At 40.8% G+C, this 57,671-nt stretch carries 53 protein-coding genes and 1 pseudogene (2 of these 54 only partly in view); 28 read left to right on the top strand and 26 right to left on the bottom strand.

The annotated features are described in order from the left end of the window. Nucleotides 1–184 carry the 3' end of an acyl-CoA thioesterase gene (locus tag POV26_RS02950; protein ID WP_272855000.1) on the top strand. It extends 206 nt beyond the left edge of the window, so the window shows 184 of its 390 coding nt (coding positions 207–390); the start codon falls outside the window, past its left edge; it ends in the stop codon at nt 182–184. Between the two features lie 2 nt (nt 185–186). Here the strand turns inward: POV26_RS02950 and POV26_RS02945 are convergent, their stop codons facing one another. Together POV26_RS02945 and POV26_RS02940 are read right to left on the bottom strand one after the other, a co-directional pair. Next, on the bottom strand, nt 187–1,449 hold the full coding sequence (locus tag POV26_RS02945) for a mechanosensitive ion channel family protein (RefSeq protein ID WP_272854999.1): 1,263 nt from the start codon (nt 1,447–1,449) through the stop codon (nt 187–189). After that, nucleotides 1,449–1,727 carry a DUF3817 domain-containing protein gene (locus tag POV26_RS02940; protein ID WP_272854998.1) on the bottom strand — a complete coding sequence of 93 codons (279 nt, stop codon included), beginning with the start codon at nt 1,725–1,727 and terminating at the stop codon, nt 1,449–1,451. Before POV26_RS02940 ends, POV26_RS02945 begins: the two co-directional genes overlap by 1 nt. A 111-nt stretch (nt 1,728–1,838) precedes the next feature. On the opposite strand from POV26_RS02940, the gene POV26_RS02935 reads away from it, so the two are divergent. Continuing rightward, complete coding sequence (locus POV26_RS02935) at nt 1,839–2,759, top strand: mechanosensitive ion channel family protein (protein WP_272854997.1); 921 nt, start codon at nt 1,839–1,841, stop codon at nt 2,757–2,759. Between the two features lie 7 nt (nt 2,760–2,766). Here the strand turns inward: POV26_RS02935 and POV26_RS02930 are convergent, their stop codons facing one another. From POV26_RS02930 to POV26_RS02920, 3 genes are read right to left on the bottom strand one after another with little or no spacing between them, the layout of a single operon-like run. Continuing rightward, the gene (locus POV26_RS02930) at nt 2,767–3,381 is read right to left on the bottom strand and encodes a M15 family metallopeptidase (RefSeq protein ID WP_272854996.1); all 615 of its coding nucleotides are present in this window, start codon (nt 3,379–3,381) and stop codon (nt 2,767–2,769) included. Between the two features lie 20 nt (nt 3,382–3,401). Then, nucleotides 3,402–4,379: a DNA adenine methylase gene (locus POV26_RS02925; protein WP_272854995.1), complete on the bottom strand. Its 978-nt coding sequence runs from the start codon at nt 4,377–4,379 to the stop codon at nt 3,402–3,404. Then, the gene (locus POV26_RS02920) at nt 4,376–5,284 is read right to left on the bottom strand and encodes a type II restriction endonuclease (protein WP_272854994.1); all 909 of its coding nucleotides are present in this window, start codon (nt 5,282–5,284) and stop codon (nt 4,376–4,378) included. Before POV26_RS02920 ends, POV26_RS02925 begins: the two co-directional genes overlap by 4 nt. 132 nt (nt 5,285–5,416) lie before the next feature. On the opposite strand from POV26_RS02920, the gene POV26_RS02915 reads away from it, so the two are divergent. Then, nucleotides 5,417–6,142, top strand: coding sequence for an SDR family oxidoreductase (locus POV26_RS02915; RefSeq protein ID WP_272854993.1), 726 nt, complete (start codon nt 5,417–5,419; stop codon nt 6,140–6,142). Nucleotide 6,143: 1 nt separating this feature from the next. Here POV26_RS02915 and POV26_RS02910 read toward each other — a convergent pair whose 3' ends face one another. From POV26_RS02910 to POV26_RS02885, 6 genes are all read right to left on the bottom strand, one after another. Next, a complete protein-coding gene (locus tag POV26_RS02910; RefSeq protein ID WP_272854992.1) occupies nt 6,144–6,509 on the bottom strand; it encodes a hypothetical protein in 366 nt (121 codons plus the stop codon). A gap of 182 nt (nt 6,510–6,691) precedes the next feature. Then, on the bottom strand, nt 6,692–7,534 hold the full coding sequence (locus POV26_RS02905; protein ID WP_272854991.1) for an OmpA/MotB family protein: 843 nt from the start codon (nt 7,532–7,534) through the stop codon (nt 6,692–6,694). A 96-nt stretch (nt 7,535–7,630) separates the two neighbouring features. Next, entirely contained in the window at nt 7,631–7,768 is a 138-nt protein-coding gene (locus tag POV26_RS02900) for a hypothetical protein (protein ID WP_166517849.1), read from the bottom strand. A gap of 28 nt (nt 7,769–7,796) precedes the next feature. Then, entirely contained in the window at nt 7,797–8,687 is an 891-nt protein-coding gene (locus tag POV26_RS02895) for a mechanosensitive ion channel family protein (protein WP_272854990.1), read from the bottom strand. Nucleotides 8,688–8,699: 12 nt separating this feature from the next. Then, a complete protein-coding gene (locus tag POV26_RS02890; protein WP_272854989.1) occupies nt 8,700–10,526 on the bottom strand; it encodes an SLC13 family permease in 1,827 nt (608 codons plus the stop codon). 100 nt (nt 10,527–10,626) lie between these two features. After that, the gene (locus POV26_RS02885; RefSeq protein ID WP_272854988.1) at nt 10,627–11,493 is read right to left on the bottom strand and encodes a sigma-70 family RNA polymerase sigma factor; all 867 of its coding nucleotides are present in this window, start codon (nt 11,491–11,493) and stop codon (nt 10,627–10,629) included. A gap of 127 nt (nt 11,494–11,620) precedes the next feature. Between POV26_RS02885 and POV26_RS02880 the strand changes: the two genes are divergently transcribed. From POV26_RS02880 to POV26_RS02845, 8 genes and pseudogenes are all read left to right on the top strand, one after another. Continuing rightward, nucleotides 11,621–11,830: an adenylosuccinate synthetase gene (locus tag POV26_RS02880; protein ID WP_272854987.1), complete on the top strand. Its 210-nt coding sequence runs from the start codon at nt 11,621–11,623 to the stop codon at nt 11,828–11,830. A gap of 89 nt (nt 11,831–11,919) precedes the next feature. Then, nucleotides 11,920–12,573: a hypothetical protein gene (locus POV26_RS02875; RefSeq protein WP_272854986.1), complete on the top strand. Its 654-nt coding sequence runs from the start codon at nt 11,920–11,922 to the stop codon at nt 12,571–12,573. Between the two features lie 121 nt (nt 12,574–12,694). Beyond that, entirely contained in the window at nt 12,695–14,443 is a 1,749-nt protein-coding gene (locus tag POV26_RS02870) for a thiamine pyrophosphate-dependent enzyme (protein WP_272854985.1), read from the top strand. 106 nt (nt 14,444–14,549) lie between these two features. Continuing rightward, nucleotides 14,550–16,073 carry an FMN-binding glutamate synthase family protein gene (locus POV26_RS02865; RefSeq protein ID WP_272854984.1) on the top strand — a complete coding sequence of 508 codons (1,524 nt, stop codon included), beginning with the start codon at nt 14,550–14,552 and terminating at the stop codon, nt 16,071–16,073. 23 nt (nt 16,074–16,096) lie between these two features. Beyond that, a complete protein-coding gene (locus POV26_RS02860) occupies nt 16,097–16,555 on the top strand; it encodes a universal stress protein (RefSeq protein ID WP_272854983.1) in 459 nt (152 codons plus the stop codon). Nucleotides 16,556–16,620: 65 nt separating this feature from the next. Continuing rightward, a pseudogene (locus POV26_RS02855) lies at nt 16,621–16,854 on the top strand (DUF1456 family protein); the annotation flags it as partial. Nucleotides 16,855–17,590: 736 nt separating this feature from the next. Further along, the gene (locus tag POV26_RS02850) at nt 17,591–18,205 is read left to right on the top strand and encodes a YqaA family protein (RefSeq protein WP_272854982.1); all 615 of its coding nucleotides are present in this window, start codon (nt 17,591–17,593) and stop codon (nt 18,203–18,205) included. A gap of 71 nt (nt 18,206–18,276) precedes the next feature. Continuing rightward, complete coding sequence (locus POV26_RS02845) at nt 18,277–19,542, top strand: MFS transporter (RefSeq protein ID WP_272854981.1); 1,266 nt, start codon at nt 18,277–18,279, stop codon at nt 19,540–19,542. A gap of 28 nt (nt 19,543–19,570) precedes the next feature. Here the strand turns inward: POV26_RS02845 and POV26_RS02840 are convergent, their stop codons facing one another. Continuing rightward, the gene (locus POV26_RS02840; RefSeq protein WP_272854980.1) at nt 19,571–20,140 is read right to left on the bottom strand and encodes a DUF4256 domain-containing protein; all 570 of its coding nucleotides are present in this window, start codon (nt 20,138–20,140) and stop codon (nt 19,571–19,573) included. 14 nt (nt 20,141–20,154) lie between these two features. After that, nucleotides 20,155–20,331 (bottom strand): hypothetical protein, encoded by a 177-nt coding sequence (locus POV26_RS02835; protein WP_272854979.1) that lies wholly within the window; start codon nt 20,329–20,331, stop codon nt 20,155–20,157. 234 nt (nt 20,332–20,565) lie between these two features. Here POV26_RS02835 and POV26_RS02830 point away from each other — a divergent pair, with 234 nt between their 5' ends. Next, nucleotides 20,566–21,183: a Crp/Fnr family transcriptional regulator gene (locus POV26_RS02830; protein ID WP_272854978.1), complete on the top strand. Its 618-nt coding sequence runs from the start codon at nt 20,566–20,568 to the stop codon at nt 21,181–21,183. A gap of 67 nt (nt 21,184–21,250) precedes the next feature. Here POV26_RS02830 and POV26_RS02825 read toward each other — a convergent pair whose 3' ends face one another. The 3 genes from POV26_RS02825 to POV26_RS02815 form a co-directional block, all read right to left on the bottom strand. Continuing rightward, a complete protein-coding gene (locus tag POV26_RS02825; RefSeq protein ID WP_272854977.1) occupies nt 21,251–22,126 on the bottom strand; it encodes a pirin family protein in 876 nt (291 codons plus the stop codon). A gap of 177 nt (nt 22,127–22,303) precedes the next feature. Next, a complete protein-coding gene (locus POV26_RS02820) occupies nt 22,304–22,825 on the bottom strand; it encodes a YceI family protein (protein WP_272854976.1) in 522 nt (173 codons plus the stop codon). Between the two features lie 105 nt (nt 22,826–22,930). After that, the gene (locus POV26_RS02815) at nt 22,931–23,542 is read right to left on the bottom strand and encodes a hypothetical protein (protein WP_272854975.1); all 612 of its coding nucleotides are present in this window, start codon (nt 23,540–23,542) and stop codon (nt 22,931–22,933) included. A gap of 151 nt (nt 23,543–23,693) precedes the next feature. Between POV26_RS02815 and msrA the strand changes: the two genes are divergently transcribed. The 3 genes from msrA (at nt 23,694) to POV26_RS02800 (ending at nt 25,611) form a co-directional block, all read left to right on the top strand. After that, nucleotides 23,694–24,236 carry a peptide-methionine (S)-S-oxide reductase MsrA gene (gene msrA / locus POV26_RS02810; protein WP_272854974.1) on the top strand — a complete coding sequence of 181 codons (543 nt, stop codon included), beginning with the start codon at nt 23,694–23,696 and terminating at the stop codon, nt 24,234–24,236. Between the two features lie 104 nt (nt 24,237–24,340). Next, nucleotides 24,341–24,895, top strand: coding sequence for a peptide-methionine (R)-S-oxide reductase MsrB (gene msrB / locus POV26_RS02805; RefSeq protein WP_272854973.1), 555 nt, complete (start codon nt 24,341–24,343; stop codon nt 24,893–24,895). Between the two features lie 269 nt (nt 24,896–25,164). Continuing rightward, nucleotides 25,165–25,611, top strand: coding sequence for a cold-shock protein (locus POV26_RS02800; protein ID WP_272854972.1), 447 nt, complete (start codon nt 25,165–25,167; stop codon nt 25,609–25,611). Between the two features lie 68 nt (nt 25,612–25,679). Here POV26_RS02800 and POV26_RS02795 read toward each other — a convergent pair whose 3' ends face one another. Continuing rightward, the gene (locus POV26_RS02795) at nt 25,680–25,913 is read right to left on the bottom strand and encodes a YtxH domain-containing protein (protein ID WP_272854971.1); all 234 of its coding nucleotides are present in this window, start codon (nt 25,911–25,913) and stop codon (nt 25,680–25,682) included. 343 nt (nt 25,914–26,256) lie between these two features. Between POV26_RS02795 and POV26_RS02790 the strand changes: the two genes are divergently transcribed. From POV26_RS02790 to POV26_RS02770, 5 genes are all read left to right on the top strand, one after another. Beyond that, entirely contained in the window at nt 26,257–28,359 is a 2,103-nt protein-coding gene (locus POV26_RS02790; protein WP_272854970.1) for an elongation factor G, read from the top strand. A gap of 61 nt (nt 28,360–28,420) precedes the next feature. Further along, complete coding sequence (locus tag POV26_RS02785) at nt 28,421–30,031, top strand: SDR family NAD(P)-dependent oxidoreductase (RefSeq protein ID WP_272854969.1); 1,611 nt, start codon at nt 28,421–28,423, stop codon at nt 30,029–30,031. A 70-nt stretch (nt 30,032–30,101) separates the two neighbouring features. After that, nucleotides 30,102–30,323 (top strand): VF530 family protein, encoded by a 222-nt coding sequence (locus POV26_RS02780; RefSeq protein ID WP_272854968.1) that lies wholly within the window; start codon nt 30,102–30,104, stop codon nt 30,321–30,323. 207 nt (nt 30,324–30,530) lie between these two features. Then, nucleotides 30,531–32,084 (top strand): DEAD/DEAH box helicase, encoded by a 1,554-nt coding sequence (locus POV26_RS02775; protein WP_272854967.1) that lies wholly within the window; start codon nt 30,531–30,533, stop codon nt 32,082–32,084. A 252-nt stretch (nt 32,085–32,336) separates the two neighbouring features. Further along, nucleotides 32,337–33,683 carry a DEAD/DEAH box helicase gene (locus POV26_RS02770; protein ID WP_272854966.1) on the top strand — a complete coding sequence of 449 codons (1,347 nt, stop codon included), beginning with the start codon at nt 32,337–32,339 and terminating at the stop codon, nt 33,681–33,683. A gap of 3 nt (nt 33,684–33,686) precedes the next feature. Here the strand turns inward: POV26_RS02770 and POV26_RS02765 are convergent, their stop codons facing one another. Together POV26_RS02765 and POV26_RS02760 are read right to left on the bottom strand one after the other, a co-directional pair. After that, on the bottom strand, nt 33,687–35,915 hold the full coding sequence (locus tag POV26_RS02765; RefSeq protein WP_272854965.1) for an nSTAND1 domain-containing NTPase: 2,229 nt from the start codon (nt 35,913–35,915) through the stop codon (nt 33,687–33,689). Then, nucleotides 35,912–37,429, bottom strand: coding sequence for a toll/interleukin-1 receptor domain-containing protein (locus POV26_RS02760; RefSeq protein ID WP_272854964.1), 1,518 nt, complete (start codon nt 37,427–37,429; stop codon nt 35,912–35,914). The genes POV26_RS02765 and POV26_RS02760 overlap by 4 nt, the downstream gene beginning before the upstream one ends. A 285-nt stretch (nt 37,430–37,714) precedes the next feature. Here POV26_RS02760 and POV26_RS02755 point away from each other — a divergent pair, with 285 nt between their 5' ends. After that, nucleotides 37,715–38,656, top strand: coding sequence for an EamA family transporter (locus POV26_RS02755; protein WP_272854963.1), 942 nt, complete (start codon nt 37,715–37,717; stop codon nt 38,654–38,656). Nucleotides 38,657–38,796: 140 nt separating this feature from the next. Here the strand turns inward: POV26_RS02755 and POV26_RS02750 are convergent, their stop codons facing one another. Beyond that, nucleotides 38,797–39,777, bottom strand: coding sequence for a hypothetical protein (locus POV26_RS02750; protein WP_272854962.1), 981 nt, complete (start codon nt 39,775–39,777; stop codon nt 38,797–38,799). Nucleotides 39,778–39,789: 12 nt separating this feature from the next. Next, nucleotides 39,790–42,594, bottom strand: coding sequence for an IPT/TIG domain-containing protein (locus POV26_RS02745; protein WP_272854961.1), 2,805 nt, complete (start codon nt 42,592–42,594; stop codon nt 39,790–39,792). A gap of 1,133 nt (nt 42,595–43,727) precedes the next feature. Between POV26_RS02745 and POV26_RS02740 the strand changes: the two genes are divergently transcribed. Beyond that, the gene (locus POV26_RS02740) at nt 43,728–43,919 is read left to right on the top strand and encodes a cold-shock protein (protein ID WP_272854960.1); all 192 of its coding nucleotides are present in this window, start codon (nt 43,728–43,730) and stop codon (nt 43,917–43,919) included. Between the two features lie 234 nt (nt 43,920–44,153). On the opposite strand, the gene POV26_RS02735 is transcribed toward POV26_RS02740, so the two are convergent. After that, complete coding sequence (locus POV26_RS02735) at nt 44,154–44,588, bottom strand: hypothetical protein (protein WP_272854959.1); 435 nt, start codon at nt 44,586–44,588, stop codon at nt 44,154–44,156. Nucleotides 44,589–44,792: 204 nt separating this feature from the next. Here POV26_RS02735 and POV26_RS02730 point away from each other — a divergent pair, with 204 nt between their 5' ends. Then, on the top strand, nt 44,793–45,470 hold the full coding sequence (locus tag POV26_RS02730; protein ID WP_272854958.1) for a DUF2461 domain-containing protein: 678 nt from the start codon (nt 44,793–44,795) through the stop codon (nt 45,468–45,470). A gap of 85 nt (nt 45,471–45,555) precedes the next feature. Here the strand turns inward: POV26_RS02730 and POV26_RS02725 are convergent, their stop codons facing one another. Continuing rightward, complete coding sequence (locus POV26_RS02725) at nt 45,556–45,960, bottom strand: glyoxalase (protein WP_272854957.1); 405 nt, start codon at nt 45,958–45,960, stop codon at nt 45,556–45,558. A gap of 179 nt (nt 45,961–46,139) precedes the next feature. Between POV26_RS02725 and POV26_RS02720 the strand changes: the two genes are divergently transcribed. Then, nucleotides 46,140–47,684: an NAD(P)H-hydrate dehydratase gene (locus POV26_RS02720; RefSeq protein WP_272854956.1), complete on the top strand. Its 1,545-nt coding sequence runs from the start codon at nt 46,140–46,142 to the stop codon at nt 47,682–47,684. A gap of 84 nt (nt 47,685–47,768) precedes the next feature. Here the strand turns inward: POV26_RS02720 and POV26_RS02715 are convergent, their stop codons facing one another. Continuing rightward, nucleotides 47,769–49,136 carry a TlpA disulfide reductase family protein gene (locus POV26_RS02715; protein ID WP_272854955.1) on the bottom strand — a complete coding sequence of 456 codons (1,368 nt, stop codon included), beginning with the start codon at nt 49,134–49,136 and terminating at the stop codon, nt 47,769–47,771. A 182-nt stretch (nt 49,137–49,318) separates the two neighbouring features. Between POV26_RS02715 and hutH the strand changes: the two genes are divergently transcribed. Both hutH and POV26_RS02705 read left to right on the top strand, forming a co-directional pair. After that, a complete protein-coding gene (hutH, locus tag POV26_RS02710) occupies nt 49,319–50,830 on the top strand; it encodes a histidine ammonia-lyase (RefSeq protein ID WP_272854954.1) in 1,512 nt (503 codons plus the stop codon). Nucleotides 50,831–50,858: 28 nt separating this feature from the next. Then, nucleotides 50,859–51,743, top strand: coding sequence for a T9SS type A sorting domain-containing protein (locus POV26_RS02705; protein WP_272854953.1), 885 nt, complete (start codon nt 50,859–50,861; stop codon nt 51,741–51,743). 18 nt (nt 51,744–51,761) lie between these two features. On the opposite strand, the gene POV26_RS02700 is transcribed toward POV26_RS02705, so the two are convergent. Together POV26_RS02700 and POV26_RS02695 are read right to left on the bottom strand one after the other, a co-directional pair. Next, nucleotides 51,762–52,133, bottom strand: coding sequence for a hypothetical protein (locus tag POV26_RS02700; RefSeq protein WP_272854952.1), 372 nt, complete (start codon nt 52,131–52,133; stop codon nt 51,762–51,764). Between the two features lie 115 nt (nt 52,134–52,248). After that, complete coding sequence (locus POV26_RS02695; RefSeq protein WP_272854951.1) at nt 52,249–54,801, bottom strand: ATP-dependent Clp protease ATP-binding subunit; 2,553 nt, start codon at nt 54,799–54,801, stop codon at nt 52,249–52,251. Nucleotides 54,802–55,059: 258 nt separating this feature from the next. Between POV26_RS02695 and gyrA the strand changes: the two genes are divergently transcribed. Together gyrA and POV26_RS02685 are read left to right on the top strand one after the other, a co-directional pair. Then, entirely contained in the window at nt 55,060–57,597 is a 2,538-nt protein-coding gene (gene gyrA / locus POV26_RS02690; protein ID WP_272854950.1) for a DNA gyrase subunit A, read from the top strand. 10 nt (nt 57,598–57,607) lie between these two features. Further along, nucleotides 57,608–57,671, top strand: partial view of a tetratricopeptide repeat protein gene (locus POV26_RS02685; RefSeq protein WP_272854949.1) — the beginning only. 1,196 nt of this gene lie beyond the right edge of the window; the window shows 64 of its 1,260 coding nt (coding positions 1–64); its start codon is at nt 57,608–57,610; the stop codon falls past the right edge of the window.

Raw genomic sequence — 57,671 nt, 5'->3', positions numbered from 1 at the left:
GCTCGAAGTTACCCACTTTGGAAGAACGTCACTCACCCTTGCCTGCGAAGTGCGGAACAAAATGACACGGGAAGTAATCATCAGCATAGACAAGATTATAATGGTCAGTCTGGACGAGGCCGGGAATCCTTCGCCGCACGGAAAAACAGAAACGGAATACGTAAAGGACCGTTTGGCTAAATAAAATTAGTTAACGGCATGAAAATCTTTGCCCGTGGGCAGTTCAAACACTTCCAGATCGAAATAGGGGATGGCCGCCAAAAGATGGTCAAAAATATCGGCCTGGATGTGTTCATAATTTACCCAGCGCTTGTCTTTGCTAAAGCAGAATATTTCAATAGGAATTCCTTTATCTGTAGGAGCCAGATGGCGCACCATTAAGAACAAATCCTTATTGATGGCTGAGTTTTCATTTAAAAACGCATCGGCATAATAGCGGAAAACGCCGAGGTTTGTTTGGTTTCTGCCGTTTATGAGCAATTCTTTGTCAATTTCGTTTTTCTCGTTGAATTTGTCAACATCTCTTTGTCGATGCTCCAAATAAGGCTTAATCAACTGAATTTTTTTCAATCGCTCCACATCTTCCCCCGAAAGAAATTTGATGGAAGACTGTTTTATAAAAATGGACCGTTTTATTCTTCTGCCGTCGCTTTCCTGCATTCCACGCCAGTTTTGGAATGAATCCGCAATCAGGCTGTAGGTGGGGATGGTGGTGTAGGTATTGTCCCAGTTTTGAACCCGAACGGTTGCAAGGTTTATCTCCGTTACAAGGCCATCGGCGCCGAATTTGCTGAAGGTGATCCAATCGCCAATACGAACAATATCGTTCACGGAAACCTGGATGCTCGCCACAAAACCAAGGATCGTGTCCTTAAAAATCAAAAGTATTACCGCTGAAGCGGCTCCAAGGGTAGTTAGGCTAACGACCGAAAAACCCGTAAGAAGCTGAACGGCCCAAAAAATACCAATTCCCCAAGCAAAGATCATCATTACTTGCACGTAGCTTTCCATCGGCTTGTCTTTGTAGCGCTCGTTTTCCTCAAGAAAATTACGCGTACTTCGCAAAATGCTTCTGAAAATATAGATGCAAAGGACTATCAAATAAATCTGCGCGGCAATCTGTAAAAGATTTGTGACAAACGGAGATTCCACAAAAATTATGGGAAGCAAATACCAAATAATCCAGAGCGGCAATAGATGTGCAACAAACTTTGGGAAATTGCTCTTTACAAGATAATCGTCAAAGGTGGTCTTGGTCTTGTTGCTGAACGCTTTAAAGGATTCAATAATGATTTTTCTAAAAACAATATCTATAATAAAAACCGCAACCAAGACGATAATGCAGTTTAAAACAACATTTAGGAATATAGCCCATTGTGCGGCCATTCCCTCGTTAACAAGGTAATCCTGCAACAAGCAACTGTAATGTTGGATTGTTTCGCTATCCATTATAAATACTTACGTTCAACATAAAATGGCCCGAAAGGCAATACCGAGCACATTACAACAATAAACAAATCCTTGATGGACCACTTTAGTTTTTTGTACATATAAAGCGCGCCGCCCACGTAGAGCACAAATAGCACACCGTGTGCCATGCCCACAATTTGGACCATTTGTGGCAGGTGCCAGATATATTTTAAGGGCATTGCAATTCCTAAAAGTACAAGAAAGGATATAGCCTCCAGGGTGCTGATCAATCGAAATGATTTTATTGAAATTTCCAAAATAGTATTTTTTTGCAAAGATACATGTTGCTGCTTGCCCCACGAGACTTTAAGATTATTTTATGGGAAGAATTATTCTGTGAAGAATTGTTATCTTTAAAAGAAAAATAGATGCCCATACTCATACAGTCTCCTACAGAAACAATCCAAAATTCCTTGGAAACCTATTACGAAGAATTCCTGAAAGTGCTCCCTCGGATTGCTTTGGCCATTTTGGTTATAATATTGGGCATTTTGCTGGCGCAGTTGCTGACCAACTTCTACAAGCGTCAATTTCAAAAAAAGTCTGAAGACCCCTTAATGTCAAGGTTTTTGGCCCAGGCGGTGAAAATCGTCTTGGTCATAATAACCATAATGATCGCCCTGCGCGTGGCAGGTCTGGACGGCATTGCAGCTGGGCTGCTAACGGCCGTTGGCGGCGGGGCCATTATTTTGGGGTTCGCCTTTCAGGATATTGGGAAGAACTTTTTGGCAGGAGTTATCCTCGCCTTCAACAGACCTTTTAATATTGACGATACCATTAAAATAGACAATATTTTTGGAAAGGTAAAGGCACTCAGCTTTCGGTACTCCCACATAAAAACTTTTGATGGCCGCGATATTTATATTCCGAATAGCGATGTGCTCACAAAACCCGTTGAGAACTATACCGCGGACGGTTTTTTCAGAGTGGATTTCACGGTGGGGATTGGCTACGAAGATGATATTGAAGCGGCAAAAAAGGTAATCCAAGACATTTTGAATAAACACGAGGAAATAGTCAGGGATGCAGACCACGAAAATTTTGTAATTGAGGACGAGCTGGCTGCGAGCACCGTAAATTTAAAAGTTTTCTTTTGGGTAGATACCGTTGATTACAGAAGAGCTTCCAGAGTTTTGCGCGGGCTGATAATTAAAGATGTAAAAGAAGCTTTGGCCGCCCATGATTTCAATCTGCCATCAGATGTTGTTGAGCTGAAACTTTATAAGAATACACCTGAAATTCCATTTAAGATAAGTGGAAATCCCGAGAAAGAACTTCCAAACGACTAAAAGTTATTTAATCACAAGGCAGGGGAACATTCAAGGTTTTATAGCTCCAATTTTTTCGGAAGCTGAAATGCCACCATTCGGTACGGATGGTGTGGAAACCGAATTTTCGCATGCCTTCAAAGAGCAACTTTCGGTTGGCGAGTATTTCTTTTGAAAAATTGTAGTTGTCAATATGCGCTTCCCTTCCGAAGTAATCATAATCGCTGCCCATTTCTACATAGCAACCCTCCAAGGTTTCCAAAGTAATATCCACCGCTGCGCCCTTATTGTGAACTGATCCATTGCCATAGGGGTTGCCCACATAAGTGGGGCGCGGCACTTTTGCCCACATCTTTTTCTGAACGTCCAACGGGCGATAGCAGTCATAAATTTTTATGCGGTAGCCTTTTTCACAAAAGTATTGGTTGGCCTGCAAAAGAGCTTCGGCTACTTCGGGACGGAGTAGGCATTCGGCGCAGTCGTACAGGGTTTCTCCTATAAAATTGTTGGGAGTGGCGTAGCGTATTTCATAAACAAATTCCGTAGAAAGGTCCTTCAGGTTTACTAAGGGTTCCTGAAACTTTTCTTCTGAAGAAAAACTGAAGAATAGAAAGGTGAAAAATATAAATAAGATGAATTTCATATTTCATTTTTTGAACCATTTCAGTTTTTATAGTGGTTCTTATGTTCTTCCTCAAGTTCCAAAAGCAATTGCTGTGGGGTTTGATAAACCAACTTTTCAGACGTCAGTTGCGATTTTTTATTTTCAATCCGTTCTTTCATTTCCAGATTACCTATACTGTCCGTTAAAGGAATATTTGACAATAACGCTTCATAAACCGCATTCCTGTTTTTTTCTTTGCCTCCAACGTGATAGAAATGTTCTTTAGTGGCAATATAACAATCATTCCAAACTGAGAAAATATAATCGTTTGTGCGGTGCCTATTGCTAAGCCACGTAGATAGAATGAAATTACAGCCGGATTTCGATAACCCTTGTTTTAAAATAATTTCTTCCTCTTCAGACCACGAATCGAAATAATCCACGTGCCTGCCAATATATGGAGGATCTGAATAGACTAAATCTCCTCTCTTTAACTCAGAAAGCGTTTTTTTAAAATCTTGGTGTTTGAACTCATAATCCCCCTGTTCAATAATCTGTGAAATATATTCTACTTGGTTTGTGATTTTTGTAACCAAAGCTGGCGCAAATCGATTGGGTTTTTTACAGAACGGTACGTTGAACCCTCCTTTTTGGTTGAAACGCATCATGCCATTGAAACAGGAACGGCTCAAAAATAAAAAATCGAGTGGATTGCCTTCCTGGTTGAATCGTTCCCGTACGGTATAGTAATAGGCTCCTTCGGTTTTGAGCAACATTTCGCCTTCTTTTGTGAGAAATGATTTTACCAGACCACCGCTTATTTCCTTTTTCTGCAATGCTTTGTAGAACCTTATTAAATGTGGGTTGCTATCACAGAGCAATGCCTTGGGTGGCCGTACGTTAAAAGCCACCACGCCAGTTCCCATAAACGGTTCAACCCATCTCTCGTAATCAATATCCTTTACATTTGAAGAAATCCAATGTACAAGTTTGGTTTTTATTCCCTGCGATTTAATAGGCGGTACAAATGTTTTCATTTCTTTCTTTTTTTGGCTCCGTTGCCCACTTTATCAAATAGATCCGTTCTTCCTTTAAATTCCAAAAAATCCCAAATATTTGTGATTGGCACTGTTTTGCCATCAACTACTTTTGAAACTTTTCCATAGTTGATCCAATATTCGTCAAACCAATCTTCACCGAGGGTGCTAAACACACCTCGACCGTTTTTTAAGTCGTTTATATTTTTAATTGATCCTATATTTGCGGTATTTCCGGAGCCGCGGGCATCACTTGCAATTTTCCATTTCGGTGCGGCAAAAAACTCAAAATCTTTGATGACCGAAGGAATGGATTTAAGATTTTCTACCGTAGTGATCTCTCGCTCTCCAATTGGGTCAGGCTCGTCATCATACTTTTCTTTCAGTTCATTTACCTGGTAAATGTGGGTGTCTGAAAGATCATCTTTAAAATCTATTCTCGTGTAAATAACACCCAGACAGTAATGGCCAGTATATTCATTATAAGAAAACTGAATATTTTTGTCCTTGTCCCTTTCTTTAAAATATGCTCCATGACTGCCTAAAGTGAAACCTGCTGAATTTTTATTTCTTCTGAAGGTAGTTTTAAGATCCAATGCAAACTTTATACTATCGTTTTTTTTATGGATGAAGGTTAAATCCGGATACCAATTTTGATGTTCAGCAAGAATTATTTTATAACCGGCCTTATCGGCAAACTTCAAAATAGCAGGGAAAAGGTGTATTTCCAAAATTTTTGATACAATTTTGGTATCCGAAGATATGGTATAGATATTCTTATAGACATCTATAAATCCCTTCACCGTCCATTCACCGGTTTCAGTGGAGACGTATTTCTTTAACTCCTCAACGAATTTGTTCAATTTTTCCTCAAATTCCTTGGAATGCTTTTCTTTATCAGTCATTGAATTGTTATAAAATGTAAAGGTAGTTATATTTTGTCAGGATATATTCCGAAGAAGAAATCCTACAGAATTTAAGCAGAATTTAATAACATTCCCTTCCGCAATTGGTAACTTTGGGAAAAACGAAAAACTATGAACGATTTAGGAAACAAATCCGCACTCATTACAGGCGGTACAAAAGGAATAGGCTACGGAATAGCCGAAGCACTGCTCAAGGAGGGCATAAACGTGGCCATAACCGGAAGGACAAAAGCAACGGCTGAGGAAGCGGCCAAAAAATTGAATTCCCACGGAAACGATAGGGCGCAGGCAATTGGTTTGGAGGCAGACGTCCGCAGTTATGAAAGTCAGCAGCATGCCGTAAAAATTGCAATTGATAAATTCGGAAGGGTTGATATAGTAATTGCAAATGCCGGTTTGGGGCATTTTGGTTCGGTGGAAGATATCAGTATTGAGGAATGGCAGGAAACTATTGACACGAACCTCACAGGGCCCTTTTATTCTTTGAAGGCGAGCGTGGACCAATTAAAGAAAAATAAGGGGTATTTTATAAGCATATCCAGTTTGGCAGGCACCAACTTTTTTAAAGGGGGAAGTGCCTACAACGCAAGTAAATTCGGTCTAACGGGTTTCACACAAGCAGCAATGCTCGATCTGCGTGATCACGGCGTGAAAGTTTCTACCATTATGCCTGGCTCGGTTTCTACTAATTTTAACGGAAATAAGCCCGATGCCAAGGATGCTTGGAAAATACAAAAGGAAGATATTGGGAAATTGGTTGTGGATCTATTGAAAATGAATCCGCGCACTTTGCCAAGCAAGATTGAAGTTCGGCCCACAATGCCACCTTCAAAATAGGCTATTTGAAAGAAAATGATTCGGCCCAGGCACGCGCATTTTCCAAAGTGTCAAAAAAAGCAAAACTATGGGGGAAAAGTTTTTGTTCCACAAGAGCTCTTTCCCTTTCCGCTTCCAAAGTAGAAACAATCGCCATTCCTTTCTTGTTCTTCATTTTTCCATTTTTATAAATGTTTAGATCGATGGTATGCTGGTACCTTCTATCGGCAATTACGACGAATGGTCTGTTGCCAAAATGTTCTCTATAGTTCGACCTGATCCAATCATTTTTCTCTAAATCGATATGCTGGTTCTCAAAAACACGCAGCAGGGAATAGGTGTCATACAGATAAAGTTCGCAAAACTCGGAAAGAAGTTTTTTTTCCATCTCTTTTCAATAGGTTGGTTTGACTAAAGATAAACTTTTTTTTGATTGCTTAAACAAGCAGTTCTGTTTTCAAAACCTTTATTATGGGAGGGATAACGTAAAATGATTATATAAGGAAATAAAAAAAGAGCGACCTGTTTATCCAACAGGTCGCTCTTACCATAGTTGTTTACTCTCATTTTTTAGTTGGCAGAAAGCAAGGCCAAAAATTTGTCAAGGTTGGGCAGGATTACAATGCGCGTTCTTCTATTGGTAGCGCGGCCTTCCTTGGTGTCGTTTTCTGTGAGTGGGTGATAGCTGCTACGTCCCGCGGCAATCAATTTTTCAGGCGCTACGCCGTAATCATTCTGTAATTTACGGATAACGGCTGTGGAACGGTCCACGCTCAGCTCCCAGTTGTCTTTAATGTAGGCACCTGGCTTCACGGTCTGGCTGTCGGTGTGGCCTTCAACCATTACTTCCAAGGCTGGTTCGCTGTTGATTACATTGGCAAGACGCTCTAAAAGTGGATTTGCCTTTGGATTAACACGAGCACTTCCCGAACTGAACAATAATTTATCGGAAATAGTAATCATCACCACGGTTTCATCAATATCAATATCGATGTCATCTTCTTCACCTTCGCCAACCAAACTGCTGTCCAGGTTCTTTTTAAGATTGTGGGAAACGATAAGATTCATTGAATCTTTAAGGGTCTTTGCCTGTGCCAATTCTTGGGGATCTACATTGGCGAGGGCTTTCCTCATCTTCTCTTTGTCATTTTCTGAAACCACAACGCCTTCAATTTCCTGAAGACGACTGTTGTTGCTATCAGTCAACGATTGGATTTTTGAATTGTAGCTGGCAACGCGCTCTTCAATCTTGGCGTATTTGGCCTCGATTTCTTCTTTTTCAAGCTGGGTTTTAGATAGGGTAGAGCGGGTATCATTGTATTGATTCTCCAGTGCTACATACTTCTTTTTTGAAACGCAGGAGCCCATAAGAAATAGGCCCGCAAGCGCGGTTAGTGCAATAACTTTTTTCATAATACTAAGTTTTAAAGGTTTGTAGTGCAAATATAACCGCACAACTCACCAAAAAATTAGTTAATGGATGCTATTGTTTTGTTAAAAGAAGATTTTTTAGAACACCTTAAATACGTAGCCCAACAACCAATAAAGAATAATAAAGACAACGATGGTACCGATGCACCCACATTTTCCGCCGCCAATTTTTTTGGCGCCCCAGCCGGCTAGCAAAATCCTGAGCAGTTTTTTCATCTGTGATTAATTAACGTTTATACTGTGTTTATTCGTCTTTGTTCGGCGCCATCCGCAACTTGTTTTTTCCGAAATCCAACGTGCGGATAGGGAAAGGAATGTTGATGCCAGCTTCATCGAAATTCTTTTTGATAAGCTTAATGGATTTATGCCGCGCTTCCATTTTTGGCTTAGGCTTTGTGCTCTCGATCCAGAAACGGGTCACAAAATTTATGGAGCTATCTCCAAATTCAGTAAAAAAGAATTCCACGCCTTCGTTTTCCTGTTGTTCAAAATTTTCAGAAATAATTTTCCTTACCAAATCTTCTACTTTTTGAAGATCGCTTTCGTAGCCCACACCACAGCTAACTTCCACTCTTGAACGAGTGGACCACGAGTAGTTGGTAAATGGGTTTTCTATAAAAATTGAATTGGGGATTACTACATATTCATTATCCGTTTGGCGAATGGTAACGTTCCTAAGGTTAATTTCATCTACGTAACCGCTTTTTCCTTGCGCGTCAATAAAGTCGCCAATGCGCACTTTTGGCAAAAAGGAAAGCATTAGGCCAGAGAAGGTATTGCTAAGTGTTCCCTGCAATGCCAAACCGATTGCCAAACCAACCACACCCGCACCGGCAAGTACAGAGGTTAGCACCTTGTCCAGTTGCATAACGCCCAGGGCAACAAAGAAGCCAATAAGAATCACGACGGCCTTCACTATTTTTGCCATCATTTGTTTTACAGACTCATCTGCAATCTTTCTAAAAAGGACTTTATATGAAAACCTTTTTAACCCTTTGGCAACGAAATAGAAAATTACCATTACAATGATGGCGACGGCGAAGTTGGGAAGTTTCAGGATAATAGCATCAAGCCAGCTGTCTAATTTGTCCCACAAATTTGAAATAGAATCGTTTACTGAAAATTTTTCTGACATAATATTTTAAGTTTAAAAAAGTGTGGAAAGCATAAAAGTACCCAAAACCCAAAGAATAATGGATAATATGCCTCCAATTATAAAAAAATGTTTGAATTTATATATTCCCATTCCATAGATCAACGTATTGGTCTGATAGCCCATAGGCGTGAAAAAACTAAAATTGGCGCCAAACAAAACCGAGAGTATGAAGGGTTTCATGGAAAGGTCAAGACCTACCGCTACCGCTATAGCAATGGGCGTCATTATAATTGCCGTTGCATTGTTGCTCACCACGCTGCTCATCAGCATGGTTATTAAGAAGATGAGCCCAATAACGATTAGGTTTGACTGCCCGCTCAGAACGTTTAATAATTGGTCTGAAATCCATGTATCTGCACCCGTATTGTTCATAGCGATGCCAAGCGGTATCATTCCCGCAAGTAGAAAAATTACTTGCCAGTTAATGCGGTGATACACATCGTTCAAATCTAAACATCTGGTCAGCAACAATAGGCACACCCCGGTAATGGCACTTACTAAAATGGAGAGGATTCCACTGGCCGCTAAACCCACAACGAGAAGCAATATTGCGAACGATAGCGACTTCTTCCTTATATTTACTGCGGGCTTGGTTTTATGTTCCCGTAGAACTGCCACGTTCTCCATTTCGTAAAGTTGGCTTATTTGGTTTCTCGGAATTTCAACCAACAATCTATCTCCCGGTTTTATGGTGATCTGCTCAATATTCTTTCGGACCAAGCGCTCTTTGGTGTTGCGGATGTTTCTTCGTTTTTTAATAGCAATGGGCAACGCACTTTGGAAGGTTTGCTTTCTGAGCTGTTTTAATGTTTTCCCGATTAAAATGGAACCGGGCAAAATCAGCAATTCCACAAATCCCAGATCGTCCTGCTTTTTTTTGGTCTCGCTTTCCTCTTCATTTTCATCCGCCATCTTTTTTTTGTGGTTTTCCTGTGTTTTATGAACGCTCACGCCTTCGGCCTCGTTTAGTTGGGCCAGGGTTTCCAAGTCGCACATGAGCAGCAATTTATCATTTGCTTTTAACGTGATGTACCGCCCGGGAGCATTGGTTATTTGTTTCCTGCGGGTAAGCTTTAAAATGGATATTTCGGGATTTTTATAAAGAAAAGTATCTTCAATGTTCTTATCGATCAAATTGGAATCCTTGTTGATTACCACCGTGGTCACATAGTTTTCCAGATCATAGGCATCTTGTAAATTTTCTTTGGAGTCATTGGGCAGCCATCTTGAGGTAATGGTTACAATAATAATTCCAACGATCAAAAAAATCAATCCAAAGAAGGAGAACTCAAAAAAACTGAATCTTTCGGCACCAAGGTCACGCGCAACAGAATTTACAATCAGGTTGGTTGATGTTCCCATCAGTGTGCAGCTTCCGCCCAAAATACCAGCAAAAGAAATGGGCAGCAGTAGTTTTGATTGCGACACGTTAAAACGTTTGGCCAATTCTGAAATGATTTTTATGAAAACAATTACAACCGCCGTGGTATTTATAAATGCTGAAATACCGCCTGTTATGAACATAAAAATAGGCAACAACAGAAAGAGTGGAAGTATGTGAAGGTTTTTCAGAAAACGCGCCAACGAGGCAATCACGCCATTGTCCTCAAGGGCCAGCGCGATAATCATTAAAGAAAGCACCGTAATTGTTGCGGTATTGGAAAAGCCCGAGATAGCTTCTTCTGGTTTTACCAAACCTGTCAGCGCCAGCGAGGCAATAACAAGCATCGCTATTTTGTCCACTGAAAAGACTTCAAAGGCAAAAAGGATGATGGTAATGAGCAGAATAGAAAAAACGAGTATTATTTCTGGGGTCATTGTTTAGATGGTTGGTCTTATAAAGATAACCGCAGAAATAAAACTCGTTCCTAAGAATTTCATAAAATATTGGGAAAACCAATATTTTTAACGTTTTTTTTTAGCCCAAATACTTCTTCAAAATATGGCTTTTGGAGGTTTGGCGCAATCTTCTGATTGCCTTCTCGCGAATTTGGCGAACACGCTCGCGGCTCAAATCAAAAGTATCCCCAATTTCCTGAAGCGTCATCGGGGGCTGGCCACAAAGCCCAAAATTCAATTTTACCACATCGGCTTCCCGGGGGGCCAAGGTGTCCAAAGCACGGTTGATTTCAATTCTAAGGGATTCGTGCATCAAATTTTTGTCTGGGTTGGGGCTTTCGCCCGAACTGAGAACATCGTAAAGATTGTTGTCGTTTTCACCCTCTTGGAATGGAGCATCCATAGAAAGGCTCCGCGTTGAATTTTTAAGCGAGCTTTTAACCTTGGCCTCGCTAAAATCCAGCTCTTGGGCTATTTCGGAAGCCGTGGGAATACGCTGAAACTTTTGTTCAAGATGTATGGACGCTTTCTTGATTTTGTTTATATCGCCAATTTTGTTCAATGGCAAACGTACCACACGTGATTGTTCTGCGATGGCTTGCAGGATGGCTTGACGAATCCACCAAACCGCATACGAAATAAATTTGAAACCCCGGGTTTCATCAAACCTTTTGGCGGCTTTTACCAAACCTACGTTTCCCTCATTGATAAGGTCGGGAAGACTAAGACCTTGATTTTGGTATTGTTTTGCCACCGAAATCACAAATCGTAAATTGGCCCTGCTCAGTTTGTTCAGTGCAGCTTGGTCTCCTTCACGAATGCGCTGTGCCAACTCTACTTCTTCCTCAGCCGTTATCAAATCTATCTTGCTAACATCCTGTAAATAACTGTTTAAAGATTTGGTTTCCCGGTTGGTTACCTGCTTCGTGATTTTAAGTTGTCTCATATATTCTCTGTGTTTTTTATAATAACACGGCATAGTAAGACATTTTGGGCTAATTTCCAAAAAGTTAACAGAAGTTGTTAAAATTTTACTTGTCATTTTTTTTTCTTAATTTGAAAAAAAAATGAAGATGAAGAATTTAAAAAATATACTTTTTTCCCTGATCTTGTTTACAATGACCACAGGATTTGCGCAAAAACCAACGGAAGTCCCGAAACCTAGTGAAAAACCAATAGATCTTACCAATCCTGCGGATATAATAATTTATATCGTGCTGCCACTATGCGCCGTATTGCTGTTCTTTATCTGGAGAGGAAAACGAAAAAGAAAAAATCAATAGCTCATTTTAAGATTAAACCGCAATTTGTAATACTTTGCACACTATTTTTGGTGTAATTGTTGTTATGGACTTTTGAAAATTTTATAGTTATGTTGAAGAGATTCCTTTTAGTTGGTTTTATCGTAATTACCGGAACTGTAGTTGCACAAATAGATTTGCCCAATAATTCCGTACAGTTTGATTCTTCCCAATCCAATATGGACAGTCCTACCGGATTCGAGATTCCGGCAATTAAGGCACCAACCCTTTCAAACACAAAGAATCCCAATACTCCCAACAATTCTGATTTGGGCGTTGAAAAAGAAAAGCAAATTGATATGCAAAATGGAGACGGGTTGCTTGAATATACAGGCACAAACAAAGCTCCAAAATACTTTACAAAAGACAAAGAGGAAAAACCCGAATACGGAAAAGACCAATATCTCGGCGATTTTAAAACAACCGCTAAAACGGCCACATTTATGTACCGCGACCACGAGTTTGTGGATGGCGATATGATACGCGTATATGTGAACGGCGATATTGTGATCCCCCAGGCCAGACTGGAAGGCAGCTTTAGAGGATTTGACCTTCCATTGCAATCGGGCTTCAACAAAATAGATTTTGAAGCCCTCAATCAAGGTTCTTCCGGGCCAAATACGGCACAGCTCAATATTTACGATGAAATTGGTAACCTGCTCGCTTCCTATGAATGGAACCTGCTCACGGGCAACAAGGCTACCGCCATTTTGGTAAAGCAATAATTTATATTTGATTCTTTAATTTTTCTTCTCCGTTAAATTTCCCTTAATAAAGCCGAAATAATACTTCATATTCTTCAAATTTCTATTGAAGGTCTGTAATTTTATGAAAAATTGCAGTCCAATGAATGTTTCCGAACAAATTATCCAAATCCTAAAAAGCGTCGGGGTAACCCAAATATGGGGTGTGACCGGCGATGCCCTCAACACTTTTACCGATGCCCTTCGCGATGATGAAGACATAAAATGGATTGCCGTGCGCCATGAGGAAAACGGTGCCTTTGCAGCAGGTGCCGAAGCACAAATGACCGACAATCTCGCGGTTTGCGCCGGTACCGTTGGGCCCGGAACACTTCACTTAATAAATGGTCTATACAATGCAAAAAAAGAGCGCGTTCCAGTGCTTGCCATTAGCGGGCAAGTGGCACGTGTAAATATGGGAACCAACTATTTTCAGGAAGTGGGGCTCACCAAAATCTTTGACGATGTGTGTGCCTACCAAGCTGTAATCCGTTCTGCGGAAGAAGCGCCTCGCGTTGTACTTCGCGCAATTCAAATTGCTTTGGAACAACGGGCGGTAGTTCGCGTTGAAGTTCCGGTTGATATTGCCGTTGAAGAAGCCGAAGGCACTCATTATGCGCATCCGGTATTTCGGGGCAACGCTGTTTTGGTTCCTTCTGATGAAGACATCAACAAAATTGCAAATGCCATAAACGAAGCCAAAAAGATTACCATTTTAGCTGGTGCCGGTTGCAGAAATAGCAGGGAAAAAGTTTTGGCCCTTTCAGAAAAAATAAAAGCGCCGATCGCACATACCTTTCGCTCTTCAGACATAATCCACAATGACGATAAAAACGTGGTCGGCCTCACGGGGCTTATCGGAAATCCTTCAGCCTATCACGCTGTGATGAAGCCAGATTTACTGCTCATGTTGGGAACTGATTTTCCATATAGCAATTTCCTGCCAGACGACGTAAAAATCATTCAAGTGGACACACGAGCTGAAAACATCGGCAATCGCGTGAAAGTTGATATTGGTGTTCAGGGCGATATTTTAGCAACCCTTCAAAAAATGGATGCCAAAATCCTTCCAAAAAATGACACTGAATTTTTGGATACCTTGGTTGAAAACTTTAAAAAGTGGAAAAAGCACAAAGAGGAAGCCAGCAGTTTAAAAAATGACGAAGAACCTTTGCACCCCCAACTTTTTATGAATGTTTTGAACAAAAAAGCTTCGGACGATGCCTGTTTTACCGTTGATGTTGGCGAAAGCGCCATTTGGGTAGCCCACCATTTAACGCTCCACGGAGAGAGAAGATTGTTGGGCTCTTTCAATCACGGTTCCATGGCTGTTGGTTTCCCCGCCGCAATGGGTATTCAATCCGTAAATCCCGGCAGGCAGGTTTGGGCAATCGTCGGCGATGGGGCTTTCGGAATGTGTATGAATGATTTTATTACCGCCGTCCGTTACAATTGGCCCGCAAAAATTTTGGTTTATAACAACAGCCAGCTCGGCTTTGTGAAAATTGAAATGGAAGAAGCTGGCTACGCAATGGCAGATGAGGCCCTCGGACTCCAAAATCCAAACTTTGCCGAATACGCCAAACTTTGTGGTGGCGACGGGGTGCGAGTTGAACATGCCGCAGATATTGAAAAGGCTATAGAAATGGCAATCGCTTCGCCCAAACCTTTTATAATTGATGCCATCACCAATCCGGGAGAACTTTCGTTGCCGCCAAATATTACGCTGGAAGAGGCTTGGGGTTTCGGAAAATCGAAAGTGAAGGAAATCCTGCTTTCTGTGGAAGGCGATAAAAATCAAAAAAACAATTTGATGGACGAGATAAAGGCGTTCTTTCACAATTCAAAATAATTCAAATATGACGTAGGATGGTAAGACATAGGGGGGTCTTAATTTGTACTGTACTAAGTCAATTTTCTAAATTGATAAGCATTATAATTCAAATAAATTTTTCAAAATGAGAGAAGCAATACAGTTTACGTTTATAGCCCTGGGAATCGTTGCAATTATTACCTGCACCGCAATATGGCCGGCCTATGGGTTTTCAATTTTGGGCGTTTTGATTTTCGGAATTGGCATTTATGATTTGTTTCAGAAAAAACATACCATCCTCAGAAACTTTCCGGTTTTGGGACATATGCGGTACCTGTTGGAAATGATCGGGCCCGAACTTCACCAGTATTTTGTTGAAAATGATACCGATGGAAAACCGATAGACCGGAACCACAGAACCTATATTTATGAACGCGCCAAACTTCAAAAGGAAACCCATCCCTTTGGAACAGAATTAAATGTAGAGGCCGAAAACGCCAAATGGATGAAACACAGTATTTATCCAACACCGTTATTAACAGAGGCACCGCGAGTACTCATTGGTGGACCGGATTGCAAACAACCCTATAGTGCCAGTATTTTTAATATTTCTGCAATGAGTTTTGGCGCATTGAGCAAGAATGCGGTTATGGCGCTAAATCTTGGCGCAAAGGCAGGAAACTTTTTTCACGACACGGGTGAAGGTGGAATTTCGGAATACCACTTAAAAGGAGGCGATTTGGTTTATGAAGTAGGTACGGGTTATTTTGGATGCCGAACCGAAGATGGTAACTTTTCGCCAGAGATATTTAAAGAAAAAGCGGCGTATCCCACGGTAAAAATGATAGAGATTAAAATATCGCAAGGGGCAAAACCCGGTCATGGAGGCGTTTTGCCGGCGGTAAAGAACAATGAGGAAATCGCGAAAATTAGAGGAATAAAACCACATATTGACGTTATTTCCCCACCGGGCCATACTGCCTTCCACGATGCCGAAGGTCTGCTCCGTTTTGTGAAACAAATGCGCGACCTGAGCGATGGAAAACCTATTGGATTTAAACTCTGTATTGGAAGCAAGCAAGAGTTCATTGACATCTGCGAAAAAATGGTGGAAACTGGAATAAAACCAGATTTTATAACCGTTGATGGTTCCGAAGGTGGCACGGGAGCGGCACCCATAGATTTTTCAAACTACGTGGGAATGCCGTGGGAAAAAGCGCTGGTTTTTGTAGTGGACACCTTAAATGGATATGGGCTCAAAAAGGACATAAAAGTTATAACAGCAACCAAAATATTCACGGCGTTTGATATTTTTAAGGCTTTGTGCATTGGGGCCGATGTATGCAATTCAGCCAGAGGAATGATGGTTGCCTTGGGGTGTATTCAAGCGTTGAAATGCGATACCAACAAGTGCCCAACAGGCGTTACCACTAATAATCCTGCACTAATGCGCGGGCTGGTTGTTGAAGACAAATGGAAGCGCGTCCGCAATTACCACGGAAGAACTGTGAATGAGTTTTTAGAACTTTTTGCGGCAGCGGGCTGCAATACCCTTTCAGATTTGAATAGAAGTTATATCTTTAAGCAAATAGAAACAGATATTAAGTGCTATGAAGAGATTTACCCTCCGGTTTCTGCAGGACAATTTCTTCAAAAGACAAGTTTGTGAAGCTAACCATAAATAATGTTATTATGAAAAAGGTACTGATTACCCTGGATTATAACCCCAATTCAGAAAAAGTTGTGAAGATGGGCTATGAACTTGCACAGTTGATGCAGGCTGAAGTTTGTTTGTTCCACGTACTTTCAGAAGTGCGTTACTACGGAATGCAATACGAACCTTTTATGGGGTACGAAGGTTACGCGTTTCCCGTGGATTATAAAATTCAAGAGGAATTTGTAAAAGTAGCACAGGACTACCTTGATAAAACAAAAGCACATTTGAAAGGCGAAAATATTTCGACCCATTTGGCAGAAGGCGATACAGCCAAAAAAATCTTGGAATATGCCGAAGCGTGGAAAGCAGATTTAATAGTTATGGGAACGCACAGCCACGGCACCTTGGAAAAGCTATTCTTGGGAACAGTTGCCTCCAGTGTTTTAGAGCATACGAAAATCCCGGTTTATATGGTCCCCACGGGAGAAAAATAGGAGGGAAGTGAGTTATTTTTTAAGGTGAATAAATAAACTTACCTTTGAAAAAAACAAATTTTGGCATGGCGTTAACCAATAACGATATAATGAAAAAACTGCGCGTGGCACACAAGTTACGCGATGAGGATATAGTAAAAATATGCTCGTTGGTTGATTTTGCGGTCACAAAAAGTGAACTTGGAGCAATCTTCAGAAATGAGAACCACGAAAAATATATGGAGTGCGGCGATCAGTTTCTTCGTAATTTTCTAAATGGATTGGTAATCCATCTGCGCGGGCCGATGCCGGAGAAGAAAGCGTCGGCGCCAAAGGCCGAAGCAAAAACCAAACCGAATCCACGCCCAAAATATAAACCGAAAACAAAAAAATAAAAAAGCTGGATCAAATTTCTTCAATCCAGCTTCAGTGGCTTTTCGGCTTTCTATATTTCAATACACGTATCTGCATGTTTTTCTGATTGTGGGATCTTCAAACAGGTGTTGGTTTCCGTTTAGGTACTGCAACGTGTGCTGCTTTTGCGATCCGCATTTAATGCGCTTTTGGATGTTTCTCAAGGTTTTCATAGTTAATTTTTTTATTGGTTTTAATCAAGGCCATTATTTATAGCGCCTTTTCGAATTCCAGGTATAGGCTTTGGAATCGTGTGGTCTGTGAATGTTTTCGTTGCTGTCCAATGTTCTCATGATTTTTAAGTTTTAAATGTTTAATAATTAGTTTTTAGCGAAATCTCCTTTTTAAATTCCAAGAATAGGCTTTTGAAGTTTTCATTTTGTCCGTCAAGTGATTGCTGTTTAAAGTTCTCATAATAAATTTGATTTACTGGTTATACTTAAAAGACGTACGAATTATATTTTTGTTACAGTACTATGTTATACAAAGTAATGATTTAACTAAATATTAACTTTTGGCGAAAAGACGGCCCGCAGAAACTGTTTAACAAACTATTAACCGTGAATGCTTTGCCAAATGGTTGCAGGGGAGGGTCTTTAGCCATATATTTGCACCCTTGAATATTTTGTATCCCACATTAACATGAATACCATAAAAAAAACCGAAACCAATAAAATAAAGCGCGCCCATTTGTATTACAAATACACTGGGTTTTATTCTTTTGTAGGGCAGAGCCTAAAAAAGGCCATTATTCCCATAGTTTTGGTAATAGCCTTGCTGGTTGTGCTGGATCTTTATGTTGTGGATTTTAGCAATCTTTTCACCTACATTACCGAAACCTACGCGCCAATCAACATCCTGCTTGTTTTTCTTGCTTCGGAATCATTGTTGGGGCTCGTTCCGCCGGAAATTTTTATTGCTTGGAGCGACAAGATGCCACAGCCACTTCTTTATTTGACGCTCTTGGCCGCATTGTCTTATTTGGGTGGAATTATTTCATTCTTCATCGGAAAATGGATTTTTACGATTCCTAGCGTTTATGCCTATATGGAAGGGAAAATGAAAAAGCATCTAAAACAGATCCGTAAGTGGGGTGGTTTCCTGATTGTGGTTGGTGCCTTGTTGCCAATTCCGTTCTCAATGACCAGTATGGCCGCAGGAATGATCCATTATAAGTTTACAAACTATCTTCTCTTTGGCTTGCTTCGTTTTGTACGGTTTTATCTTTATGCCATTGCCATATTCAGCTTGCTGTAGTACTTTTGGCATACCGGAGCAGTTTTGATTCGGTAGCAACCAATCCAATTTTAAACAGCAACTTCTCTTAAATGAAGAAAAACGATCCCTACGCCGCGTTACGATTTCGGGAGTTTAATCTATTTCTTTTGGTGCGGTTTGCAATGGTCTTTGCATGGAGCATGCAGTTTGTGGTAATAGAGTGGGAAGTTTACAGCATTACCAAAAATCCACTTTCGCTGGGAATCATCGGTTTGATGGAAGTTATTCCAGCGGTTTCCATGGCACTTTTCGCGGGACATATTGTAGATCAGCGGGAAAAACGCAGCCTTTTGTTTAAGTGTATTTTTGGATTTTCCATTGTGAGCCTCGGATTGTTTCTTATAACCTGGCCTCGTATAGTGGAAGATCTCTCCACCAACACGATACTTTATTCGGTTTACTTTTTGGTTTTTCTTGGCGGAATTGTTCGGGCTTTCTTGGGCCCAACTATTTTTTCGTTATTCTCTTTGTTGGTTCCTAAAAAAATATATCCCAATGCAGCCACGTGGAGTAGCTCCGTTTGGCAAATGGGATCGGTTGTAGGACCTGCGGCAGGAGGTTTCTTTATCCATTGGATCGGCGTTCACTGGTCCATGTGTTTTGTTTTTGCCTTTTCGTTGATGGCCTTGTTGCTATTGCTACAAATTCCGAAGAAACCAATTATGAACCCAAAAATTGGGGAGCCGGTGATGAAAAGCTTAAAAGAGGGCATCAAATTCGTAATGAACACGAGGGTCATTTTGGGCGCTCTTACCTTAGATATGTTTGCGGTGCTTTTTGGGGGAGCAGTGGCATTATTGCCCATTTATGCACAGGACATTCTTAAAGTAGGCCCGGAAGGTTTTGGAATACTCCGTGCCGCTCCTGCTGTGGGTGCGTTGCTCATTATGTTTACTTCTGCACATTTTCCGCTCAATAAAAATGCAGGAATGAAACTGCTTGCCGCCATTTTTGGGTTTGGTATCTGTATTATTGTATTTGGGGTTTCCACTTGGTTTTGGCTTTCCGTAATTGCACTTTTTCTTAGTGGCGCCACGGATGGCATTTCTATGGTCATTCGCTCCACGATCTTACAGCTCAGGACTCCAGATGCCATGCGTGGGCGCGTAGCATCGGTTAATTCTATGTTTGTGGGGTCTTCCAATGAATTGGGCGCTTTTGAGAGTGGGCTTACCGCAAAACTGATGGGAACGGTTACCGCCGTTGTTTTTGGAGGTGGAATGACCATACTTACGGTAATTGGAACGGGTTTCTTTTTCCCAAAACTACGGAAACTGGATCTTCGGAAGGATATGGAGGAACACGAACGCGAGTGATATTTTGATTTGTTAATTCGGGATTGGTTTAAAGTTTTAACATTCCCCGAAAACCTCTGTTTGCATAATATGACTCCGCTCCATTGTGATATACAAAGACTGTCCCGTAACGAAAATCCCCAAAAATAGCACCCCCAAATTTTCGGATATTGTCCGGGGTTTTTAACCAACTGGAGGTTTTACTGTCGAATTTTCCTAAATTTTGCAGATTTCTATAGTGTTCCTCGTTTAAAAGCTCTATACCCATTTCGGCTGCCATCCCAATAGCACTGTGCTTTGGCTTGTGTTCCTTTCTCGCTTCCAAGGCTTCCGGGTCGTAGCAAAAGCTTCGCCTGCCTTTGGGACTTTCCGCAGCGCAGTCATAAAAAATATATTCGTTTGTCTTTTTGTCCAAACCAACAACATCGGGTTCACCACCGGTTTCTTCCATTTGGTGGAGCGACCAAAGATTTGCTGGGTTGGCCGTTAGTTTATTTTGCACCTGTAACCATTCAATAGCTTGGTGGCGATGCTTGTTTTTCTCGAAACGGGTCTTTAATTTTTTGAGAAGATCTTCGGTTTCTTCTGGGGTCAATTCCTTTTGGCCTACTTTTTTCATAATCAAAAATGGGTTTATCCTTCTGAATTATAAAACCATTCCTCGGCTCTTACAATAGCTTGTTGAATTGCATTTTCTTCTGAAATGCCACCTTTCTCCATCAGTTGATTGGCTATTTCCATGGCTTTCTCACGAACTTGGGGCGCCAATTTATCAATTTCCGGCTTGAAATTTCTAAATGTCCAATTCATTTTGTGGGCTTTTAAAATCTTATTTTAAAATTACCACTTAAATCATTCTTTTGAAAAGAACAGCGGTATTTTTAAAGAAAATTTCACAGTGAGGATGCAACTCTTTTGAAGAAATAGGCTTTTTGTATCTTTTTTAATGCTTCTTCTTCTGATATATTTTTATTCGTTTTTAAAACTTCGGAAACAGCTTTCAAAAGAATACCTTATTTTTAGACGAAATATGATTTTTTTGAAATGATTAAAAACGAAAATCAAGCAGCTCCAAAAACTTTCACTTCCTATCTGGTAAAAACAGTGGGACTGTCTGAAACTGAGGCAGAGCAACTGTCGCTGCCATTAACACGGATGCAGTATGAAAAGGGCAGTGTTCTTCTGAAAAATGGAGACATTTGCAAGCACTCCTTTTTTGTTGAAAAAGGCCTCTTGCGGTCGTATATGCTTGATGAAAGTGGAAAGGAGCACGTCATCCAGTTCGCTCCTGAAAACTGGTTTATGGTGGACAGGAGTAGCGTTTATTTTAATGACCCGTCGGAAAGCTATATTGAGGCCATTGAAGCTACAGATGTGGTTCTTATCGGTGAGGATTTTATGTGCCAGGCAGCGGAAGTGAGCTCTGTTTTTAGTCGGTACAACGACAAGCTTTTGCACAATCACATCAGGCAGATGCAGAAACGCATCAATTTATTGCTCGGCGCCACTGCGGAAAAACGCTATCTGAGTTTTATTGACATGTACCCAGATCTTTTGTTGCGCGTTCCACAATGGATGATCGCTTCCTATTTGGGCATTACGCCCGAAAGTTTGAGCCGCGTGCGGAAGGAACTGGCGCATAGAAATTTTAAGCCAAGCTAAGGTATTTCATAAAAAAGCCTGTCAAAATCAATTTTCAACAGGCTTAAGAGGATTCTTTTTTCTTAAATTATTCCAAATAACCAAATTTTCCCATATTGAAATCACTTATCGCCTGCACAAGTTCGCTGCGGGTATTCATCACAAATGGGCCTTGGGCGGCAATGGGCTCGTTTATGGGTTGGCCGCTGAGTATTAAAACCACTGCGTCATCCGTTGCTTCCATGGTGAATTGTTCGCCGTCATTTGCAAACAATCCCAAACTGTCGGTTTTTATTACTTCGGAATTGTTCACTTTTATATTTCCTTCAATCACCAAAACCGCAGTGTTGTAATTTTCGGGAAAACTGAACGTGGCTTTTCCGCCTTTATTCAGCTTTGCGTTAAACAGGTGGACGGGCGTAAAAGTGAAAGCAGGCCCTTTTTCCCCGTTGTATTCGCCCGCGATTACTTCAATAGTACCCGCATTTTCGGGAAGCTCTACTTTTTTCATTTCCGCCTTTGTGATTCCCTGATATTTTGGGGCGCTCATTTTGTCCTTCGCGGGAAGATTCACCCACAACTGTACCATCTGGAAATCGCCCCCGGCCTTGCTGAATTTTTCTTCGTGATATTCTTTGTGGAGTATTCCCGAAGCAGCGGTCATCCACTGCACATCGCCCTCACCGATTACGCCACTGTTTCCGGCGCTGTCGTGGTGGGCAACGCTTCCTTTATAGGCAATCGTAACCGTTTCAAAGCCTCTGTGCGGATGCACGCCAACGCCACGGGGCCGATCGGTGGGAGGGAAGTAGAATTTGCTGTTGTAATCCATCAAGATAAAGGGATCCATGCGTTCAAAACCTTGCTGTATTCCGGAAGGAATATATTGATGCACCCTAAACCCATCACCAACCATATGTGGTGCCGGCGGTATAAATACGCGTTCTATATGTCGTGTTTTCATTTTTAAATCGCTTTTATTTTATAGTGTAAAATTACTTCGCAAATGCTTGTCTTACATTGATGTATGTTAAGAACTGTTTTTAGCGAATGGCCCGTTTTAAATTACAAATCGAGAACCCTATTTATAAAAACAAGGCTCTCGATTCTTTAAAAAGGGGAACAGTAAAATCTTGAAAAATTATTGTTTTATGAATTGTAACGAAGCAATCATTTTCACCTTATCGCTCACCACAATGCTTCCGGCTTCGGTTACGGCATTCCAACTTAAACCGAAATCTTTTCGGCTTATACTGCCTTCAAACTCAAAACCAGCTTTTGTTTGCCCATAGGGATCAACCGCGGTGCCGTTGTATTCTGCATCCAAGGTTATTTCTTGGGTAACTCCTTTTATGGTTAAATCGCCCACCATTTTGTTTCCGTCAAATGATCTTGATTTGAACGTTAACTGTGGATTTTTTTCAGCCCCAAAGAAATCATCGCTCTTTAAATGGGTGTCGCGATCTTTATTATTTGTGTTTACAGAATTGATTTCCGCAGAGAATGAAAATTTCCCGTTTTTAAAATCGTCATTCGGAGTTTCAACCTTGCCGTCAAATTTCTCGAAACTACCGCTTACCGTAGAAATCATCATATGTTTCACCTTAAAATTGATTTCGGAATGGGTAGTATCGATATTCCAAACTGTCTTTGTATTTTCCATATTTATAATTTATTGGTTATTAATTATTTACAGGACAAAATTAAGGCGAATAACCGACCCTTGCATTGATGTATGATAAGAAATCGGGTTGCACTTTACTTGAAGTTATTTATTCATTTCCTCCAATAACTGATCGTAATCCTCAATTTTTACGTGAAGCACCCCGCCCAAGCTGATGATTGGGGCAGTAACGGAATCAATCTTTACGATGGCATTGGCAAAGGCTGGAGCCAGTTGGGCTTTCAATTCGGGCTTTTCGGAAAATTTGTATAAAGTATATAAGTAGCGGCTATTGTCGAGATTGGAAACCAAGGTGTCGCAACTTGCGCAGTTCTCGGGAATGTAAACTATTACTTTTTTCTTTGGCGCTATTTTTATAGCCTCATACTCCTTGCGCAATGCACGGCGGGAAAGGCTATCACTTACTTTAAGTTCATAGGTATAATTTGCCCGTTTGCCCCTGTCAACAATCAAATTGGCTACCAAAACTTTTGATGCGGCGGGAACACGAACCGCCCTCGGCACACCCTTACTTTGCCGAAAGTTTGTGCCCTCCACTGTTATGGAAACGTCTAGGTCTTGTTCGTTTTTATTAAGTGCATACAAAAAAAGCCGATTTGCCTTTGCCTCTTCAACAATTTCAATGGGTCTTATCTGTGAAAATAGGGGAGCACAGCTTAGTAAAACGACAAATAGGAAGGGTATTTTTTTCAACATTTGGGACAGTTTTATATTTTTTCGAAGATATAAATTTCAACAAGATTTAAAAAAAAATAATCCAAACAGAACCGAAATAGCTTTAACACTATTTTATAGAGCTATAGAAACCCAGTGAGTATCTTTGGATTGTTGTAAATTTCAAAAAAATATGGAGCGCAAAAATTTTGAACAAATGACTGTGGGCGGAGGTTGCTTTTGGTGTACCGAAGCAATTTTCGACCAAATAAAAGGGGTGGAAAAAGTGGTTTCGGGCTATTCGGGCGGAAGTGTTCCCGGAACGCCAACCTACCGCGAAGTTTGTTCCGGGCTAACCGGCCATGCGGAAGTGATACAGGTAACCTATGACCCTGCCGTTGTTTCCTTTGAAGATTTGCTCGTTATTTTCATGACCAGCCACGATCCCACAACGCTGAACCGGCAAGGGGCAGATAGGGGCACACAGTATCGCTCGGTTATTTTTTATCACAATAAAAACCAGAAACAGATTGCTGAAAAGGTGCTAAACGAAATGGCGCCCTATTATGAAAACCCGATAGTTACCGAGTTAAGTCCTTTGCAAAAGTTTTACCCAGCTGAAGTCAATCACCAAAATTATTATGCCAACAATCCGTCGCAAGGATATTGCACGGCTGTTATTTTGCCAAAACTGGCCCGACTTCGGCAGATGCACCTAAACAAGCTGAAACAATAACATTTTTTTATGTTTTATGATGATAGTTTTATGAAACCATTCCGACTCAGTCTTCGTATATTTTTATAGTACACATAAAAAATACTATTTAAATACTGAAGACCATGAAAAACTATGTATTAAAAACATTTGCACTTTCTTTTGGGTTATTGGTAAGCCTTTCGCAAGTTGCTTGTCAAAATAGCCAAACCAAAAATGCCGAAAAATCAATGCTCAGTACTTCTGAAAAAGTGAATATGCCGGAAGCATCCGAAATACACAACAAATTTCCAAAGGCAAAAACGGATGCGGAATGGAAAAAAGAACTTACACCCAAACAATACCAAATAATGGTAGAAAAAGGAACGGAAACCCCATTTAAAAATGAATACTACGACAATCATGAAAAAGGCATTTATGTAAGTGCCGCTACGGGAGAACCCTTGTTCAGCAGTGAGGATAAATTTGATTCGGGAACCGGATGGCCTTCCTTTACAAAACCAATCAATGACAGCGCGGTGGTTTGGATAAAAGATAACAGCCTGGGAATGGTTCGCGATGAAATTGTGGAAAGATCAACAGGATTGCATTTGGGGCACGTTTTTAATGACGGGCCCGCGCCCACGCATTTGCGTTACTGTATGAATTCAGCAGCATTAAAATTTATAAAGCAGGACTAATTCCCCAATTATAGTTATGCTTGGAAAGCCTCCTTCGGGAGGTTTTTTTTCGATCCAGAAAATCGAACGGTCCCTTTAAAAATTTTGGGCCGCAAACCTTTAACCATTTTTATGACTTTAACTATTTAATTTACTGTACCTTTGTATCACTAAGATGAGCAATATCAAAAACCCACCTAGGTAAACCAATAAAACGAACAATCACATATAACTAATTCAAAAGTCATCTGCTCACCGTGGATGGCTTTTTTTATTCAAAAAAAACAAGCATGGCAAAATCGCAACAGACATACAGTAAAAAAGAAAAGGAAAAAGCAAAGCTGAAAAAGCGGGAAGAAAAGCAAAAAAAGAAAGAAGCCCGCAAAGCAGATAAAACTCCGGGAATTGACTTTGTATATGTTGACTACAATGGAAATTTGGTGGATACCCCGCCAGATCCATCAATGAAAGTTGAAATTGAAGCCGAAGACATTGTACTTGGGATTCCCCCAAAGGAAGAAGGCGATCGCGAAGCTTTTGACCCGGTTAGAAAAGGAACGGTTTCATTTTATGATTCCTCAAAGGGTTTTGGATTTATTATTGACAACGAAAACAACGAAAAGTACTTCACCCACGTAAGCGGAATAATTGACGAAATTGCGGAAAACGACGCGGTGTCCTTTGAGCTCGAAAAAGGCCAACGCGGAATGAACGCGGTAAAGGTCACCAAAATCTAACCTCCGAAAGTTTACGAATAAAAAAAATCCCGCAATCACGGGATTTTTTTGTTTTAATAACCAGAATATTAATTAGTAATATCGTTTACTTCTTTTTTGGCAGCGTTTTTAAGCTGTTCGTATTTTTCAGAAATAGTATCCTCAACTTCTCCGGCCTTTTCCTTTATTTTTCTGCCGGTTTCGTTGGCCTTATCCTTAAGTCTTTGTTTTTCTTCGGGCGTCATGTTTTTATATTTCCAAAACGCAAATGCACCGGCAGCTACTCCCAGCAATGCCAATAATCCTTTTCCTTTATTGTTCATGTTGTTTTTTTTTAGTTTCCATAAAGATAAGGTTTTGGCGGCCTTCCTATACCATTTTGATTGGACTTTAGTATTTATTTAATACTTAAGGATTTCATTTAATAAAGTATTCACAATTTCTTTCAGCGGCTCTTTTTTCAGAATATAACTTTCAGAAAATCGATTAAAACAACAAACAAAAGCCTGGGAATCTGAAAATTTTTATAGAATAAATTCATATCTTTAAGAATCAAATAAACCAACAATAATTATATGGTTGATATCAAATAAGCAAGTCCAAGCTTTTAGGGGAATTGTTTGGCGCATTGCATCTGAAAAAAATTCTAACCAAAAATCCGTACAGATGAAAATATACGACGACAAACACATTAAAAATGTAGTTTTTGTAGGCGCCCATAACAGTGGCAAAACTACACTTGCAGAAACGATGCTTTTTGAAGCAGGCCTCATAAACCGTCGCGGAACGGTTGAAAACAAAAACACGGTTTCAGACTATCACGACGTGGAGCACGAAAGGGGCAACTCGGTCTTCGCCACGCCCTTGCACACGGAATGGCGCAATTACAAGATCAACATTATTGACACGCCCGGTTTGGATGATTTTATAGGCGAAATTATCTCCTCCATCCGTGTGGCCGATACCATCGTTACGGTCTTGAGCGCCCAACAAGGCGTGGAAGTGGGCACCGAGATTATTTGGAATTACATCGATAAATACCACAAACCCACACTTTTTGTGATAAACCAAATAGATCACATAAATGCGAAGTTTGACGAAAGCTTCAAAAGCATTAAAAGTTTGGTGGGGAACAATGCCGTGAAAATCCAATATCCGTTGGTCGTTGATGGCGCGCAGTGCATAATTGATGTGCTGAAGATGAAAATGTACAAGTTCTCTCCAGATGGAGGAAAGCCCGAAAAGTTGGAAATTCCCGACGATCAAAAGGAATTGGCCAAAGAACTAAATAATGAATTGATAGAAAAAGCTGCAGAAAATGATGAAACATTGATGGAGCTTTTTTTTGATAAGGGCACTTTGAACGAAGACGAAATGCGCCTCGGCATCAAGGCTGGCATGTTGAACCATGAACTATTTCCTGTGTTTTGCGTTTCTGCCTTAAACGATATGGGCACAGGACGTTTAATGGGTTTTATTGATAACGTAGCTCCCGCAGCGGCCGATTTAAAACCCGAACAAAGTACCGAAGGAAAAGAAATAGTTGCTTCAAAGGAAAGCCCAACGGCGCTCTTCGTTTTTAAAACCGTTTATCAGCCCAATTTGGGTCAGATTACGTTTTTCAAGGTGATGAGCGGGGAAGTACGGCTGAACGACAAACTGATTAATTCGCAAAATGGCGAAACGGAAGTTATAAACCAACTTTTCATAATGGACGGCAAGGAAAGACAGCCCGTAACGAAATTGACGGTTGGCGACATCGGCGCGACGCTGAAATTGAAATACACCGAAACCAACGACACGCTGGCTTCACCCAAAAATGTAATTGCCATAAAGCCCATCAAATTTCCGCAGCCGAGAATTAAAAAAGCGGTTTTTGCCGTAAATACAAAGGATGAAGAGAAACTCAGCGAATCCTTAAAGAAAATCCACAGCCAAGATCCAACGGTTGAAATTTCCTTTTCAAAAGAGGCAAAACAACTCATCCTTTCCTGCCAAGGCGATCTGCATCTTGCTACTATAGACTGGACGTTAAACAATATTTATGGCGTAGAGGCGCGTTTTGAAAAACCAAAAATAGCCTTCCGCGAAACCATTCAACGGTCTTCGGCTTCAAATTATAGGCACAAAAAACAGTCGGGAGGCTCTGGGCAGTTTGCGGAGGTTCACTTAAAAATTGAGCCTTGGTATGAAAATATGGAAGAGCCGCAGGGTTTCAACATTCGCGGTAAGGAAGAGGTGGATCTTTCCTGGGGCGGCAAACTGGTTTTCTACAATTGCATAGTTGGCGGAGTGATAGACCAGCGTTATTTACCCTCCATCATGAAAGGCGTTTTGGAGGTAATGGAAGAAGGGCCTTTGGTGCGGTCCTATATCCGCGACGTGCGCGTGATGGTTTATGACGGCAAAATGCACTCGGTAGATTCCAACGATATTTCTTTCAAAATAGCGGGTGCACATGCTTTTAAAGAAGCATTTATGAATGCGAATCCCAAACTTTTGGAACCCGTTTTGGAACTTACCGTAAAAGTTCCCGAGGAAATGGTGGGCAACGTAATGACCGATCTGCAGGCGCGCCGCTCGATGATTCAGGGAATTGAAAGCAACAACAATTACCAAATTTTAAAATGCTTGACCCCCGAAGCAGAACTCTATGGGTTTTCAACAGATTTGCGCTCGTTGACACAGGGCAGGGCAACTTTCAAATCCTCGTTTTCATCCTATCAGCCCGTTCCGGCCAATGTTCAAAAGGAATTGGTTAGCCAATAGCCAATTAAAATAAATTCTTTTGCACATTGAAACTGTGACTATATTTGCCGAAAATTAATTTATGTCGCAGCGGGTTTCTGAAATGGAGACTTCCCCCGGGGAAGAAGTGAAAGATTTGAAAAAAAACGTTTCCGGAATTGATTCCACAAAAGAGATCAATGCTGAAGAAATAGCGAAGTGTATCGCCATTCTTGAACATTTAAACAATAACACTGATAAGATATTTGAAATTCCAAAAGAGCAGCGCACTGCTTTAATAAAAGCTTCCGGCCAATTTTCGCGACCAAACCGCGATGAGTTTTCCCGAAGAAAAAAAGATGCCAAAAAGGCCGAAAAGCGCAAACAGGCCAATAAAGATAGAACTGCCCGCAAAGAAACCGGAATACGGAGCGCGCGTGAAAACGTTGTTTTTGTAGCTCCAAAATTGCTGGAAACCTCCGAGCTTTCCTCCAAAAAAGAACTGGAACTCGAAACGCCCCGCAACTGCTACGTTTGCAAGACTCTTTACACAAAACTGCACCACTTTTATGATACTATGTGTACCGAGTGTGGCGATTTCAATTACGCAAAGCGTTTCCAAACCGCAGATTTAACTGGACAGGTTGCGGTATTGACAGGTTCCCGCCTAAAAATTGGTTATCATATTTCTTTGATGCTGCTTCGCGCGGGTGCTACTGTGGTCGCCACAACACGGTTTCCGGCAGATTCGGCATATCGTTTCGCGCAGGAAGCGGATTTTCATCAATGGGCAGATCGCTTGAAGATTCACGGATTGGACCTTCGGCATATTCCGAGTGTGGAAATTTTCTGCAATTATATAGAGCAGAAACATGAAAATCTTGACATTCTTATAAACAACGCTGCGCAAACCGTTCGCAGGCCCGCAGGGTTTTATCATCATTTGATGGCGAAGGAAGAAATGCCTTTTGAGGAACACCCACAATTTGTAAAGGATTTGTTGCACGACCATATAAATTGTTTACAAGAGTTGAAAACACTTACGGCCGACATTGGCAAAAACAAAAATCTTCCAGTAACTTGGCATGGTTCGGAACCGGGAATTGGCATTCGGGCTTCCGCAAAACTTTCGCAGATTCCGTATAGTTTTGACAATTCGTTGAGCGCAAAAGAAGTTTTCCCCGAAGGGAAATTGGATGCAGATTTACAGCAAGTTGACCTTCGGAAAACGAATAGCTGGCGTTTAAGGCTTGGTGAAATTGAAACCACTGAAATGATTGAGGTTCAATTGGTAAACTCAATAGCGCCTTTTGTGCTTTGCAACCGTTTGGGTGAAATAATGAAGAAGAAAAATACGGGCAAAAAACACATCATAAATGTTTCTGCAATGGAGGGAAAGTTCCATCGTTTCTTTAAGGAAGATCGCCATCCACATACCAATATGGCAAAGGCCGCGCTCAATATGTTGACGCACACGGCAGCGGGAAGTCTTGCAAAGGAAGGAATTTACATAAACGCCGTTGATACGGGTTGGGTAACGGACGAAGACCCCGTAGAACTCACAAAGCGCAAAATGGAACTGCACGATTTTCAGCCACCGCTGGATATTGTTGATGGCGCCGCCCGGGTAATGGATCCGTTGATTGACGGTATAAACACAGGAAAACACTGGAGCGGGAAGTTTTTGAAGGATTATAGACCGATTGATTGGTAGTTTTTTTTGGGGAATAAAGAAGAAAGAATAAAGAGGAAAGAATAAAGAGGAAAGATTTTTACAAATTATTATGGACAACCAACAGCCCAACAACCCCTTGCACGGAATTAAACTTGCGGATATTTTGGAATACCTCGTTGATTATTACGGCTGGGAGGTTTTGGGTGAAAAGATTAAAATCAATTCTTTCAATAGCAACCCCTCTATCAAATCCAGCTTAACCTTTCTTCGGAAAACACCTTGGGCGCGTGAAAAAGTAGAACAGCTTTATTTGAAGACCAAATTCAAATAGAACTGGAAAAATCGTGTAGTACTGTCTTTGTGCCCTTAGTGAAAACCTCTGTGAACTTTGTGGTAAAATAATCAAGTGCATTATTAATCGCCTAACCACAGATACGATTCAAAATATTTTTTTTCAAAAGAAATAAATCCTCTATTTCTTCGTCAAAAACCTACAAAAGGACGTAGTTTTGCAAAACTTCACAAATGGGGGATTTTTATGATAGAGGCCAAAGACGCAATTCAAGAAAAAAAGACTGACAAAGAACTTTATAGCTACCAAAAAGGGGCTATTGACAAGATATTTGAAAAATTTGAAACTGCGCCAGACGATTATCATTTGCTGTACCAATTGCCAACTGGCGGCGGGAAAACCGTTATCTTTTCTGAAATTGTCCGCCAATATTTAAAGCACCACAACAAAAAAGTGCTTGTAATGACGCACCGCGTGGAACTTTGCAAGCAAACTTCGGAAATGTTGACCAGTTTTGGCGTGGTAAACAAAGTGGTGAACAGCACCGCAAATCTTTCAGACCAAGATAAATACAGTTGTTTTGTCGCGATGGTTGAAACCTTGAACAATCGTCTGAACGACAACAAACTGGATATTTCAGACATTGGATTGGTAATTATTGACGAGGCGCATTACAATTCGTTCACAAAACTTTTCAAATTCTTCGAGAAATCGTTTATACTCGGGGTTACCGCAACGCCGCTCAGTTCCAACAGAAACCTCCCGATGAAGGACAATTATCAGGAACTGATTGTTGGCGAAAGCATACAGTCATTAATTGAAAATGAGTTTTTGGCACAGGTTGAGGTTTTTCAGTACAATATGGGGCTGACTTCCCTGGAAATTGGCTCCAATGGCGACTATACCGTGAAATCTTCCGATGATCTGTATTCCGCAGTGGGAATGTTGGACCAATTGTATCAAGCGTATTTGAACCATTCCAAAGGAAAGAAAACGTTGATTTTCAATAATGGTATAAACACCTCGATTCAAGTGTATTACCATTTAAAGGCGGAAGGTTTGCCCATTATGCACTTGGACAATACGGCTACCAAAAAGCAGCGAAAGCAAATACTGCGATGGTTTCGCGAAACTCCCGATGCTATTTTAACTTCCGTGAGTATTTTGACCACAGGTTTTGACGAACCTACCATTGATACAATAATCCTGAATAGGGCGACCCGTTCGTTGACTTTGTATTTCCAAATGATTGGGCGTGGTTCGCGAATTTTGAACAACAAATCAAAATTTTCGGTAATCGATTTGGGGAACAATTACCAGCGTTTTGGCCCTTGGGAGGCGCCCTTGGATTGGCAGGCAATATTCCGTTCGCCCGATTATTATATGGACCGCCTGTTGAGCGATGAGGAGCTGGAAAGCCATTTTAGATATGAAATGCCCGATGAGCTTCGCGCGGAATTTGCCAATAGCAAGGAAGTGTATTTCGATATAAAGGCTACCTACCAAGAGGCAACTTATAGAGGGGAATCCTCAAAAGTTGTGCTGGAGCGATCCATTGCGCAACACGCCTATATTTGTATTGAAAACAGTGAAGATGTGTATGATGCGTTAGGTTTGGCGAAAATGCTGGGCGATGATATTGACCACCGTATTGAAAAATATTCGCAGTGCATCAGCAAAAGCACGCATAATTTTATAACTTGGCTAAAGGACGATTACCGTCTAAAACTGAGAAGTTATCTCCGTGAAAATTTCGATACGGTTTTTGAAGAAATACACGGGCATCCGCCGGAGGATTAGGTTTCGAGATTCAAGATTCAAGATTCAAAATTCAAGGTTCAAGATTCAAAATTCAAAATTCAAGATTCAAGATTCAAGGTTCAAGATTCAAGATTAAATATGATAGGGATTTTAAGTTTATCAGAAATATATGTTGAACAAATTCCAAATTCACGAATTCACGAATCCCATCCCGATAGCTATCGGGACCCGAATCCCAAAGAATCAACTCCCCAGTTAACAATTCACTACTTTTGCACCAAACAACCATCGATGGAATCATTCAACGAGTTTAATATTTCCAAACAGCTTCAGTATGCGATAACCGATTTGGGTTTTGAAAAACCAACGCCCATACAGGCGCAATCGTTTTCCGTAATTATGTCGGGGACCGATATGGTTGGGATAGCGCAGACCGGAACGGGGAAAACCTTTGCCTATATGTTGCCCATTTTGCAGGATTTAAAGTTTTCAAAGGAAACCAATCCGCGGGTTTTGGTACTGGTTCCCACACGGGAATTGGTTCTACAGGTGGTTGAAGAGATTGAAAAATTTGGAAAATATTCCTCTATTCGTGTAATTGGTGTTTTTGGCGGTACAAACATCAACCGCCAAAAGGAAGCCGTTGCCGAGGGAGCGGATATTATTGTCGCCACTCCCGGAAGACTTTATGATTTAGTGGTTAGCCGTGCACTTCAGTTAAAGGCCGTCAAAAAGGTGGTGATTGACGAAGTGGATGTCATGCTCGATCTCGGGTTCCGGTTTCAGCTTACCAATATTTTGGAACTGCTTCCCAACAAACGCCAAAACATTATGTTCTCGGCAACGATGACCGATGATGTAAATGTGTTTATCCACGATTTCTTTATTGCGCCTACTACGGTATCGGTGGCCGTTAGCGGAACACCTTTGGAAAACATTTCGCAGTTTGCCTATGCAGTTCCTAATTTTTATACGAAAGCGAATCTCTTAAAATATTTACTTCAGCATGAAAGCGATTTCAAAAAAGTGCTCGTTTTCGTTCCGAATAAAAAAAGCGCCGATCTGCTTTTTGATATATTGGATGAATTCTTCGGAAGTGAAGTTGCGGTAATCCATAGCAACAAAACCCAGAATTACAGAATCCGTTCCATAGAAAATTTTAATGCCGAAAAAACGCGAATCCTCGTAACGACGGATGTTATGGCGCGTGGTTTGGATTTGGACCGCATCAGTCACGTTATCAATTTCGACGTGCCGAACTTCCCTGAAAATTATATGCACCGCATAGGAAGAACCGGACGGGCAGAGCAGGAGGGGACCGCTATCTTGCTTTATACCGAAAAGGAACAAGATGCAAAAGCAACCATTGAAAGTTTAATGAATCTAAGGATCGCCGAGTTGGAACTCCCCAAGGAAGTTGAAATTTCAAAACAGCTCACTTACGAAGAACAACCGCAAGTTTTAGAAATAAACAATCCCAATAATACCGAAGAAGTAGGCCCCGCCTTTCACGAAAAGAAAGAAAAAAATAAAAAGGAAAACCAGGGCGGCTCGTATAAGCGAATCATAAAGCAGAAATACAAAAAGCCCAAGACCAGGGGAGACAAGAATTACAACAGACGCAAAAAAGGAAGGTAAAATTTACGGATCATAAATAATCTCCACAAAAACGGCATTGGCCTGTAAATTAACGCTTTTGATGAGATATATCTGGTTCATTTTCACACTGTTTCCCGATTTGCTATTTACGGCTTGGTCTCTGTAGATATAGCGATTTTTTATTGCCCTAACAATATCGTTGGCCTGTGGTACCTCGTCGGCTTTATACTCGCTATCTTTTCTGTAAATAATATCGAATATGGGGTCGGGAATTCTATTGTTAACGACTCTTCCGCAATATAAAAAGCCACTTTTGCCTATTTCCTGAATCTTGTTATGTGCATCTTCATTATGGGTGCCCAAAATAGAATCATTTTTGATGTAATTTAAATAGGAAGCTACGTTATCCTTGCTAATTGCTACTTGCCACGCTTCGTGATCCAAGTTTGAATTTTCCATTTCATCTTTAAGCGAATCAATTCTTGAGAGGGCCGTGAGGGTATCTTTTGCAAATTTTGAATACGCAAGTATGTTGTTTAAAGAGTCTTTTTCTGTAGCGGCAACATTCAGGTATTTCTGGTATGCTTTTACGGTATTATCTTTTTCGGCAACCAACCAAGCTTGTTGAAGATTTATTGAATCAAGAAAGTTTTGTGCAACTTCGGAATATTCCCCTTTCGGATGTGATTCTAAATAAGCGGTAAAACTTTCCACATTATTTCCAGATTTGGCTTTGCTCCAATCAATTTGTTCAATGCTGGGCTTATATAGAAAATAACTGAAAAGCAGGATAAATGCGAGGGCAATCAAAGTATATAAGCTTCCTTTTTTAATGCGCTTAATTCTTCGCGCATTTCTCATTTTTATATTGTAAACCTTCGCGCTATCAGAGAGGTATTTCATTGCTTCGTCAAAATTGTCGTTGTACCGTGCTGCCCAGATTTTATTGGGCTTAAACTTATTAAACCATTCCTGTGCAATTTCAAATTCCCTGCCCGACAATAAATCCTTCCGGTCTTCCTCGTGCGCCGTGTAGGCATCGCAAATACGCGTGTATTGAAGTGCTGCATCACTTTCTTCGTCCACCCAACTATTTAAGGTTTTCCAATGCCTAATAAGACTTTCGTGGGATATGTCTATAAGTTTATCATCAGAATCGCCTATGTTGTCTATGACCAAAAAGGAACGGTCATTCTTGATAAAATTACTGATTACGCCCATTAGCTTTTCTTCACTGGCGTTCGTTAATTTCTTTAAATCACTCAATTTTGCGGGCCTGCGTATTTTCCTTCCGTTTTCATCAATGGTAGTCAGCGCTTGAAAAAGTGCTTTTGCTAACGACAACTCGTCTGGTTTTAATTCTTTTAAGGCTTCATCGGCATGCATGGATAGGGCGTTTTCAATTCCGCCAATTTGTTTGTAGCTCTCCAGATTGAGTTCGCCATTTGTGCCTGCGCCGTGTTTGTGATTCCACATCCGCATTAAAGCGTGCTGCACTAAAGGTAGTTCGTCTTTTACTTCTCCCAAATCATTTATAAGTTGGGAGGTGAGGGCGGAATTGAATTTGCCGCCGTATAATTTTGCTGGACCTTCAATCACTTTTTTAAGCTCCAATCTGTTTAATCTTGGCACCAGATACTGGCTTTTGTTCAGAGCTTCCGGCAGGCCGAAAAACTGGGCGCAGTCTCCAATAAAATCGGAACGCATTGTGAGTACCACATAGAATGGAATGCTTTTTTGTTCTGAAAGCTTTAAAATCAGGTTTACAAAATCAATTGCTTCCGTTTTAAAGGAGGCTTGTTTTTGTTTTAGTGAAAAGCGAAAAAGCTCCTCAAATTGATCCACCAATAAAAAGAAATTGGAGTTCTTGTTTTCCCGAAGCGGTTCTATAACATCCAAAATAGCGGAAACACCTTCTTTTTTAATTCGTTTAATAAATGCTATAATTTGTGAAGATTCTATTTTTGGATCAATTTGGTGTAAAATGGTTTCGGCCAGATTATACATCGGGTTTTGCCCCGGTTTCATTATTGCTATGAGCCATTGGCTACTGTTTTCAACTAAAAAACCACCTTTTAACGAGGGGGTGAGTCCTGCACGGATCAATGACGACTTGCCACTGCCCGAACTTCCCACAACCGCGACAAAACGGTTGGTGTGCAAACGTTGCAATAATTCCAAAGTCTGCTCCTCGCGACCAAAAAACAAAAGGTTTTCATCATCGCGAAAAGGTCTGAGCCCAACATACGGGTTAAAGGATGGGCTGCTCATAGGTTTTCGGCTTTAAGGTCGTTTAAAAATGCGGCCAATGAGGCTTCGTCCAATTGCGCATTATGGCTTTGATCTACCAATTTTACCATGGGGTTTTGGGCCACTTTTATGGCATCCATGGATTTTTCTGGAGGAGCTGCATAAATAAAGATATCTTGGCCGTACCGATCGTAATCCATCAATTTTTTCAGCGTGTTCTTTACGCGAATGTCCACCCAATCCTTATTGGTTTCATTACCGTACAAAAAGATAAATTTTTTGGCCTCACTGATGTTTGAATACAATGATTTGATGTTTTCCTGTGGATCGCCATCTTCTGGGTTGAAAATTAAATCTACGTTATATTCACTCAAGATTTTTTTTAGGTTGAAAGCTTGCTTAAAATCATCTGTATGTGTGTCCAGCAGTACTTTTATGGGAGCTCCACTTGTGTTTGTTTGCGCTATGGATTTTTGGTGTTGGGCTTCTTGTAATTGTTTGGCATAATCGTCAATTAACTTGGACAATTCGCCTTCATTGCTTCGGACAAATTCATAATTTTTTGAAGAGAGGGTGGCTTCTTCCAAACCTCTTAAGAACGCTTGGTGCTCTTTGTTTTCTATTTTGTTGAAATCCGTATCCCTTGAAATCCATATTAATTGGGGAATTTTGGATTCCAGACCGATTTCCGTTTGTTTTTGAATGTAACGTGCCTCCGTTTCTCCGGGAATCTTTCTGCCAGGAAATTCGCCTAAAATATGTACCGCAAAATCTGACTTGGCAATTGCTTCTTTCGTTATAGTATCGTGGGTTTCGGCATCGATAGCGGAAGAGTCTCCGGTAAGAACTGTGTAGCCTTTTTCAATTAATTCCGCAATGATCCCATCGCGTCTATCGAGCATAGAATCATTTACTTCACTTAAAAATATGGTAAAATCAGTATCTTTTTTTTCTGCTTTAACAGGGGTTTGTGTAACTGTGGAAGTAGCCAATTCCTTTGATAAATCTTCAAAAATATGTACTAAGGAGTTTCGCAATTGGATCATTTGGCTACCAAATTCTGGGCTTGTGTTTTTTAGCGGATCGCCATAATCATTATTGTCGTGAAACGGAAAGCCACTGGTACCGGTTAGTTTATCCAACCAATCGGTATAGGGTATGTTCGACAAAAAAACCGGGATAATACGGGAACGATTTCCCACGATGAGGCCCATTTTTTCCTTTGATGCTTTTTCGTAAAAATGCTCCAACTCCTTTTTGCAATACGCAGATTGCGGATAGAGCCTTGAATAGAGACAGATCATTATGGCAGATTTATCTATGGCCTCGGCTATTGAGTTGTCAAAAACCTCACTGCGATCCAGATTGTTGGAATCCCACCAAATTTTTATCTTTTTGGAATGCTTGCTCAGCTTTGTATCCAAATATTTATAAAACTGATCTATCCAGCCGTCTTCTTCTAGGGTTTCCGATTCGTTATCGGTATGGACGTAGCTAATAAAAATATCATATTCGTATCCCGGAATTAAAGCCATAGTATATCATTATTAAATGAAAATCAAAAAAATAGATGCGCTAAAAGACTGTGAGGAAAGAATAATAACCGCACTAATTTACAAATTATGAAGTATTTATCTGTCTAATTTTCAATAAAATATATCATTTCATTAAAATTCATTAGTCATAGTGAATCCTACTTCCAAATAATGCAATGGCACAACTTTGCCCAGACGGGATTTTGGCTGACGATTGATATCTATGAAAAACCATTGTTGAAAATAACTATCTTCGCACCCTTAAAACCATCAACCTGATCTACAATGGGCTTCCCCAAAAGCAAAATTCTTATTATACTGGCTTTTTTCTCCATTTACGTTATTTGGGGCTCCACCTATATGCTCAACAAGGTCGCGGTGGCCGAACTGCCACCTTTCTTTTTGGCATCCATCCGGTTTACCACTGCTGGGTTGCTCATATTTATTATTTCAAAAGCGATGGGCAAAAGCCTCGCTATTACTAAAAAGCAGTTTAAAAATGCTTTTATCGTGGGCGTACTGTTTCTCTCTTTTGGAAATGGCATCATTGTTTGGGCTTTAAAATACGTAGATAGTGGTTTTGCGGCTCTGGAGATTTCCGCACAGCCCTTGGTGGTTTTGTTGTTGATGCGACTTTTGCAGGGAAAACGCATCAAGCCCATGTCCTTGGTAGGAGTTGGCCTGGGTATTATTGGGATATTTCTTCTGGTTGCCCAAAAACAGCTAATCGCAAAAGAAGGCACGGTTTTGGGAATGATTATGATCTTTGCCTGTATGCTCAGTTGGGCCTATGGCAGTCTTTTTGTGGGCAAGGCGGATCTTCCAAAGAACTTCTTCGTAAACACAGGGTACCAAATGTTTACGGCAGGTATTACGCTTGCAATCGCTAGTTTGCTTTTTGGGGAACAATGGATCGCACCGAACCATTGGACCCAGCCCGTGCAGTGGAGCATGGTGCTTTTGGTTATTTTTGGAAGCATCGTTGCTTTTACATCTTTTAATTATTTATTAAAAGTGGTATCACCAGATAAAGTTGCAACCTCTACCTATGTAAATCCGATTATAGCGCTGATTTTGGGATGGTATATTCTGGATGAGCAAATAACGCTTCAGTCCATTATTGCGGCTGCGGTGTTGCTTACGGGGGTTTATTTCATCAATACTTCCAAAACTACTGTTACAGTTCCGAGGTTTTCGGGGAAGGTTGGTGCTGATAAGAAGAAGTGAGCATTTTTTTACCAACAGCAGGAATAAAGCTAAATTTGAAAAAACTACCATAATTGGCAAAACGTTTTTAGCCAAAAATCTACAAATAGCAAGAACCTCAATGAAAGTTAAATTTTATAGTCAACTTCCATAAGTTGGATTTATTTTTGGGTTTTGGCAGCTTCATAAAGAGGTACCTCAATTTCAGGACGAACCTGCTTGAGGAGCTTAAAATATTCTAATTGTTCGACAGAAGGGGGCAGCACCTTAATTTCTACTTCATCTAATATCTTCACCTCTTTTTCATTATCCATAAGTACTAATTGAATAGTATGTTGACCAGCTTTGTCTGCAAACCAAGGTGTTAGTTGCTTGTTTATTTTTGTTTTTTCGCCATTAATTCGCCAAATAATTTGATCTTTTTTCCATTCCATGCGTTTGCCATTGTTATCAAAAATGGTGGCAATCAAACTTCCTCTACATCCGAATGGCCACTTGCTTCCATTCAGTGGTTCCACAATCAAGCCCGTTATTTCCGAAGCTGGCAGTTTTATGGGTTCACTTGTAAATTGGCTTGTCCTAAAATCTTGGGTTTTTTCTAAAACAATCCTTGCTTCAACTAATCCAGCTAATTGGTTTAAAGCTACATAAAAAGCCCCATTTTTAAACGCTGCCGCTGGCCTTAACATTCGACCATCCTTAAGCAAGGCTCCTATCCAAAACTTCTCTTGGTTTGTATCATTGCCAACGCTAACTATTGCGACTTCATCTTTGGTAGAAAGCTGAACGTTGGGCAATGCAGGCTTTACATCATTTATCTTACTTTCAAAAATTATATTCCCTTTGTGTTCCATCCTGATAATCGAAGCTTGCTTATGCAGGGGAATTGCAGCATTGACCAACGCTGTTCCAGGCCTTGTGGCTGCTGTAGTGCATCCTTTAGGATATTTTATTTCTGGCATTAAACTATCCAAAACCTCGCTGTTCGATCCAATCAATGAAATTACTAAATCTCCATTTTTTTCAGATCTTCGAAAAGCAGATGGCGCAGTGGTACTTTCATAACCTCTTAAAAGCTGAAACGCTCCGGTTTCTGAAACCAATGCCTCTAAAATGATAAAGGAAAAATCTTTTGTTTCCATAGATGTGTTGTTTTAATAACGTGTGTCCATTAAATCTCTCCCAAGCACCCACAACTCTGGGCTCAACCATTTGTTGTTATAATCTCTATAGGATTGCAAATCGGAGGCGCCAGTAACGGTTGTATTATTGTCGATATCGAAAGGGATTTGATCCAATAACCCATCAGATCTACCGGGCAGTCGATGACAGGCAACTGGCTGTGCAACATTTTCGCATTCTTCTATTCCTGTAACTGTATGCCCTAAACCCACTGTATGCATTATCTCGTGAGCCACCACAGCTGGTCTGTTTTCACTAATGCAGGTGGATGTACTGGGCCAAGCCATCATTCCATTAACTGGGCAACCTATCCGGGAATATAGGCCCAGCCAACTCGATGAGTGTCCAGCTGGGGGATAACCTTCATTGTCGTTGTGTTCATAAGCGATGGATAGTGCCAATTGATAATAACCACCGTCGGTACAGAAATTATCCTCGGTTGTTCCTTCTCTTATTTGGTGTACACCAGGATGTAAGGAAATTGCTGTCATAGGGCTTGGCATCTTCCGAAATGCGCTTCTAACAGTAACTAATGCGGCACTTGGTGAAACGACCAATCCATGGGACTCCCTGATCCTTCGTATGGTTAATGGGAGTGCAGGCCTCTCCAGCCATGATATGGGTTGATCCCAAGTTTTGACCAAGCGGAAACAATGGTCGCCCGTGCTGTACATATGGATACGTGCGTTTTGGTTCAACCCATTTGCATCAGCTGCAGGAATCATAAAATTTAAAGTATGGTCGGTTTCCTGTCTAAGGGGTGTTACCACTGCAGGAACATAGCCTCGTGTATTTATTGGAAAATAAACCGTTCCGTTTAATTCCAGAAAACCGGTAAAATTGAACGTGTGACCTGATGTTACCGTAAAATATACCCTTAAAACAGTATCCATATTGGCGATCATATCGATACTGTTATTGGTGGGTTCTTCAAAATTAGTGGCATCAAATACCTGTATGGCCTGAGTTAACTCTACACCCATAATCTCAAAATTCGGAGATACCTCTTTTACCTCTAAAACCACTGTATCAGAAGCAGAGCCACAAGCCTCTGCGAATGGATTATTGACGCTAATATGAAAGGTATAGACACCCACCACATTTGCGCGTTGGGTTAATGTTCCAATATTTGGACAACCGCTGCACAAAGTATGTGTTGTTCCATTAACATCAAGGGTAATCTCTATTTCTGCCCCTGGCGGTTGAACATTCCATCTGAGAACAATATTACGGGAGGGATCGCGATCATAGCATTCCCCGCCTATCACTTCAAATGTTGTTATGCTTGGTCTCCCCACTATAATGTTTCCCCTTACACCTGGTTTTGCTACAACATAAGTTTCTAGACAAAGGCCAACATTTACAGGAATATATAGCCAAACGGGACCGGTTGCAGCATTTTCCGGAAGTACAACAGTAATCCTTGTAGCGGAAACACTTGAAGGAGCCACGCTTATGGATCCACCTGTTCTATCAATAAAATTAACGGTTGTTGTTCCGTCAAAATTTGTCCCTTCTATGGTAATAACTTCTCTTGGACACGCGTGATCGGGTTCTACGCTTTCAATGACGTAGTTGTCTGCTCCATATATTAAGCCTGTAAACCCAATTCCAAGTCGGTGCAATCCTGGAATTACATTAAAAATAAAGCAATTTTCAAAATGTGTAGATAAACTGGGATCTAATTCGTGGATTCCAAATTCAGGCAGGTTGGGGTCAAATCCCGGAGATGATCCTGGTTCAGGAAAGGGCCATCCAAATGAAGGCGGCCAAGGAATAAATTCATTGCCTGGCAATGGCCAAGAATCATTGGGAGTAAATCCATCAAAGGGAGGGAAGCCATCAAACGGAGGGAAGCCATAAAAAGCAGATGTCCTCACTGCTGTTTTAAAGGCACTTTCAATATCAATCGGATTTGCTCCGTTGATGGTTAGCGAAAACAAAGTATTGAGTTCATCAACCCCTTTCAATCCTAACATTAAATTGCCCGTCAATTGAATTAATTCCTCTGTATTTTGCGCCACGGCCACCGTAGCAGCCATTACTGCTTCCATGTGGTTCAAATCAAAAATTTGGGTATTTCCCAACCAACTTTGCTTTTTTGATTCTTTTTTAATAGCTAACAATTGCCCTTTGGGCTTTTTTGCACAAGTGCATTCATTATCTTGGTGGGAATGCCATATAGCTGCCGCTACTTTCAATGGAACTGCCCCATAGCCCAAACTATGGATTGTTTCCCTAAAAATACGTTCGCTAATTGGGTTTCCGGATAATACTTCTCCGGTTAAATCCATTAGATTGGGAACCCCTGAAAATGGAATCCTTAACAAATCGACTTCAGTACTGTAATCTTCTCCATTCAGATCAAACAATATACTTGACAATTTAGATTTGAAACCTTCAACCAATTTCTCATTAATAATTGGCCCATGCCATTGTGAAGGGCATAAAACATCATGGGATTGATTAATGATTAATTCAATTTTATGTATTCCGGGGCGAAGGTTCCAGTAAGTAGTTTGCCGACTATCCAGTACAATAGATGTCCCTCTATACACTTTGAAAAACACATCAGGAAGACAATCAAATAACCATTTATTGTATGCAGATTCGCCAAACATGATCTTGAATTTCCCTTGGTTATCCGTGATTGTTCGGCCTAAAAAATCTGGAATTAATAAATCTTTATCCCAAACCTCAACGTAAAGGGAATCTCCTGGCTTTCCATTTGAATAGGCAACAGTTCCTTGAATGACAAAATTATTATCGTTTTTCATAGGCTAAAATTTAATAAATGAGAAATCCACTGCAAATAACTGATAAACAAGGTATTAAATATATTTATCCTATACAATATTTTTTATAGATAAGTAGTGTAAATAATTATGCAGCCCTTGTTTGGGGCAGCCCGAAATCTTAAGGGAATTTAAACAACCTGCCGAACAACGCATCGGGGTGTATGATCGGGACGGTCGCGACATTGTTCGTGCGAAGCGCTCCTTTACATTGTGCCCAGGAATGTAACATGCGGGACGCTCGCGATGGCTTCGACTGAAGTTAAATGATTTTATGAAATTTAGAAAGGAGTTACTGGATTACACCATTAAATTCGACTGAGATAGATTATATTATTTGGACGATCAGTGCAGCATTCTTAAAGGCGTTGGTCAAGGAGCCGAATGGGAAATGGGTTGGGAGGAGATTGAGCAATTTGTTCACGAGAAGCGGCTTCATTGATACTCGATGTACCCAATATTTTTTATTGACGAAAACTATCGGAAGGAGTTTTTGGAACTGGAAGCATATCCGTTGTCATTTGTTGATAATTTTAGGGACTTAACCCACTATCGTGTACAACAGCCTTGAGGGGCGCGAGCGTCTTATATAAATCGTGTCTCGCGTTTGGTATTTGTCATTCCGACAGCGGAGGAATCGCACCACCTTTGCCCACGAACTATTTTCAATTTCAATAAAAAGAAAACCTTACCCGTAGCCCAGCCCAATGGGATTCCTCGTTCTTCGGAATGACAAAAAAGGACCACCGTTGGCGCAGGAGTCCCGCCCGTGTCCCCGTGTTTTATTCCTATAAAAAAAAATTCTTTAACATATATAATGGATAGGGTTGGTTATTTTAGTCTATCTTTACCCAATAGACGATTTAGTAAGCCTATCTTTTTTTAATCTCTTCCGAATTTTAATTAATCCTTCGCTTTCTTTTTACCTTCAATAGTCACAAGCTATGGGACGTTTTATGGCAACGACCGAGCGGCCCGCTGTAAAATCTCCACAAATTTGGTAAAACAAATCATCTTAGTCCGAAACAGGCAAACAGTAAATTTTAATTTAAACGAATCATAAAATGCTAAAAGAATTTATAAATAAATTAATGAATATTAAAAAAATAGAAGTAATGAAAGAAGGTACAGTAAAATTTTTCAATGAGGCCAAAGGTTTTGGTTTCATAAAACTAAAGGACACCGACCAGGATATTTTTGTCCATTCCACCAATCTAATCGACAATATCCGTGAGGATGACAAAGTTCAATTTGACGTGGAACAAGGAGAAAAAGGGCTTAGCGCGGTAAAAGTACGGTTGCTATAACACGCTTAACTGAATGCAATGAAAAAGCCATCTTAACGGATGGTTTTTCCTTTCGGAATGGTTTTAAAACACCTACCGCATTTAGGACAAGCAATTATTAAACCGTGCATCCGCGGCCGCAAAAATAGTAAGCTTGCGAAACGCAGCACGTATCATAATTATCTTTACAGAAACTTTAAACGCACACTGGAACCTGCTTGAGCGACGATAGTTTGCAACTCAATTTTTTTAGGATTATCCAATCCAGCCGTTGCGCGCAGCCCCTTTGCTGTAGAAATATTCAAAAATAGCGATGGCGATGACAATCAGAGGCATAATCAGTGATTGTGGCCCCATAACACCTACCGAGTCCATCCCAAAAATCCAGTACCCCATTTGTATCAAGATTGCCAATAAGGAAATCCCGAAGATAGCAATGGCCATTTTTTTGCGCATCAAAAGCAATATACTCGCAAGCAGGCCTCCAAATACGGCCACGGCATAAACATACATACCCCAAGTGGGTGCATTGTTCATCATTTCAACTTGTTCGGGAGGAAGCGTGGCTTTCACTTCTTCGGTCATCAAAAAGTTTTCAGAAACCCAAAAAAAGACGCCGATTAGGTTCCATAATAGCGCGAGCCCGGCAATTATCCAAAATCCCGTGTTTGGTTTTGCAGTAGTAGTCATATTGAATTGGTTTTAAGGTTGTTGGTATAAATATAAGTGTTTTTTTATTATAAAATGTTTTCGTAATCCTGCGTTATAAACTTTACTCCAAAACATATAAGGTACGCGGAGCTTTCTTTATGTGCTCTGTAAAAAACCTTTGTGTTGTCTGTGGTTTAAAACCATGCGATTATACCCTATATTTACATTCCAAAATACGTAAAGATGAATCCGACCATTCCTAAATCTGCCTTCGATTTCCTTTTAAAACTGAAAGAAAACAACAACCGCGAGTGGATGCAGGAGCATAAAAAAGAGTATTTGGCAAATGAAAAGGCTTTAAAGGAATTTTACGCTGCAGTGGAAAATGGCCTTAATGGCACCGATGAAATAGCCAAAACAAAAATATTCCGAATAAACCGCGACATTCGTTTCAGCAATGATAAAACGCCGTACAACGTGCATCGCAGCGTAAGTTTCAGTAGGGCTGGAGCGCATCGTCGTGGCGGATATTACTTGCGGTTGGAATCTGGGAACAGCTATATGGCCGGAGGTTTTTTTGAGCCAAATCCTGCGGATCTTTTAAGGATACGGAAGGAATTTGAAATGGACAGTTCTGAAATACGGAAAATCCTGAATCAGAAAGATTTCAAAAAAGCCTTTGGAAATTTCAATCAGGAATATGCTGTAAAGACTGCGCCAAAAGGTTTCAGCAAAGAAGACGAAAACATTAATTTAATTCGTCTTAAAAGCTTCTTCGTAAACCATCACTTTACCGATAAGGAAGTTTTCGCGACAGATTTTAAGGACAACCTTATACATCATTACCAACTGCTCCGTCCATTCTTCAATTATATGAGCGACGTTTTGACTACGGACTTAAATGGGGAATCACTGTTGTAATGGTGGGTTTTTTAGTTGGTAGAGGGTAGTTTTTAGAGGGTAGAGGAACGAACATCTACAAAAAAATTCTACCGTCTTTCAACTATCACGCAAAATCATACTCCAAAAGCTGTATATTGCTTTTCAGCCGTTCCTTCACAATGTCCATCATCCGCTTGTTCAGCGCAGAGGAATTTTGGATATAGATTTCAAACTCTTCCAACGTAAACTGCCCAATAATGATACCCTTCAAGGAATTTCGAAATTTCATATCCTTATGGATGGCGTTTTCAATATAATCCAATCTTTTTTCTATGGTAAGGTCGTAAAAAACATTTTTGTGTTTTGCTGCGTAATTCCTGAAAACCGCCAGCAACAAATCGTTCTGAAGCTTGGCCACAGGCCGCAACGTCTTGTTTTGAAAACATTCGTCGGCAGACATAGTGGGTGTGATTTTAGCGGAAGGAATTTCGGGGCGCATGCGCAGCAGCATACTATCTCTAGTTTCCATTGTGTGGTTTTTTCTAAAATTATGAATAATCAAGTGCTTTTTGGGAGGATGTTTAATTAGTTATAAACGTTCTTTTCAACAATTACGGAGGATTGTTGTTATCTTTGGAAGTAGTTCCGCAATTAGTGCGCCATTCCTATACTATTAATAAAATCGAGGTATCAAAATAGCTTTTTTATATGAAAATATTCTCCGCAAAACAATTATACCAAGCCGATAAAACCACGGTTGAAAAACAAAAAATCACTTCCGAAGCCTTGATGGAGCGTGCCGGCACACAGGTATTCAATTGGCTTCACCAACGAATACAGGGGGCTGCCGTCCCCATACATATTTTTTGCGGTATTGGCGATAATGGCGGCGATGGCCTGGTGATGGGTCGATTGCTGATTGAACACGGCTATCACGTGATTGTATATGTGGTAAATTGTAGCGACAAACGCTCAAAGAATTTTCTGCTCAATTATGATAAAATTAAAAACGTGACCAAAAAATGGCCGATTTTAATGAAGGACGAAGCTGATTTCCCAGAAATCAACGATGCGGATATTATTGTAGATGCCATATTCGGAATTGGTTTAAACCGCTGTCCCGGGGGATGGGTAAAAAAACTGATTCAATATTTAAACGGAAGCAAAGCCTTCAAATTGGCCATTGATATTCCCAGTGGACTTTATTCAAATACTCCTTTGGAAGATAAAGAAGCAGTGCTAAATGCAGACCATACCTTGACCTTCCAAACCCCCAAACTTTCGTTCTTTTTATCCGAAACAGCGCCTTTTGTCTCAAATTTTGATGTTTTGGATATTGGTTTGGATTTGGAGTTTTTACACAATACCGAACCTTTGGCGCAATTAATTTCCAGACCCGAAGCACAACGATTCTATCGGCCACGCGAGAAATTTGGGCATAAAGGAACGTACGGCCATGCCCTGATTGTTGCTGGAAGCTATGGGAAAATTGGGGCCGCTGTGCTTTCCACCGCGGCCGCTTTTAAAATAGGTGCAGGCTTGGTCACTGCATTTGTGCCAAAATGTGGCTATACCGTTTTGCAGACCGCAATTCCCGAGGCCATGGTAATGACGGATACCGAGGAAGAATTTATAAGTAATGTTTCCGTTGACTTTGAACCTTCGGCTATCGGAATAGGAATGGGCATCGGGAAAAACAAAGCTACGGTGGAGGCTTTGAAAAAGTTATTCAAAAATAGAAAGGCTCCCTTTGTGATTGATGCCGATGCGATAAACATTATTTCTGAAAATAAGGAATTGCTGAAACTACTTCCGAAGAATTCAGTTTTAACACCACATCCCGGCGAGTTGAAAAGACTTCTTGGCAACTGGAAAGATGATTATGACAAACTTGAAAAAGTAAAGAAATTTTCAGAAAAACACGAAGTTGTGGTGCTCATTAAAGGCGCATATACCAAAATAGTTTACGGCAAGAACCTGTACATAAACGCTTCCGGAAATCCTGGAATGGCTACAGCAGGCAGTGGCGATGCCCTAAGCGGAGTAATTACCGGGTTGCTTTCGCAGGGCTACGATCCTCTGTTGGCCTCAGTGTTTGGGGTTTATATGCACGGGTATGCTGGCGATATTGCCGCTGGCCAAATGGGGTATGAAGCTGTTATGGCAAGTGATATAATTGATAATCTGGGAGAAGCCTATATGCTATTGTTTGCAAATGGCGAAACTGAAAACGAAACTCATGAAAAACAATAAAATTATCCCATCGAGTACCGCCGCGACCTTATTGATGGTCAGAATTCAGGTAGTTCTCGATGGGACAAAAGCGGTTTAGATTTTTTACATCAAATCATCAAAAGTCTTTCGCAACATAGGGTCCGATGGTCTGGGGGCATCGGCTGAAATGATATTTCCCTGTGGATCGATCAATATAAATCTCGGAATGCCCAAAATGGCGTAGTCTGAGATAAATTTAGATTTCCAATTGTTGTCCGCCATCAGTTGGATTCCGCCCAATTCCTTTTCAGAAACCATTGCTTTCCACTTGTCGTAATCTTTGGGTTCGTCTATTGAAATGCTTACAAATGCAACATTTTTGTTGTGATAGTCTTTTTCAACCTCTTTGAGCGAAGGAATTTCACGCAAACAGGGGCCGCACCAAGTGGCCCAAACATCTATATAAACAAACTTGCCTTTCAGGCTTGCCAAGTCTGTGGTCCCGCCCTTATGATTTTCATAATTAAAAGTAGGCGAGGGGTTTCCTGCCGTTATGGCCTTCAGTTTGTTGTAGCGTTCCGTAAGCTTTGCCAGGTTTTCTGGGTTTGGGTCACTGTTTTTGTAAATATTGTAGGCTTCATCTAAGGTTTCGTCCGGTTTTAGACCGAATTGCAGATAAGAATTCATTATTTTATCTTTCGCATACCCGTTTGGCAAGGCTTCATTTACTTTTTTGAGATACATAACGGTTTGGTTGTTATTGCCACTTTCAAAAGTTTCTTCGTTCACCAGCCTCATAAAATGGGCTTCCAGTAAATTTTGGTATGCCACCGAATTTCTAAAGGCAAGGGTATCCTTAAAGTTTATATCTTTCAAACCATCATAAAAATCGTCTGAAACCCTATAATCTTCGACTCCCGAATAATAGCGATGTGCGTCTTTGTAATTTTCAATCAAAAGGGCTCGGGAATATTTCTCCTCTTCCGCTAGCTTTTTCTTAAAGTTTTCATCGGCAATCTTGTTTGCCGCATATAGGCTATCAATGCTTTTTTGGTTTTGATCTAAACGCGCTTTAAATTTGTTTTCATCCAACGAAAAGATCTCTTTGTAATCCATTTTTTGTTCGTTCCAAAGATATTTGGCCGCCAAAAAATTATTGATATTCGCCAAATCGCCGGAATATTTCAGGCTTTCGTCAAACGCATTCGCATTCAGGTTTACGGAAAGGTTCTTTCCTTTTTCGAGATAGATTTCCGTGCGCTCGCGGCCCACAGAAAGTTCATAAAACCCATCTTTTTTTAAATGAAGCGTATCGGCAAAAGCACCATTTTTATCAATGGGAATACGCGCCTCAAATTCCTGTCCGCGAACAAGGGCGGTTTCGGCGGTGTTGTTTTCAACAGTTCCGTTGATGATGGAATAATCCGGTTTTTCTTCCTGTTTGCAGGAAACAATGAGGAGTGCCAAAACAATTAAGCTTAATCTTTTCATTTTTTTGAATTTAAATTGGAGCATAAAATTACATATTGGCAGCCCATATCTTACCCCTATGGAGTGTTAATTTTTACTATTCCTTAAAATGCCTATTGGAAAACGGAAATTCTACTTTTGAAACAAAGAAAGGTGGTACAGCGATTTAAAAATAGTATTTTTGCGAAAAGAATACCTTCCCAATGCAAGAGACACATTATATAAGTTCAGAAATCCTTGATTTATCCTCCATCAAGGAAATTGTTGAAAAACATAAAACCCTGGAGCTATCTGATGAAGCACAGCTCAACATAAGAAAATCCAGAGAATATCTAATCCATAAAATGAAGGACAACGAGACGCCCGTTTATGGTATAAACACTGGTTTCGGTTCTTTGTGCAATGTGAAGATTTCTTCAGAAAACCTTTCGAAATTACAGGAAAACCTCGTAATGAGCCACGCTTGCGGCACCGGTGAATTTGTGCCAAAGCCCATCGTAAAATTGATGCTTTTGCTAAAAATACAATCGCTCAGTTATGGCTATAGCGGCGTGCAGATTGAAACTGTTGAAAGACTGATTGATTTTTATAACAATGATATTCTGCCCGTAATTTACGGCCAAGGAAGTCTGGGCGCTTCGGGCGATTTGGCACCACTTGCGCACCTTTCCCTACCACTGCTCGGCAAAGGCGAAGTGTACTATGGCGGCGAACGGATCTCTTCGGAAAAAATGTTGAAAAAATTCAATTGGCAGCCCATCACACTGCAGGCCAAAGAAGGACTGGCGTTACTGAACGGAACCCAGTTTATGAGCGCATACGGAGTTTATTGCCTTCTGAAAAGCTACAAACTATCTTATTTGGCAGATTTGATTGGCGCTGTTTCCGTAGATGCTTTTGATTGTAATATGAGCCCTTTCAACGCACTTGTCCATTTAGTGCGGCCGCACCGAGGCCAAGTTAAAACCGCCGAGCAAATTCTGGAGTTTTTGGAAGGAAGTGAATTGGGTCTTTCTGAAAAGAAAAATGTACAGGATCCGTATTCGTTCCGCTGCATTCCGCAGGTACACGGAGCTACGAAGGATACGCTACATTTTGTGCACAAAACCTTTAAGACCGAAATCAATTCGGTAACCGATAATCCCAATATTTTTGTAAAAGAGGACCGTATCATTTCCGGTGGAAATTTTCATGGACAACCTTTGGCCCTTGCGCTCGATTTTTTAGCAATTGCAATGGCGGAACTCGGTAATATTTCGGAAAGGAGAACTTATCAACTGGTTTCTGGGTTGAGGGAATTGCCTGCATTTTTGGTAAACAACCCTGGGCTGAACAGCGGATTTATGATTCCACAATATACAGCTGCAAGCATTGTAAGCCAGAACAAACAATTGGCCACGCCGGCTTCTGTAGATTCCATTGTTTCCTCAAACGGACAGGAAGACCACGTAAGTATGGGGGCCAACGGCGCCACTAAATGCCTGCGTATTATTGAAAATATTGAAACCGTACTTGCCATTGAATTGATGAATGCTTCCCAAGCATTAAAATTCAGGGAACCTAAAAAGTCTTCTCCCTTTATTGAAGCTTTCTTAAAACCCTATCGTTCCGTTGTTCCATTTATTGAAAATGACCGATTACTGGCAGACGACATTCACGCGAGTGTCGCATTTATACAATCATTGGATGTTGACGCAGATATTTTGTTTGGGTAAATTTGATAATAAAACCAAAACGTAGCATATGAAACTAAAAGTATGGATTTCGGCTTTTTTGCTCATTGGTATTTCAGCTTTTTCACAAAGCTATAAACCATTGCTGGACAATCTGAATGAATGGCATTTTACAACGTGCTACTTTGGATGCCAAACAGATGTGTATTTTACTGATGGCGACACTATTGTTGATGGAAATAATTATAAAATCTTGGACGGGTATCATTACATTTCCCGCACTTTTTTACTGCGTGAGGATGTGCCAAACAAGAAAATCTATTTGAAAATAGCAACCACAGGCTTCAATGAGGAGTTTTTGCTATATGATTTCTCGCTGAATCAAGGCGATACTTTTTATATGCAAAACCCAATTAGCCCTTTTCCACAAGATGGCGGGCCCTTTATATTGGATTCAATTGTTGAAAGGCCGTTGGTGGACGGCAATGCATATAAACATTTTTATTTTTCTCCAACCCCGGACAATACTATAAGTACGGAAAACGCTATTTGGATTGAAGGGGTAGGGTCGCTTTCAATCATAAATGCTCCGGGTGGCCATCCAGATATTAATGAAGTTGGTCATTTGAGTTGCTCTTTTAAAAATACCGAGCCCTTTTATGCAAACTTAGACTCCATTGATGATTGTATCCCATTAGTTTTAGAAACTAAAAAACACAATCTGGAAAAGGTTGTTGTCTCCAAACAACGCAATAACCATACTTGTGTTTTGAGCAATACCCGCAATGTAAAAAGTGTGACGGTTTTTGACCTTTCGGGAAAAGCACTTGCAACCAAAACCAATGCTGGAAACAATTCAATTTCTTTTGATCTGTCAAGCTATCAAAATGGGTTGTATTTTCTTGTGGCTACCGGGTTTGGAGATACTAAAAGATCATTTAAGATTATAAAATAGTTTTTCTCGGAATCAAGCTCATGCGGTTTCAATCATTTCATTTACCCAATTTTTTGCTTCATCCAGACTGCTAAAATGTTTGAGTGGCTTTTTCAGAAAACGTTTTTCAAGTTCCAAATTACTCGTTTTTAATCCATTTGTTGAAACCACGGCGAAGGCTACGAGATTTTCTATTTCCGAGGTTTTTAAATAGACCATTGGGTTTACGGCATAGCTGTTTATGCGATAGGTAATGTAGCCAAACTTTCTTCCTTTGTAATATTTTTTGGCAATGTTCTCCAAATCGTCATTATGTTCCGGTTGAACCGTGATTCCCTCTTTCATGACCACGACCACAAAATTCTTGAAAACCCGGACTTCTCCAAATTCAAAATGTAGCGTATCGATCATAAGAAATTTATTTGGCCTACGTAATTTACGGATTTTTAAGGGTTTAAGGATGAAAAGTCAAAAAAAAATTCCCCAAAGTAACCCTTGGGGAATTTTCAAGTCCTAAAAATAGCAATTAAGATTCAGTTGTTTTCTTCTGCTTTTTTATTTTTATTGTCAACTCGTTTGTCTTTTCATCAAGATCCATAGTTATTGCATCACCTTCCTGCAAATTACTTTTTATGATTTCTTCCGCCAAGGCATCCTCAATATATTTTTGAATGGCCCTGTTCAATGGTCTTGCGCCGTATTGCTTGTCAAAACCTTTGTCGGCAATATAATCTTTTGCTTTTTCGGTAAGCTTGAGATCGTATCCCAAATCTGCAATGCGAAGAAAAAGCTTGTCCAGTTCAATATCGATAATCTTGTGGATGTCCTCTCTTTCCAGCGCATTGAAGACCATAACATCATCAATGCGGTTCAAGAATTCAGGAGCAAAGGTTTTCTTCAAGGCATTTTCAATTACACTTTTTGTGTGCGAATCTTCTTGGCTTTTTTTCGCCGCGGTTCCAAAACCTACACCTTGGCCAAAGTCTTTAATTTGGCGGGCACCAATATTGGAAGTCATAATGATGATAGTGTTTCTGAAATCAATTTTTCTTCCAAGGCTGTCCGTTAAATATCCATCATCCAAAACCTGGAGCAACATATTGAAAACATCGGGATGTGCTTTTTCAATTTCGTCCAAGAGCACGACTGCATAAGGTTTTCTTCTAATTTTTTCGGTCAATTGGCCACCTTCTTCGTAGCCCACATATCCTGGAGGTGCTCCTACCAAGCGGGAAATGGCGAATTTCTCCATATACTCGCTCATGTCAATGCGGATCAAAGCGTTTTCAGAATCAAACAATTCACGCGCCAAAACTTTGGCAAGTTGTGTTTTGCCCACCCCGGTTTGTCCTAAGAAAATAAAGGAACCGATCGGTTTGTTTGGGTCTTTCAATCCGGCACGGTTCCGTTGGATTGCTTTTACCACTTTGGCAACAGCTTCGTCCTGGCCAATTACCTTTCCTTTTATTCGGTCGGGTAGGGCGGCAAGCTTGGTGCTTTCAGTCTGTGCTATTCTGTTTACGGGTATGCCCGTCATCATGGAAACAACTTCTGCAACATTTTCTTCGGAAACAGTTTCCTTGTGAAGTTTAGAGTCTGCATCCCACTGTTCCTGCTGGATTGCAAGCTCCTTTTCAAAATTCTTTTCGTCATCCCGAAGTTTTGCGGCTTCTTCGTATTTCTGCTTTTTTACAACGGTGTTTTTCAGTTCGCGAACTTCTTCTAACTGTTTCTCCAGTTCCAAAATTTTATCGGGAACGTGAATGTTAGTGATGTGGACGCGTGAGCCAGCTTCGTCCATGGCGTCAATAGCTTTGTCCGGCAGAAAACGCTCAGTCATATATCTATTTGTAAGTTTCACGCAGGCTTCAATGGCATCCTCGGTATAAATTACATTGTGGTGTGCCTCGTACTTATCTTTTATATTCATAAGAATCTCAATGGTTTCTTCTACAGTAGTGGGTTCAACCAATACTTTTTGGAAACGTCTTTCGAGGGCGCCATCTTTTTCAATATACTGGCGATACTCATCTAAAGTTGTTGCACCGATACACTGAATTTCGCCCCGGGCAAGTGCGGGTTTGAACATATTTGAAGCGTCCAAGGAACCCGTGGCACCCCCGGCGCCAACAATCGTGTGGATTTCATCGATGAAGAGGATGATGTCGTCATTCTTTTCAAGCTCATTCATCACGGCCTTCATGCGTTCTTCAAACTGGCCGCGGTATTTGGTGCCGGCTACGAGGCTTGCCAAATCTAAAGTAACCACTCTTTTGTCATAGAGAATGCGCGATACTTTTCGTTGAATTATGCGAAGCGCCAACCCTTCAGCGATGGCGGATTTACCAACCCCGGGCTCTCCAATGAGCAAGGGGTTGTTTTTCTTTCTTCGGCTTAAAATCTGTGAAACACGTTGAATTTCGCTTTCGCGGCCCACAACGGGGTCCAATTTTCCCTCTTCCGCCATTGCGGTAAGGTCTCTTCCGAAATTATCCAGAACAGGGGTCTTGGATTTTTTGTTCGCCTTTGCCGTAGTACCGGAAAACAGGTTTTCCTTTCCGGCATCTTCCGCCGAAGTGTCGTCTTCATTTGGAAATGATTCGGCACTTGGAGTGTCTATATAATCGTCGTCGTTTGTAATCATAAGTTTAAATTGGTCTTTTACCACGTCATAATCTATCTTCATTTTGTTCAGTAATTTCGTAGTTGGGTCATTTTCATTGCGGAGAATGCACAACAGTAAATGTGCTGTATTGATGGAGTTGCTTTGAAAAAGCTTCGCTTCCAAAAATGTGGTCTTCAGCGCCCTTTCCGCTTGTCGGGTAAGGTGAAGGTTCTTTTTATCGTTTGTATTGGTAGTAACGCCCGGATTTGCGGGGCTCAATATCTCTACCTTTCTTCGTAAGTGGTTCAAATCTATCGCAAGTGCGTTCAGTATGGTTACCGCTTTGCCGTTGCCATCCCTTAAAAGACCGAGCATTAAGTGCTCAGTACCAATAAAATCGTGGCCTAAACGCAGCGCTTCCTCTTTGCTGTAGGCAATTACATCTTTAACTCTGGGGGAAAAATTATCATCCATATTTTAAATATCGGCTCTTCTTAAAAATACTAAATTAACCAAAATAGGACAAAAACTGTTCCTCTTTGGAATCATTTTAGTAAAAGGACAAAATATATAGTGGAATTCAAAGGATATGCAACGATACTTATTAACGAATTTTACCCCCAAATTTGTTAATAAATTCGTGAATAACGAATGCCAAAACCCCCTGTTAAACCTACGAAAAAGTGTATCTTGCTCCATTAGATTAACAACGATAATTAAAGCTATTTTTTTATGACTGAAGGTGAAAAAATAATCCCTATAAACATTGAAGATGAAATGAAGTCTGCCTACATCGATTATTCGATGTCGGTCATAGTGTCACGTGCGCTGCCAGATGTTCGCGATGGAATGAAGCCCGTTCACAGAAGGGTGCTCTTCGGAATGCACGAGCTGGGCATTAGGGCCACGGGCGCACATAAAAAATCCGCGAGAATAGTGGGGGAGGTTCTCGGTAAATACCACCCACACGGCGACACCTCGGTTTATGACGCCATGGTGCGTATGGCCCAAGAATGGAGCTTGCGCTATTTGCTGGTTGACGGACAGGGAAACTTTGGCTCGGTTGATGGCGATAGCCCGGCGGCAATGCGATATACCGAGGCAAGAATGCAGAAGATTTCTGAAGACATGCTTGCCGATATCGACAAAGAAACCGTTGACCACCAATTAAACTTTGACGATACCTTAAAAGAACCCACCGTTCTTCCCACGCGTGTCCCCGGACTTTTAATTAACGGGGCTTCGGGTATTGCGGTAGGTATGGCAACGAACATGCCGCCACACAATTTAACCGAAGTTGTAAACGGAATCATTGCCTATATTGAAGATAACAATATAGACATCGATGGGTTGATGCAGCACGTAAAAGCCCCTGATTTCCCAACGGGTGGAATTATTTACGGATACGAAGGTGTGCGCGAAGCTTTCCATACAGGCCGCGGCCGTATTGTAATGCGAGCCAAGGCGAACTTCGAGGAAGTACAGGGTCGGGAATGTATTGTTGTTACCGAAATTCCATATCAAGTGAACAAAGCGGACATGATCAAAAAGACCGCTGATATGGTAAACGAAAAGAAAATTGATGGCATTTCAAACATTCGCGACGAAAGCGACAGAAACGGAATGCGCATCGTTTACATATTGAAGCGCGATGCCATACCAAACATTGTTCTGAATACTCTTTATAAATATACGGCATTGCAGTCCAGTTTCAGTGTGAACAATATTGCATTGGTAAATGGAAGACCGCAAATGCTAAATTTGAAGGAACTGATCCATTATTTTGTGGAGCACCGCCACGAAGTGGTGGTCCGCCGTACCGAATATTTGCTTCGCAAAGCCGAGGAACGCGCACATATATTGGAAGGTTTAATTATTGCCTCCGATAATATTGATGAAGTAATCCGTTTGATACGCGCTTCTTCCAATGCCGATGAGGCTAGGGAGAAGTTGATGGAAGCCTTCAAGCTCACAGAAATCCAAGCCAAGGCCATTGTTGAAATGCGCCTTCGTCAATTGACGGGTCTGGAGCAGGACAAGCTTCGCAGCGAGTATGAAGAATTGATGAAAACCATTCAGGATTACAAGGAAATACTTGCCAGCAAAGAGCGTAGAATGCAGATCATCAAAGAAGAGCTTGAGGAAATTCGCGCAAAATATGGCGATGAGCGCCGCTCAACCATCGAATATGCAGGTGGCGACGTGAGTATTACCGATTTGATTGCTGATGAGCAAGTAGTTTTGACTATTTCGCACGCGGGCTATATTAAACGTACCTCGCTTTCGGAATACAAAACACAGAATAGGGGCGGAGTAGGCCAAAAGGCTTCGGCTACACGAAATGAGGATTTCTTGGAACATCTTTTCGTAGGGACCAATCACCAATATATGTTGTTCTTCACCCAAAAAGGAAAATGTTTCTGGATGCGCGTTTTCGAAATTCCCGAAGGAACAAGAACCTCAAAAGGAAGAGCAATCCAAAATCTTATAAATATTGAGCCGGACGATAAAGTAAAAGCGTTCATCTGCACCCAGGATTTGAAGGATGAAGAATACATAAACAGCCATTATGTAATTATGGCCACCAAAAAAGGGCAGGTGAAGAAAACGCCTTTGGAACAATATTCTAGACCGCGTACCAATGGGATCAATGCGATTACCATTCGTGAGGACGACGAATTGCTGGAAGCAAAATTAACAACGGGCAAAAGCCAGGTTATGCTCGCCGTGAAATCTGGAAAGGCCATTCGTTTTGAAGAGGAAAAAACCAGACCTATGGGAAGAAACGCTTCGGGTGTAAGAGGAATTACACTCGGCAGTGAAAATGACGAAGTGGTAGGTATGATTGCCGTAGATGATGGCGATTCTGAAATTTTGGTCGTTTCTGAAAATGGCTACGGAAAGCGTTCCTCCATTGAAGATTACCGAATCACAAATCGAGGCGGAAAAGGTGTGAAAACCATTAATATTACAGAAAAAACTGGTAAATTAGTGGCTATCAAGAATGTAACGGATGATGATGATTTAATGATTATCAACAAATCGGGTATCGCTATTAGAATGGCCGTTGCCGATCTTCGCGTGATGGGCCGCGCAACCCAGGGAGTGCGATTGATAAAAGTAAGGGAAGACGATGCCATTGCCGCCGTTGCAAAAGCGATGAAGGATGAAGATGAAGACGATATTGAAGAAAATGACAACATTACTGGCGAAACCAATGATGGCACAAATCTTGACAATAACGAAACTCAAACCGAAAATAACGAATAAACATTAACACATGAAAACACGAATTTTAATAACAGGACTGGCTTTTGCATCTGCTATTTCATTTGGACAAAAAA

This window comes from Aequorivita todarodis (genome assembly GCF_028561335.1).
Lineage (GTDB): Bacteria > Bacteroidota > Bacteroidia > Flavobacteriales > Flavobacteriaceae > Aequorivita > Aequorivita todarodis.
The sequence above is the reverse complement of the archived record's forward strand: the minus strand, read 5'-3'. Positions and strand labels throughout refer to the sequence as shown.

What these genes read in the sequence shown, in the direction of transcription:
- POV26_RS02705 (WP_272854953.1), top strand. Translation starts at nt 50,859, where the DNA reads ATGAAACTAAAAGTATGGATTTCGGCTTTTTTGCTCATTGGTATTTCA.
- POV26_RS02730 (WP_272854958.1), top strand. Translation starts at nt 44,793, where the DNA reads ATGAATCCGACCATTCCTAAATCTGCCTTCGATTTCCTTTTAAAACTG.
- POV26_RS02930 (WP_272854996.1), bottom strand. Translation starts at nt 3,381, where the DNA reads ATGAAATTCATCTTATTTATATTTTTCACCTTTCTATTCTTCAGTTTT.
- POV26_RS02860 (WP_272854983.1), top strand. Translation starts at nt 16,097, where the DNA reads ATGAAAAAGGTACTGATTACCCTGGATTATAACCCCAATTCAGAAAAA.
- POV26_RS02850 (WP_272854982.1), top strand. Translation starts at nt 17,591, where the DNA reads ATGAATACCATAAAAAAAACCGAAACCAATAAAATAAAGCGCGCCCAT.
- POV26_RS02870 (WP_272854985.1), top strand. Translation starts at nt 12,695, where the DNA reads ATGAATGTTTCCGAACAAATTATCCAAATCCTAAAAAGCGTCGGGGTA.
- POV26_RS02740 (WP_272854960.1), top strand. Translation starts at nt 43,728, where the DNA reads ATGAAAGAAGGTACAGTAAAATTTTTCAATGAGGCCAAAGGTTTTGGT.
- POV26_RS02935 (WP_272854997.1), top strand. Translation starts at nt 1,839, where the DNA reads ATGCCCATACTCATACAGTCTCCTACAGAAACAATCCAAAATTCCTTG.
- POV26_RS02845 (WP_272854981.1), top strand. Translation starts at nt 18,277, where the DNA reads ATGAAGAAAAACGATCCCTACGCCGCGTTACGATTTCGGGAGTTTAAT.
- POV26_RS02765 (WP_272854965.1), bottom strand. Translation starts at nt 35,915, where the DNA reads ATGAGCAGCCCATCCTTTAACCCGTATGTTGGGCTCAGACCTTTTCGC.
- POV26_RS02755 (WP_272854963.1), top strand. Translation starts at nt 37,715, where the DNA reads ATGGGCTTCCCCAAAAGCAAAATTCTTATTATACTGGCTTTTTTCTCC.
- POV26_RS02880 (WP_272854987.1), top strand. Translation starts at nt 11,621, where the DNA reads ATGAAGAATTTAAAAAATATACTTTTTTCCCTGATCTTGTTTACAATG.
- POV26_RS02720 (WP_272854956.1), top strand. Translation starts at nt 46,140, where the DNA reads ATGAAAATATTCTCCGCAAAACAATTATACCAAGCCGATAAAACCACG.
- POV26_RS02745 (WP_272854961.1), bottom strand. Translation starts at nt 42,594, where the DNA reads ATGAAAAACGATAATAATTTTGTCATTCAAGGAACTGTTGCCTATTCA.
- gyrA (WP_272854950.1), top strand. Translation starts at nt 55,060, where the DNA reads ATGACTGAAGGTGAAAAAATAATCCCTATAAACATTGAAGATGAAATG.
- POV26_RS02840 (WP_272854980.1), bottom strand. Translation starts at nt 20,140, where the DNA reads ATGAAAAAAGTAGGCCAAAAGGAATTGACCCCAGAAGAAACCGAAGAT.
- POV26_RS02915 (WP_272854993.1), top strand. Translation starts at nt 5,417, where the DNA reads ATGAACGATTTAGGAAACAAATCCGCACTCATTACAGGCGGTACAAAA.
- POV26_RS02910 (WP_272854992.1), bottom strand. Translation starts at nt 6,509, where the DNA reads ATGGAAAAAAAACTTCTTTCCGAGTTTTGCGAACTTTATCTGTATGAC.
- POV26_RS02750 (WP_272854962.1), bottom strand. Translation starts at nt 39,777, where the DNA reads ATGGAAACAAAAGATTTTTCCTTTATCATTTTAGAGGCATTGGTTTCA.
- POV26_RS02920 (WP_272854994.1), bottom strand. Translation starts at nt 5,284, where the DNA reads ATGACTGATAAAGAAAAGCATTCCAAGGAATTTGAGGAAAAATTGAAC.
- POV26_RS02715 (WP_272854955.1), bottom strand. Translation starts at nt 49,136, where the DNA reads ATGAAAAGATTAAGCTTAATTGTTTTGGCACTCCTCATTGTTTCCTGC.
- POV26_RS02835 (WP_272854979.1), bottom strand. Translation starts at nt 20,331, where the DNA reads ATGAATTGGACATTTAGAAATTTCAAGCCGGAAATTGATAAATTGGCG.
- POV26_RS02800 (WP_272854972.1), top strand. Translation starts at nt 25,165, where the DNA reads ATGGCAAAATCGCAACAGACATACAGTAAAAAAGAAAAGGAAAAAGCA.
- POV26_RS02735 (WP_272854959.1), bottom strand. Translation starts at nt 44,588, where the DNA reads ATGACTACTACTGCAAAACCAAACACGGGATTTTGGATAATTGCCGGG.
- POV26_RS02725 (WP_272854957.1), bottom strand. Translation starts at nt 45,960, where the DNA reads ATGGAAACTAGAGATAGTATGCTGCTGCGCATGCGCCCCGAAATTCCT.
- POV26_RS02875 (WP_272854986.1), top strand. Translation starts at nt 11,920, where the DNA reads ATGTTGAAGAGATTCCTTTTAGTTGGTTTTATCGTAATTACCGGAACT.
- POV26_RS02895 (WP_272854990.1), bottom strand. Translation starts at nt 8,687, where the DNA reads ATGTCAGAAAAATTTTCAGTAAACGATTCTATTTCAAATTTGTGGGAC.
- POV26_RS02825 (WP_272854977.1), bottom strand. Translation starts at nt 22,126, where the DNA reads ATGAAAACACGACATATAGAACGCGTATTTATACCGCCGGCACCACAT.
- POV26_RS02760 (WP_272854964.1), bottom strand. Translation starts at nt 37,429, where the DNA reads ATGGCTTTAATTCCGGGATACGAATATGATATTTTTATTAGCTACGTC.
- POV26_RS02795 (WP_272854971.1), bottom strand. Translation starts at nt 25,913, where the DNA reads ATGAACAATAAAGGAAAAGGATTATTGGCATTGCTGGGAGTAGCTGCC.
- POV26_RS02780 (WP_272854968.1), top strand. Translation starts at nt 30,102, where the DNA reads ATGGACAACCAACAGCCCAACAACCCCTTGCACGGAATTAAACTTGCG.
- POV26_RS02790 (WP_272854970.1), top strand. Translation starts at nt 26,257, where the DNA reads ATGAAAATATACGACGACAAACACATTAAAAATGTAGTTTTTGTAGGC.
- POV26_RS02815 (WP_272854975.1), bottom strand. Translation starts at nt 23,542, where the DNA reads ATGTTGAAAAAAATACCCTTCCTATTTGTCGTTTTACTAAGCTGTGCT.
- POV26_RS02770 (WP_272854966.1), top strand. Translation starts at nt 32,337, where the DNA reads ATGGAATCATTCAACGAGTTTAATATTTCCAAACAGCTTCAGTATGCG.
- POV26_RS02925 (WP_272854995.1), bottom strand. Translation starts at nt 4,379, where the DNA reads ATGAAAACATTTGTACCGCCTATTAAATCGCAGGGAATAAAAACCAAA.
- POV26_RS02905 (WP_272854991.1), bottom strand. Translation starts at nt 7,534, where the DNA reads ATGAAAAAAGTTATTGCACTAACCGCGCTTGCGGGCCTATTTCTTATG.
- POV26_RS02890 (WP_272854989.1), bottom strand. Translation starts at nt 10,526, where the DNA reads ATGACCCCAGAAATAATACTCGTTTTTTCTATTCTGCTCATTACCATC.
- POV26_RS02775 (WP_272854967.1), top strand. Translation starts at nt 30,531, where the DNA reads ATGATAGAGGCCAAAGACGCAATTCAAGAAAAAAAGACTGACAAAGAA.
- POV26_RS02785 (WP_272854969.1), top strand. Translation starts at nt 28,421, where the DNA reads ATGTCGCAGCGGGTTTCTGAAATGGAGACTTCCCCCGGGGAAGAAGTG.
- POV26_RS02820 (WP_272854976.1), bottom strand. Translation starts at nt 22,825, where the DNA reads ATGGAAAATACAAAGACAGTTTGGAATATCGATACTACCCATTCCGAA.
- POV26_RS02865 (WP_272854984.1), top strand. Translation starts at nt 14,550, where the DNA reads ATGAGAGAAGCAATACAGTTTACGTTTATAGCCCTGGGAATCGTTGCA.
- POV26_RS02945 (WP_272854999.1), bottom strand. Translation starts at nt 1,449, where the DNA reads ATGGATAGCGAAACAATCCAACATTACAGTTGCTTGTTGCAGGATTAC.
- msrA (WP_272854974.1), top strand. Translation starts at nt 23,694, where the DNA reads ATGGAGCGCAAAAATTTTGAACAAATGACTGTGGGCGGAGGTTGCTTT.
- POV26_RS02700 (WP_272854952.1), bottom strand. Translation starts at nt 52,133, where the DNA reads ATGATCGATACGCTACATTTTGAATTTGGAGAAGTCCGGGTTTTCAAG.
- POV26_RS02695 (WP_272854951.1), bottom strand. Translation starts at nt 54,801, where the DNA reads ATGGATGATAATTTTTCCCCCAGAGTTAAAGATGTAATTGCCTACAGC.
- POV26_RS02885 (WP_272854988.1), bottom strand. Translation starts at nt 11,493, where the DNA reads ATGAGACAACTTAAAATCACGAAGCAGGTAACCAACCGGGAAACCAAA.
- POV26_RS02900 (WP_166517849.1), bottom strand. Translation starts at nt 7,768, where the DNA reads ATGAAAAAACTGCTCAGGATTTTGCTAGCCGGCTGGGGCGCCAAAAAA.
- POV26_RS02830 (WP_272854978.1), top strand. Translation starts at nt 20,566, where the DNA reads ATGATTAAAAACGAAAATCAAGCAGCTCCAAAAACTTTCACTTCCTAT.
- hutH (WP_272854954.1), top strand. Translation starts at nt 49,319, where the DNA reads ATGCAAGAGACACATTATATAAGTTCAGAAATCCTTGATTTATCCTCC.
- msrB (WP_272854973.1), top strand. Translation starts at nt 24,341, where the DNA reads ATGAAAAACTATGTATTAAAAACATTTGCACTTTCTTTTGGGTTATTG.